General features: G+C 68.8%; 50 protein-coding genes (1 of these 50 running past the window's edge). 33 read left to right on the top strand and 17 right to left on the bottom strand.

The genetic code is table 11. The features are described from left to right. Positions 1–612: 612 nt before the first annotated feature. On the bottom strand, positions 613–1638 hold the full coding sequence (locus AC1U89_RS06225) for a glycosylasparaginase (RefSeq protein WP_479898857.1): 1026 nt from the start codon (positions 1636–1638) through the stop codon (positions 613–615). Between the two features lie 72 nt (positions 1639–1710). Here AC1U89_RS06225 and AC1U89_RS06230 point away from each other — a divergent pair, with 72 nt between their 5' ends. Beyond that, positions 1711–2454 (top strand): copper homeostasis protein CutC, encoded by a 744-nt coding sequence (locus tag AC1U89_RS06230; protein WP_479898858.1) that lies wholly within the window; start codon positions 1711–1713, stop codon positions 2452–2454. 147 nt (positions 2455–2601) lie between these two features. Here the strand turns inward: AC1U89_RS06230 and AC1U89_RS06235 are convergent, their stop codons facing one another. Further along, on the bottom strand, positions 2602–3609 hold the full coding sequence (locus tag AC1U89_RS06235; RefSeq protein ID WP_479898859.1) for a WD40 repeat domain-containing protein: 1008 nt from the start codon (positions 3607–3609) through the stop codon (positions 2602–2604). A 235-nt stretch (positions 3610–3844) separates the two neighbouring features. Between AC1U89_RS06235 and AC1U89_RS06240 the strand changes: the two genes are divergently transcribed. Further along, on the top strand, positions 3845–4291 hold the full coding sequence (locus AC1U89_RS06240; RefSeq protein WP_479898860.1) for a biopolymer transporter ExbD: 447 nt from the start codon (positions 3845–3847) through the stop codon (positions 4289–4291). A gap of 171 nt (positions 4292–4462) precedes the next feature. Then, the gene (locus AC1U89_RS06245; RefSeq protein WP_479898861.1) at positions 4463–4903 is read left to right on the top strand and encodes a biopolymer transporter ExbD; all 441 of its coding nucleotides are present in this window, start codon (positions 4463–4465) and stop codon (positions 4901–4903) included. Positions 4904–5083: 180 nt separating this feature from the next. On the opposite strand, the gene AC1U89_RS06250 is transcribed toward AC1U89_RS06245, so the two are convergent. Both AC1U89_RS06250 and AC1U89_RS06255 read right to left on the bottom strand, forming a co-directional pair. Then, positions 5084–6175, bottom strand: coding sequence for a CobW family GTP-binding protein (locus AC1U89_RS06250; RefSeq protein WP_479898862.1), 1092 nt, complete (start codon positions 6173–6175; stop codon positions 5084–5086). A 54-nt stretch (positions 6176–6229) separates the two neighbouring features. Next, on the bottom strand, positions 6230–6856 hold the full coding sequence (locus tag AC1U89_RS06255) for a hypothetical protein (RefSeq protein ID WP_479898863.1): 627 nt from the start codon (positions 6854–6856) through the stop codon (positions 6230–6232). Positions 6857–6910: 54 nt separating this feature from the next. Here AC1U89_RS06255 and AC1U89_RS06260 point away from each other — a divergent pair, with 54 nt between their 5' ends. From AC1U89_RS06260 to AC1U89_RS06280, 5 genes are all read left to right on the top strand, one after another. Beyond that, on the top strand, positions 6911–7675 hold the full coding sequence (locus AC1U89_RS06260; RefSeq protein WP_479898864.1) for a hypothetical protein: 765 nt from the start codon (positions 6911–6913) through the stop codon (positions 7673–7675). A gap of 149 nt (positions 7676–7824) precedes the next feature. Next, positions 7825–8394, top strand: a complete 570-nt coding sequence (gene rplU, locus AC1U89_RS06265) for a 50S ribosomal protein L21 (protein WP_479898865.1) — start codon at positions 7825–7827, stop codon at positions 8392–8394. A 32-nt stretch (positions 8395–8426) separates the two neighbouring features. Continuing rightward, entirely contained in the window at positions 8427–8696 is a 270-nt protein-coding gene (rpmA, locus tag AC1U89_RS06270) for a 50S ribosomal protein L27 (protein WP_029911003.1), read from the top strand. A gap of 203 nt (positions 8697–8899) precedes the next feature. Continuing rightward, positions 8900–9433: a GNAT family N-acetyltransferase gene (locus AC1U89_RS06275; protein WP_479898866.1), complete on the top strand. Its 534-nt coding sequence runs from the start codon at positions 8900–8902 to the stop codon at positions 9431–9433. A 17-nt stretch (positions 9434–9450) separates the two neighbouring features. Beyond that, a complete protein-coding gene (locus AC1U89_RS06280; protein WP_479898867.1) occupies positions 9451–9882 on the top strand; it encodes a DUF4431 domain-containing protein in 432 nt (143 codons plus the stop codon). On the opposite strand, the gene AC1U89_RS06285 is transcribed toward AC1U89_RS06280, so the two are convergent. Next, entirely contained in the window at positions 9879–10724 is an 846-nt protein-coding gene (locus tag AC1U89_RS06285) for a hypothetical protein (protein ID WP_479898868.1), read from the bottom strand. The genes AC1U89_RS06280 and AC1U89_RS06285 overlap by 4 nt on opposite strands. Positions 10725–11046: 322 nt before the next feature. On the opposite strand from AC1U89_RS06285, the gene obgE reads away from it, so the two are divergent. The 6 genes from obgE (at position 11047) to AC1U89_RS06315 (ending at position 16819) form a co-directional block, all read left to right on the top strand. Beyond that, positions 11047–12111 carry a GTPase ObgE gene (gene obgE, locus AC1U89_RS06290; protein ID WP_479898869.1) on the top strand — a complete coding sequence of 355 codons (1065 nt, stop codon included), beginning with the start codon at positions 11047–11049 and terminating at the stop codon, positions 12109–12111. Beyond that, entirely contained in the window at positions 12111–13244 is a 1134-nt protein-coding gene (gene proB / locus AC1U89_RS06295; RefSeq protein WP_479898870.1) for a glutamate 5-kinase, read from the top strand. The genes obgE and proB overlap by 1 nt, the downstream gene beginning before the upstream one ends. Then, positions 13244–13660: a DUF3574 domain-containing protein gene (locus tag AC1U89_RS06300; protein ID WP_479898871.1), complete on the top strand. Its 417-nt coding sequence runs from the start codon at positions 13244–13246 to the stop codon at positions 13658–13660. Before proB ends, AC1U89_RS06300 begins: the two co-directional genes overlap by 1 nt. Positions 13661–13721: 61 nt before the next feature. Then, complete coding sequence (locus AC1U89_RS06305; RefSeq protein ID WP_479898872.1) at positions 13722–14120, top strand: SRPBCC family protein; 399 nt, start codon at positions 13722–13724, stop codon at positions 14118–14120. Next, positions 14117–14617 carry a GNAT family N-acetyltransferase gene (locus tag AC1U89_RS06310; protein WP_479898873.1) on the top strand — a complete coding sequence of 167 codons (501 nt, stop codon included), beginning with the start codon at positions 14117–14119 and terminating at the stop codon, positions 14615–14617. Before AC1U89_RS06305 ends, AC1U89_RS06310 begins: the two co-directional genes overlap by 4 nt. A gap of 96 nt (positions 14618–14713) precedes the next feature. Next, a complete protein-coding gene (locus AC1U89_RS06315) occupies positions 14714–16819 on the top strand; it encodes a catalase (protein ID WP_479898874.1) in 2106 nt (701 codons plus the stop codon). A gap of 146 nt (positions 16820–16965) precedes the next feature. Here AC1U89_RS06315 and AC1U89_RS06320 read toward each other — a convergent pair whose 3' ends face one another. The 5 genes from AC1U89_RS06320 to leuC all read right to left on the bottom strand — a co-directional run bounded on the left by AC1U89_RS06320 (position 16966) and on the right by leuC (position 22136). After that, positions 16966–18585 (bottom strand): long-chain fatty acid--CoA ligase, encoded by a 1620-nt coding sequence (locus tag AC1U89_RS06320; RefSeq protein WP_479898875.1) that lies wholly within the window; start codon positions 18583–18585, stop codon positions 16966–16968. A gap of 124 nt (positions 18586–18709) precedes the next feature. Continuing rightward, entirely contained in the window at positions 18710–19762 is a 1053-nt protein-coding gene (leuB, locus tag AC1U89_RS06325) for a 3-isopropylmalate dehydrogenase (RefSeq protein ID WP_479898876.1), read from the bottom strand. A gap of 18 nt (positions 19763–19780) precedes the next feature. Beyond that, positions 19781–20086, bottom strand: a complete 306-nt coding sequence (locus AC1U89_RS06330) for a putative quinol monooxygenase (RefSeq protein ID WP_479898877.1) — start codon at positions 20084–20086, stop codon at positions 19781–19783. Next, the gene (gene leuD, locus AC1U89_RS06335; RefSeq protein WP_479898878.1) at positions 20086–20694 is read right to left on the bottom strand and encodes a 3-isopropylmalate dehydratase small subunit; all 609 of its coding nucleotides are present in this window, start codon (positions 20692–20694) and stop codon (positions 20086–20088) included. The genes AC1U89_RS06330 and leuD overlap by 1 nt, the downstream gene beginning before the upstream one ends. Then, positions 20694–22136: a 3-isopropylmalate dehydratase large subunit gene (gene leuC / locus AC1U89_RS06340; RefSeq protein WP_479898879.1), complete on the bottom strand. Its 1443-nt coding sequence runs from the start codon at positions 22134–22136 to the stop codon at positions 20694–20696. The genes leuD and leuC overlap by 1 nt, the downstream gene beginning before the upstream one ends. Positions 22137–22260: 124 nt before the next feature. Between leuC and AC1U89_RS06345 the strand changes: the two genes are divergently transcribed. Next, on the top strand, positions 22261–23823 hold the full coding sequence (locus AC1U89_RS06345) for an MFS transporter (protein WP_479898880.1): 1563 nt from the start codon (positions 22261–22263) through the stop codon (positions 23821–23823). Between the two features lie 345 nt (positions 23824–24168). Here AC1U89_RS06345 and rplS read toward each other — a convergent pair whose 3' ends face one another. The 3 genes from rplS to AC1U89_RS06360 form a co-directional block, all read right to left on the bottom strand. Continuing rightward, complete coding sequence (gene rplS / locus AC1U89_RS06350; RefSeq protein WP_479898881.1) at positions 24169–24564, bottom strand: 50S ribosomal protein L19; 396 nt, start codon at positions 24562–24564, stop codon at positions 24169–24171. A 3-nt stretch (positions 24565–24567) separates the two neighbouring features. Beyond that, the gene (gene trmD, locus AC1U89_RS06355) at positions 24568–25305 is read right to left on the bottom strand and encodes a tRNA (guanosine(37)-N1)-methyltransferase TrmD (RefSeq protein WP_479898882.1); all 738 of its coding nucleotides are present in this window, start codon (positions 25303–25305) and stop codon (positions 24568–24570) included. Between the two features lie 67 nt (positions 25306–25372). After that, the gene (locus AC1U89_RS06360) at positions 25373–25567 is read right to left on the bottom strand and encodes a hypothetical protein (RefSeq protein ID WP_479898883.1); all 195 of its coding nucleotides are present in this window, start codon (positions 25565–25567) and stop codon (positions 25373–25375) included. 283 nt (positions 25568–25850) lie between these two features. Here AC1U89_RS06360 and AC1U89_RS06365 point away from each other — a divergent pair, with 283 nt between their 5' ends. From AC1U89_RS06365 to AC1U89_RS06375, 3 genes are all read left to right on the top strand, one after another. Then, on the top strand, positions 25851–26651 hold the full coding sequence (locus AC1U89_RS06365; protein ID WP_479898884.1) for an isocitrate lyase/PEP mutase family protein: 801 nt from the start codon (positions 25851–25853) through the stop codon (positions 26649–26651). Between the two features lie 33 nt (positions 26652–26684). Next, positions 26685–29591 (top strand): DNA polymerase I, encoded by a 2907-nt coding sequence (gene polA, locus AC1U89_RS06370; protein ID WP_479898885.1) that lies wholly within the window; start codon positions 26685–26687, stop codon positions 29589–29591. Between the two features lie 298 nt (positions 29592–29889). After that, positions 29890–31821, top strand: coding sequence for a methyl-accepting chemotaxis protein (locus AC1U89_RS06375; RefSeq protein ID WP_479898886.1), 1932 nt, complete (start codon positions 29890–29892; stop codon positions 31819–31821). A gap of 93 nt (positions 31822–31914) precedes the next feature. On the opposite strand, the gene AC1U89_RS06380 is transcribed toward AC1U89_RS06375, so the two are convergent. Then, the gene (locus AC1U89_RS06380) at positions 31915–32301 is read right to left on the bottom strand and encodes a hypothetical protein (RefSeq protein ID WP_479898887.1); all 387 of its coding nucleotides are present in this window, start codon (positions 32299–32301) and stop codon (positions 31915–31917) included. Between the two features lie 38 nt (positions 32302–32339). After that, on the bottom strand, positions 32340–33134 hold the full coding sequence (locus AC1U89_RS06385) for a LytTR family DNA-binding domain-containing protein (RefSeq protein WP_479898888.1): 795 nt from the start codon (positions 33132–33134) through the stop codon (positions 32340–32342). A gap of 87 nt (positions 33135–33221) precedes the next feature. Here AC1U89_RS06385 and AC1U89_RS06390 point away from each other — a divergent pair, with 87 nt between their 5' ends. From AC1U89_RS06390 to AC1U89_RS06455, 14 genes are all read left to right on the top strand, one after another. Continuing rightward, positions 33222–33779, top strand: coding sequence for a DUF2306 domain-containing protein (locus AC1U89_RS06390; RefSeq protein ID WP_479898889.1), 558 nt, complete (start codon positions 33222–33224; stop codon positions 33777–33779). Between the two features lie 78 nt (positions 33780–33857). Continuing rightward, positions 33858–34580 carry a TetR family transcriptional regulator gene (locus AC1U89_RS06395; protein WP_479898890.1) on the top strand — a complete coding sequence of 241 codons (723 nt, stop codon included), beginning with the start codon at positions 33858–33860 and terminating at the stop codon, positions 34578–34580. A gap of 201 nt (positions 34581–34781) precedes the next feature. After that, entirely contained in the window at positions 34782–37028 is a 2247-nt protein-coding gene (locus tag AC1U89_RS06400) for a TonB-dependent receptor (protein ID WP_479898891.1), read from the top strand. 90 nt (positions 37029–37118) lie between these two features. Beyond that, a complete protein-coding gene (locus AC1U89_RS06405; protein WP_479898892.1) occupies positions 37119–38441 on the top strand; it encodes a spinster family MFS transporter in 1323 nt (440 codons plus the stop codon). Between the two features lie 143 nt (positions 38442–38584). Next, positions 38585–41896 (top strand): glycosyltransferase, encoded by a 3312-nt coding sequence (locus tag AC1U89_RS06410; RefSeq protein ID WP_479898893.1) that lies wholly within the window; start codon positions 38585–38587, stop codon positions 41894–41896. Between the two features lie 274 nt (positions 41897–42170). Beyond that, positions 42171–43370, top strand: a complete 1200-nt coding sequence (gene sucC / locus AC1U89_RS06415; protein WP_029911082.1) for an ADP-forming succinate--CoA ligase subunit beta — start codon at positions 42171–42173, stop codon at positions 43368–43370. 2 nt (positions 43371–43372) lie between these two features. Then, positions 43373–44257, top strand: a complete 885-nt coding sequence (gene sucD, locus AC1U89_RS06420; RefSeq protein ID WP_479898894.1) for a succinate--CoA ligase subunit alpha — start codon at positions 43373–43375, stop codon at positions 44255–44257. 172 nt (positions 44258–44429) lie between these two features. After that, complete coding sequence (locus AC1U89_RS06425) at positions 44430–47393, top strand: 2-oxoglutarate dehydrogenase E1 component (protein ID WP_479898895.1); 2964 nt, start codon at positions 44430–44432, stop codon at positions 47391–47393. Positions 47394–47453: 60 nt separating this feature from the next. Next, positions 47454–48683, top strand: a complete 1230-nt coding sequence (gene odhB, locus AC1U89_RS06430; RefSeq protein WP_479898896.1) for a 2-oxoglutarate dehydrogenase complex dihydrolipoyllysine-residue succinyltransferase — start codon at positions 47454–47456, stop codon at positions 48681–48683. 123 nt (positions 48684–48806) lie between these two features. Then, a complete protein-coding gene (locus AC1U89_RS06435) occupies positions 48807–49076 on the top strand; it encodes an antitoxin (protein ID WP_479898897.1) in 270 nt (89 codons plus the stop codon). Continuing rightward, positions 49073–49483: a PIN domain-containing protein gene (locus tag AC1U89_RS06440; protein ID WP_479898898.1), complete on the top strand. Its 411-nt coding sequence runs from the start codon at positions 49073–49075 to the stop codon at positions 49481–49483. Before AC1U89_RS06435 ends, AC1U89_RS06440 begins: the two co-directional genes overlap by 4 nt. After that, positions 49480–49836, top strand: a complete 357-nt coding sequence (locus AC1U89_RS06445) for a DUF3088 family protein (protein WP_479898899.1) — start codon at positions 49480–49482, stop codon at positions 49834–49836. Before AC1U89_RS06440 ends, AC1U89_RS06445 begins: the two co-directional genes overlap by 4 nt. Before the next feature lie 178 nt (positions 49837–50014). After that, positions 50015–51415 (top strand): dihydrolipoyl dehydrogenase, encoded by a 1401-nt coding sequence (gene lpdA / locus AC1U89_RS06450; protein ID WP_479898900.1) that lies wholly within the window; start codon positions 50015–50017, stop codon positions 51413–51415. A 90-nt stretch (positions 51416–51505) separates the two neighbouring features. Beyond that, positions 51506–51805 carry a hypothetical protein gene (locus AC1U89_RS06455; protein WP_479898901.1) on the top strand — a complete coding sequence of 100 codons (300 nt, stop codon included), beginning with the start codon at positions 51506–51508 and terminating at the stop codon, positions 51803–51805. Between the two features lie 113 nt (positions 51806–51918). Here AC1U89_RS06455 and AC1U89_RS06460 read toward each other — a convergent pair whose 3' ends face one another. After that, positions 51919–53904: a methyl-accepting chemotaxis protein gene (locus tag AC1U89_RS06460; RefSeq protein WP_479898902.1), complete on the bottom strand. Its 1986-nt coding sequence runs from the start codon at positions 53902–53904 to the stop codon at positions 51919–51921. Positions 53905–54162: 258 nt separating this feature from the next. On the opposite strand from AC1U89_RS06460, the gene AC1U89_RS06465 reads away from it, so the two are divergent. Beyond that, positions 54163–56199 carry a sulfatase-like hydrolase/transferase gene (locus AC1U89_RS06465; protein ID WP_479898903.1) on the top strand — a complete coding sequence of 679 codons (2037 nt, stop codon included), beginning with the start codon at positions 54163–54165 and terminating at the stop codon, positions 56197–56199. A 155-nt stretch (positions 56200–56354) separates the two neighbouring features. Here AC1U89_RS06465 and AC1U89_RS06470 read toward each other — a convergent pair whose 3' ends face one another. Beyond that, a protein-coding gene (locus tag AC1U89_RS06470; protein WP_479898904.1) for a tyrosine recombinase XerC crosses the window boundary here: on the bottom strand, positions 56355–57137 show its 3' portion. It continues 144 nt past the right edge of the window; 783 of the gene's 927 nt are visible here — the last part of the coding sequence; its start codon lies off the right edge, out of view — the gene reads right to left on this strand; it ends in the stop codon at positions 56355–56357.

Here is a 57137-nt window from a genome sequence, read left to right on the forward strand (position 1 = left end):
TCTGAGCCCCGCTTCCCGCAACGATCCGATCGCCAGGCCGGCTCGGCCCCGCTCGGTTCCATCCCCATCGCCTGCTTGGGCCGGTACCAAGAGCCCTCCCCGTGATGGTGACGGGTTCAGTATGTGGGCGGTTCAAACCCTGGCGCGTTTGTGACGCTGTTTTTTCTTTAAGGTGTTGAGACGGCTAGGGTTCTTCTCGCCGCTGGCGGGGATAAAGGCGGCTCGATCCCCGCGCGGGGACATACCCTCGCGGCGTGTCCCCATCGGACGCACCGAGCCCCGTCTTGGGGACACGCCGCAAGGGCATGTCCCCGGCCCGGGTTCGCTCCACCGTCCGTCATCCTCGGACGTGTTCCGAGGACCCCTGCTTCAGCCGCGAAGAAGGACGATCCGTGGAGCGGCGAGATCGCGGCCTACCCCCAACCGACAAACCCGCCGACAGAGGGGTCCTCGGAACAAGTCCGAGGATGACGGTTGAAAGGTGGGGCTCTTCACGTCGAAGACTGGCCGAAAGACCGCGTTTCATTCGGTGAGGGTGTAACCACTCACCCTCCCATGGCTTCGCCATGGGCCCCTCCCTCTCTCAAAGAGAGAGGGAAACATCACGCCGCCTCAGTAGAAGCTCTCGCCCGCCTCCAGCCGATCCTGACGCGTCCCGTCGCACAGGGCGTAGCTGAAGCCCTTCTGGATCGACCAGGCGCCGACCTGGCCCGTCTTGCTCAGCGCCAGGAAGCCCACCTGCAGGTCCTTGGCGTTCGGCTTCTTCTTCAGGATGCGGGCGACGGCCTCCTTGCAGGCCTCCTGGGGCGAGCGGCCCTGGCGCATCAGCTCGACCACCAGGAACGAGCCGACATTGCGGATAACCTCCTCGCCCACGCCCGTGGAGGTGGCCGCGCCGACGTCGTTGTCGACATAGAGCCCGGCTCCGACGATCGGCGAATCGCCGACCCGGCCGCGCAGCTTCCAGGCCATGCCGCTGGTGGTGCAGGCGCCCGACAGGTTGCCGGCCGCATCCAGGGCCAGCATGCCGATGGTGTCGTGATTGCCCTTGCCGCCCGGCGTGCCCAGCTGGCCCGAGGTCTTGCCGTAATCCCCGACCTCGCTGTTGGCCTTGGGCGCGTACTTGGCGTCCTTCTTCCAGGCCTCCCAGGCGGCGCGGGATTCCGGGGTCAGCAGCTCCTCGCGCGGAAAGCCCTGTTCCTCCGCGAACTGCAGGGCGCCGGCCCCGACCAGCAGGACGTGCGGGGTCTTCTCCATCACCGCCCGGGCCACCGAGATCGGGTGGGCGATATGCTCCAGCGCCGCGACCGCGCCGCAGCCGCCGTGCTCGTCCATGATCGAGGCGTCCAGCGAGACGTGGCCGTCGCGGTCGGGATAGCCGGCCCGGCCGACGCTGTGGTTCTTCAGGTCCTGCTCGGGAATCCGGGCCCCGGCCTCGACCGCGTCCAGCGCTCGGCCGCCCTTGCTGAGGATCGCCCAGGCCGCCTGGTTGGCCGGCACGCCGAAGTCCCAGGTGGAGATCACGCAGGGCTTGGTCAGCTGGATTCCGCCCGAGGGGCCGGCCGCCGAGGCGGCGCCGCCGCCCACCAATCCCGACCCGACCAGCGAGGCGCCGATCAGGCCTCTACGATTCAGCATGGGTAAGCTCCCCGAAAGGCGCCAAAAGAACGCCGGTCACGAATCCGTACCACGAGCCTGGGAGCCGCCAAGATGTCCGACCGCGTGATCCTGGAAGTCTGTGTCGATACGCCCGCCGGACTGGCGGCGGCGATCGCCGGTGGCGCGGATCGCATCGAACTGTGCTCCGCCCTGGCCCTGCAGGGCCTGACCCCGGCGCCGGGGCTGATGGCCATCGCGGCCGAGGCGGCGATCCCGATCTATCCGATGATCCGCCCGCGCCACGGCGACTTCGTCTACGACGCCCGCGACGTCGACGCGATCTTCCGCGACATCGACGCCGCGCGGGAGGCGCGGCTGGCCGGGGTGGTGATCGGCGCCAACACCGCGTCGGGCGAGCTGGACGTCGACGTTCTGGCCATGCTGGTCGCCCACGCCGAGGGGCTGGGCGTGACCCTGCACCGGGCCTTCGACCTGACGCCCGACCCGTTCGCGGCCCTGGAGACCGCCATCGACCTGGGCTTCGAGCGCATCCTGACCTCCGGCTGCGCGCTGAACGCGATGGCGGGGTCGTCGATGATCGCCGCCCTGGTCGGCCAGGCGGCCGGCCGCATCGCGATCCTGGCCGGCGGCGGGGTCAATCCGTCGAACGTGGCCGAGCTGGTGGCGCGGACGGCCGTGCGCGAGGTGCACGGCTCGTGCAGCGCGCCGATGGTCGAGGGCCTGGCCAAGGGCCACGAGCACCGCGCCCACGAGCTGGGCTTCGTGCCGGACGGCCTGCGCGACACGGACGAGGCCGTGGTGAAGGCGGTGGTCGCGGCGCTTAGGGGGCTCTGAGCCTCATCCGCCATTTCTAGCGGTTGTCATCCCGGAAGCGCGTAGCGCTGTCCGGGACCCAGGTGAACCGCACCGCTTTCGCCCAGTCCCCTGGGTCCCGGACAGCCTCTGCGAGGCTTCCGGGATGACAACTTTAAGAGCGGAAGATCAGAACCGCGTGTCCATCGCCGGGATCGCGATGACCCCGGCCTCGCCGTCTTCATCCCCCCAGGCCAGGCGCGAGCCGTCCGCCGAGACCGACAGCGAACTGATCGCCGCGCCCTTCTCGGCCTTCAGGGTCTCGATGCGGCCCGAGCGCATGTGGGCGCCCCAGATCTTGCCGTTGTCCTGGCCGGCGAGGGCCACGGGCAGGGCGTCGACGCCGGCGACCTGCACCACCATCGAGTCGCGCGAGAAGCCGATCTCGGCCGCTTCCTTGCCCATCGGGCCGTTGGACCCGGCGAAGGGCCAGACGACCGCGCCGTTGGCGCCGGCCGTGACCATCAGGTTGCCCTTGTCGAAGAAGGCCAGGCTCTTGATCTTGGATGGATAGCCGCCCATCCGCATGTCCTTGCCGTCGGCCAGCCGCCAGCCGTGCAGCTGGTTGTCCTGCATGGCCGTGACCAGGAACTTGCCGTCGGGGCTGAAGACCGCGGCGATGTGGCTGCCGGCCCACTTCAGGGCCTGGGGCTTCTGGCCGTCGATCTTGGCCCACCACAGCCAGGCGCCGCCGTAGCCCACCGTGGCCAGGCGCCGGCCCTTGGGGTCGAAGGCCAGGCCCGAGACGGTCTTGTCGTGCGGGAAGACGCGCAGGAACTTCGGATCGGCCACGTCGCGGACGTGGGCCTCCTTGCCGGCGGTGAAGGCGATCAGCCCCGAGGCGGCGCTGGCGGCGACGTGCTCGATCCAGCGGCCCTTGACCTCGGCCACCAGGGTGGCTGCGACCTCGTCGCCCTCGACCCGGCTCCAGACCACGCGGCCGTCGTCGCCGCCGGTGACGATCCCCCGGCCCGAGGGGTGGACGGCGGCGGCCAGCACCGCGCCGTCGTGGGCTTCCACGGTGACGAAGCCGCCTTCACTTTCGAATCGGACCGTGCCGTCGCCCAGGGCGAAGGCGGCGCGACCGGCGCGGTCGAACAGGGCGGCGGTGACGTAGGCGTCGAAGGAATAGATCATTCGCGCGCCATACCGCGCCCCGACGCGGGCGCCTAGTCGGGCGTCAATACGCGTGTCGCGCGAGCCAGGCCCGGAGAACCCGTCTCTTGAACGCCGTTCCTTCAAAAAGAGTCACAAAAGGGGTTGCCTTTGCGGCACGTCCTCGGGCTTTACTTCCGCGCCCGTCTGCGCCAGACGTGGCCTCTAACATTTTTCGGGACCGCCACAGAGGCGGCCCTTGGGAGACAGTCAGGCAATGGCGGCTAAACTCTCTGGCGGTGGTGGCGGTCGCTACTCCCTCGGCCAGAACTCCGAAATCAACGTCACGCCCTTCGTCGACATCCTGCTCGTGCTGCTGATCATCTTCATGGTCGCCGTGCCGATGGCGACCGTGGCGATCAAGGTGGACCTGCCGCCGGCGACCCCGCCGCCCCCCGGCGTGAAGCCGAAGGAACCGGTGTTCATCTCGATCCAGAAGTCGGGCGCCCTGTACGTGGCCGACAAGCAGACGAGCCTGGACAACCTGCAGTTCGACCTGGACGCCAAGTTCACGGCGACCGGCCAAGCCGGCCCGAAGGACGACCAGCGCATCATGGTCCGCGCCGACGCCGACGTGACCTACGCCGACTTCATGGGCGTGCTGAACGCCCTGCAGACCGCCGGCTGGTACAAGGTCGGCCTGATCAACGAAGACATCCACTAGGGATATCTTCCGCGATCACGCGAAAGATCAGGGGCCGGACGCCATGTCCGGCCCCTTTTTCGTGCCTGCCCCAGGGCCTGGGCGCTTGGCGCTTTACAAGCGTAAGAAACGGTAGAAAACTACACCTGTAACTCAATCGATCCCGAACGGGGCATGGAGAGGAGACAGGTCATGGCGGCGAAACTGGCTGGGGCGGGCGGCGGGACCTACACGATCCGGCAGAACGCGGACATCAACGTCACGCCCTTCGTCGACATCCTGCTGGTGCTGCTGATCATCTTCATGGTCGCCGTGCCCATGGCCACCACCTCGATCAAGCTGGACATGCCGCCGCCCAAGGCAATGACGACTCCGCCCAAGCCGCCGGTGCTGATCAGCATCCAGAACTCGGGCGCCCTCTATCTGGCCGGCCAGCCGACGCGGCTGGACACCCTGGCCCGCGACGTCAGCGCCCGGTTCGCCGCCGACGGCCAGACCGGTCCCCGCAAGGACCAGCGCCTGATGGTCAGCGCCCAGGCCGACGTGCCCTACGAGGCGCTGATGGGCGTGATCGACAAGGTCCACACCGAGGGCTGGACGCAGATCGGCATCGTCAACGAGGACATCCACTGAGGCCCTGATCCTTCTCCCCCTGCGGGAGAAGGTGTCGACGAAGTCGACGGATGAGGGGTCTCTCAAAAGCAAAACGCCGCGACAGCTGAAGGACCGGTCGCGGCGTTTCCGTTCTTCAACCCCTCACCCGACCCCGCTTCGCGGGGCCACCCTCTCCCGCAGGGGGAGAGGGATTTGGCGTTAAGCCGCCGTCGCCTCGAAGCCGGCTTTCAGCTCGGCCTCGTCCAGGTCGCGGCCGATGAACACCATGCGGCTGTAGCGCTTGTCCTTGTCGGTCCACGGGCGCTGGAAGTCGCCTTCCAGGATCATGTGCACGGCCTGGAACACCAGGCGGCGCTCCTCGCCCTTGACGTCGATGATGCCCTTGGCGCGCAGGATGTCGACGCCGCGGCGGGCCAGGAGGTCGTTGAGCCAGGCGGTGATCTTCTGGCCGTCCACCGGCTTGTCCAGCGTCAGGGAAATGCCCTTCACGCCGTCGTCGTGGATGTCGCTCTTGTGGTCGTGGTGGTGATGGTGGTCGTGACCGTGGTGGTGGTCATGATCATGGTCGTGGTGATGATGGTCGTGGCCGCAGTGCTCGTCGTGCACGTGGCCGTCCTCGCCGTGGGCCGGGTTCAGGAACTCCGGCTCCAGCTCGGTGATCCGCTCCAGGTCGAAGCTGTGCTTGCCGATGATGGTCTCGAGCGGGACGTTCGAGCGCTGGGCGCGGTGGATCGGGGCCAGCGGGTTGATGCGCTTGATGCGCGCCTCGACGTGGCGCAGGTCGTCTTCCGAGACCAGGTCGGTCTTGTTCAGCACGATCTGGTCGGCGAAGGCGATCTGCTCGACCGCTTCCTTGCTGTCGGACAGGCGCAGCAGGATGTGCTTGGCGTCGACCACGGCGGTGACCGAGTCCAGATAGGTGCGGGCCTTGACGTCGTCGTCGACGAAGAAGGTCTGGGCCACCGGGCCGGGATCGGCCAGGCCCGTGGTCTCGACCACGATGGCGTCGAAGCCGCCCTTCCGTTTCATCAGGCCCTGGAGGACACGGATCAGGTCGCCGCGCACCGTGCAGCAGACGCAGCCGTTGTTCATCTCGAACACTTCCTCGTCGGCCCCGACCACCAGGTCGTTGTCGATGCCCACCTCGCCGAACTCGTTGACGATCACGGCGTAGCGCTTGCCGTGCTCCTCGGTGAGGATGCGGTTGAGCAGGGTGGTCTTGCCGGCGCCGAGATAGCCGGTCAGCACGGTGACGGGGATCTTGCCGGAATTGGATGCGGTGTCGGTCATGGCCGCTATTTAGGGGGCTTGGGCTCTCTATGAAAGCACCCCCTGGAATCCGCCTCAGGTCTTGAGGAACGCCACCGCCGCGCCGATCACGATCAGGGCGCCGCCCAGGATCAGCTCCTCGTACTGCTCCAGCCGGGCCAGGCCCAGGCGGTTGAAGCCGGCCAGGCTCAGGCCCGTGAAGATCAGCATGCCGGCCGAGGTGGCCGTCAGCAGCACCGCCGAGAGGGTCAGGAAGCCGGCCACGCCGTGCTCCATCCCCGCCAGATAATAAGGAAGGAAGGCCTCGCACGGCGACAGGGTCAGCAGCACCACCAGGGCGGTGATCGCCGCGCGGTCGGAGGTGAACTTGCGGCCGGTCTCCATCGTCGCGTGCTTGTGCCGGCCCTTGACCAGATAGAAGACGCCCAGCGCCGCCATCAGCCCGCCGACCACCCAATGGAAGGAATCGCCCAGGTGCGGCTGGGCCACCAGGCCGGCGGCCACCACGGCCAGGCCCAGGAGGATGGTCAGGCCCACATGGCCCAGGCCCGCCAGCAGAGTGACGCCCAGGGTCCGCCCCGTCGTCCATTTCTGGGCGCGGCCGACCAGCACGAACGGCAGCCAATGCGTGGGCAAGGCCGCATGCAGGAAGGCCACGACGAACCCGGTGGCGGCGACGGAGGCGAAGAAGGTCGTGTTCACGTCTGCGGCTATAGCCTGTTATAAAGTAACACGCCAGAGACTCTCGCGACCTTCGTGCGCGACATCCTGTCGGCCGTGCTATCAAACGCGGCCATGACGCCCGGCCCCGATCTGCAAGCCGCCCTGGACGCGGTCTACGCGGCCTTCGATCGCTATCCGCCTCCGAAGGTTCTGGAAGCGCCGAGTCATCGCAAGCCGAAGCAACTTCTGGCGCGGTTGATCGCCAAGCCCCTGGCGCTCCTCACCGCCGAGGATATCGGACCCTACACGGGCTGGGCCATGACGACGGTAGGCGGGGTGGAAGACTACAAGCACTTCCTGCCGCGCATCCTCGAACTGTCGGTGCTCGGCGCCGACGTCCATCTCTGCGGCGATCCGGAGTTGCTGGCGGGCAAGATCGACTACGGCGCCTTTTCCGATTGGCCAGAGAACGAGCGCGCGGCGATTCTAGGGGCTTACGATGCAGCCTGGCGACAGGCGCTGCGGACTTTTCCCGACGAGGTCGAAGCCGAGGCGTGGCTGCTGGGTCTGATCGAACTGGGCGAACCAATCGACGCCCGCCTCACCACATGGATCGACAACCCCGACCTCGTCGCCGGCCTGCAACTGGCCGACGCTGCGTCCTCGGAAGCTTTTCGACGCGCAGACCCCAGACGCCCCGCCCAGATGGGCGCGCGGGCCGGCTATGAGGCCTGGCTAGCGGGCCCCGCTGTGCGTCAACGCCTCGAGCGGCTAATTCTGGAAGTAGACGATGAGGAAGCCTGGCGTGTCGCCCAGGCGCTGGGTCTGCCCGCCGAAACCCAGGTCGGCCGCGCCTAAGGCTGTGTCGCGGATTTCGTCAAGCGTCAGGGCGCCGTTCGCCGTTGACTCAGGGGCTTTCGCCGGTATAAGTGCGCCCCTCTCGCCCGCAGGGTCTCCCAGCGGGCGTTCCCCATTTTGCGAACGCACGTTTCTTAAGGCGCTAACCTATGTACGCGGTGATCAAAACCGGCGGCAAGCAGTACCGGGTCCAAGCCGGCGATCTGCTGGTTGTCGAAAAGCTCGACGGTGAACCGGGCTCGGAAGTCGCTTTCGGCGAAGTCCTGATGCTTGGCGAAGGCGAGGCCGTGACGGTCGGCGCCCCCACGGTGGACGGCGCTGTCGTCTCCGGCACCCTGATCGAAACCCGCAAGGGCGAGAAGGTGAAGATCTTCAAGAAGATCCGCCGTCAGGGCTATCGCCGCACCCGCGGTCACCGCCAGACCGAGTCGGTCATCCGCGTGACCTCGGTCGCCGGCGCCGGCAAGACCAGCAAGTGGGACGGCACGGTCGACCTGACCCCGAAGGTCATCCTGAACGCCCGCGCCCGCGGCCTGGGCGACGCCGCCGTGTCGGCCGTGGTTCCGGCCAAGGTCGAAGTCGAAACCGTCGTGAAGAAGGCCACCAAGTCTTCGCCGAAGGTTGAAGCCGCCGTGGTCGAACACGCCGAGCCGACCGCCGCCCCGAAAAAGAAGGCCGCGCCTAAGAAGGCCGCCGCCAAGGAAGACGGCGAAGCCTAAGCGGCTGCGCCTCTAAGGATCAGGAGAGCACAATGGCTCACAAGAAATCTGGTGGTTCGTCCAGCAACGGCCGCGACTCGGCTGGCCGTCGTCTTGGCGTGAAGAAGTTCGGTGGCCAGAAGGTCGCCGCCGGCAACATCATCATCCGCCAACGCGGCACCAAGTTCTGGCCGGGCGCCGGCGTGGGCATGGGCAAGGACCATACCCTCTTCGCGCTCGTCGAAGGCGCGGTGGGCTTTGTCACCAAGCGCAACAATCGGACCTACGTGAACGTGGCTCCGGTGGCCCAGGCCGCCGAATAGCGCGAACCTCGTAGAGATCCGGGTCGCGCTTTCCTCGAAGAAAGACGATCCGGACAGACGAAACCTAAGCGGGGAGTCCGGACGCCGGGCTCCCCGCTTTTGTTTTGTCCGCGCTCGAAATTTCCTGGCCGCAAAAGGACCCCAGGCCTGAAATCCGAGCGTCACGGTCCCTACCTAGAAGGACCGAGAACGGGAGGCGCGCGATGTGCGTGATCGAGAAGAGTCCGATCATCGAGACGCGGCGGCTGACGCTGCGGGCTCCCCAGACCGATGACGCGCCGCGGATCGCGGCGCTGTGCGGCGACTATGCGATCGCCAAGATGACCACCCGCATGCCCTGGCCCTACAGCCAGGCCGAGGCCGACGGCTTCGTGGCCCGCTGCCAGGCCCAGGACCGGCGCAAGGACGCGACCTTCGTGATCGACCTGGAGGACGCCGGCGTGGTCGGGGTGCTGGGCTTCTTCACCCCGCCCGTCGGCCACCTGGAGATCGGCTACTGGATCGGCCGGCCCTACTGGGGCCGCGGCCTGGCGACGGAAGCCGCCCAGGGCGCCCTGGCCTGGGCCAGGAACGACTGGCGCAAGAAGCTGGTCGTCGCCGGCCACTTCGCCGACAACCCGGCGTCGGGCCAGGTGCTGGTCAAGGCCGGCTTCCTGTACACGGGCGTGGTCGAGACCAAGCCCTCGGTCGCGCGGGGCGAGCCGGTGGATACCCGGATGATGGTGTGGCTGGCGTGAGACCGCTAGGCGCCGCCTTGGCCGGAGCCGCGGTCGCCCTCGCCTCGCAGGCGCACGGGCAGATCAAGGGTCCGGTCACGTCGGCGGGGTGCCTGGCCCTTGAGACCTCCAGCCGCGTCGAGGCGCGAGGCCGCCTGTCGGTACAGACGTTCCCAGGGCCGCCGAACTTCGAGAGCGTGGCGGCCGGCGATCGGGCCGAGCGGACGTATCTGCTGACCCTGCCAAGGCCGATCTGCGTCGACGACGGCGAGGCCGGCTTCGCCGATCCGGCGGTCCGGTTCGAGGTCGTGCACGTCAGCGTCAGGGACGAGCGTCTCTGGCCGACGCTGCGCGCGGCGCTCGGCAAGTCGGTGGTCGTGACCGGAGAGGGCTTCGCGGCGTTCGACGGCCATCACCACGCGCCGCTCGTCGTGCTGGCCGACAAGGTCGAGGTCGTGAAGGGGCCTTAGGCCGCGCGGTGCGTGGCGATGGTCTTCTGCGGGCCTTCGCGGAAGCGCTTCTCGGCGACGATGATCCGTTCGCACAGGGCGTCCAGGTCGCTGAGCAGCGAATAGGTCGCGTAGATGGGGATCTCCATCATCGCCACCTGCGCCCGGGGCATGAACTCGCAGTACTTCTTCCACGCCACGTGGCCGTCGCGCGCGTTCATGGCCCGCTGGCCCAGCGGGTTCCAGAGGTTCAGGGCCATCAGCTCGTCGCGGCATTCGCGCATCACGGGCAGGGCGATGAACAGGAACAGGAAGGTCGGCGTCGCGGCGCGGGCGAACTGCGGCTGCACCTGCATGTGCCAGATGCGGAAGGCCTCGAAGAAGTTGGCCTTGCGGGTCGGATCCGGCGGCAGCCACTGCAGGTCCGGATTGATCAGTTCCTGGGCCGAGCCCGAGCGCTTGACCAGTTCGTCGGCCGTGCGGCCGTCGGCCATGGTCTTGTTCAGGGCGTTGATCGGGATCGCCAGGCGCTTGGCCACCTCGGTATAGGCGACCTGGCGGCCGGCCATCGGGGTCCACTGGCCGAAGTTGGCGGCGTTGGGCGCGCTGGCGCGCTTCATCGCCGCGGCCTGGTGCAGCAGCTGATGGGTCTCGCGGCTCTTGGCGGCCTGCTGGCGGTCGAACTCTTCCTCGTGGACGGCCTGTTCGTCGGGCGTCATCCAGCGGGCCCGTCCGGGGCCGTAGGTGCGTTCGTGGCGATTGAGCAGGACGAAGTTGTGCTCGTCGGTCGGGCGGCGGCCGATGGCGGTCAGGAAGGCGCGGAAGTCGCGCCATTCGGGCGCCAGGCCCGTACCCCGGCTCATCAACATGTTCCGATGCAGCGACGCCTCGTGGGTGTACTTGCGACACAGGGTCGGCAGCGTCAGATCCTGCAGATCATGCGCAAAATCGGCGTCAGAAATTGTCGTCGTCAACGCCAGCCCTCCTCGCGCAATGGTCCTGTCGGTTTCCTCATGAGGTCGTTTGTCGCATGATCTCTTTTAATATTTCGTCACGATCACGAACACGGTTCGACGCGTCAAAGTGTCGCCAAGTCGACAAAAGGCGAGGCTCTAGACGAGGCGAGGCTTTGCCGTGGACCGGTTTCGGCTCGACGGACACGCCGCCTTACGACAAAAGACGCTCATGAAATTCTTGGACCAGTGCAAAATCTATGTCCGCTCCGGAAACGGCGGCGGCGGCGCGGTCTCGTTCCGACGCGAGAAGTACATCGAATACGGCGGCCCCGACGGCGGGGACGGCGGCCGGGGCGGCGATGTGTGGATCGAGGCGGTCGAAGGCCTCAACACCCTGATCGACTACCGCTACCAGCAGCACTTCAAGGCCGGCACGGGCGTGCACGGCATGGGCCGCCAGCGCCACGGCGCGGCGGGCGAGGACGTGATCCTGAAGGTCCCCGTCGGCACCCAGGTGCTGGAGGAGGACAAGGAGACCCTGATCGCCGACCTCGACACCGCCGGCATGACCCTGCGCCTGGCCAAGGGCGGCAACGGCGGCTGGGGCAACCTGCACTTCAAGGGCCCGGTCAATCAGGCCCCCAAGTACGCCAATCCCGGCCAGGAGGGCGAGGAGCTGTGGGTCTGGCTGCGGCTGAAGCTGATCGCCGACGTCGGCCTGGTCGGCCTGCCCAACGCCGGCAAGTCGACCTTCCTGGCCGCCGCCAGCGCCGCCAAGCCGAAGATCGCCGACTATCCGTTCACCACGCTGACGCCCAACCTCGGCATGGTCGACCTGTCGACCAGCGAGCGCTTCGTCATGGCCGACATCCCCGGTCTGATCGAGGGGGCCAGCGAGGGTGCGGGCCTGGGCACCCGGTTCCTGGGCCACGTCGAGCGCTCGGCGGTGCTGATCCACCTGGTGGACGCCACCCAGGAGGACATCGCCGGCGCCTGGACCACGATCCGCGGCGAGCTGGAGGCCTATGGCGACGAGCTGGCCGACAAGTCCGAGATCCTGGCCCTGAACAAGGTCGACGCCCTGGACGAAGAGACCCGCGCGGCCAAGGCCGCCGAGCTCGAGGCCGTGGCGGGGATCAAGCCGATGCTGGTCTCCGGCGTCTCCGGCGAAGGCGTCACCGAGCTCCTGCGCGCCGCCTACACCCAGGTGCGCATCCGTCGTGGCGACGCGATCGAGGAGATCGAGGACGACGAGGACCACATCGAGGAGACCCCCGGGGGCTGGAAGCCGTAATGAGCGCATCCGGGGGAGCGCTCGCCAAGGCTCGGCGCATCGTCTTCAAGGTCGGCTCGGCCCTGCTGGTCGATGCGGCCTCAGGCGCGGCCGACCGCGCCTGGCTGGACGCCTTCTGCGCCGACGTCGCCCGGCTGCGGGCCCGGGGCCAGCAGGTGGTGGTGGTCTCGTCCGGGGCCGTGGCCCTGGGCCGCCGGCGCCTGGGCCTGACGGGCCGCAAGTCGCTGACCCTGCCCGAGAAGCAGGCCGCCGCCGCCGCCGGCCAGTCGGTGCTGATGCGGGCCTGGGAAGAGGCGCTGGAGCCGTACGGCGTCGGCGCCGCCCAGATCCTGCTGACCCGCGACGACACCGAGGTGCGCCGCCGCTGGCTGAACGCCCGCGCCACCGCCGAGACCCTGATCGCCCTGAACGTCGTCCCCGTGGTCAACGAGAACGACACGGTGGTGACCGAGGAGATCCGCTACGGCGACAACGACCGCCTGGCGGCCCGCGTGGCCCAGATGGTCGGCGCCGACCTGCTGGTCCTGCTGTCCGACATCGACGGCCTCTACACCGCCGATCCGCGTCGCGACCCGTCGGCCACCCATATCGAGCGGGTGAGCGAGATCACGTCCGAGATCGCCGCCATGGCCGAGGGGGCCAACGCCTCGGCCGGGGTCGGCACCGGCGGCATGGCCACCAAGATCGCCGCCGCCCGCATCGCCCGCGCCGCCGGCTGCGCCACCCTGATCACCCTGGGCTCGCGCCCCGCGCCGCTGCAGGCCATCGAGGACGGGGCCCTGGCCACGGTGATCGAGGCCGGCGCCAGCCCCGCCGCCGCCTACAAAGCCTGGATCGCCGGCTCGCTGGCTCCCCAAGGCTGGCTGACGGTCGACGCCGGCGCCGCCGCGGCCCTGGCCAGCGGCAAGAGCCTGCTCTCGGCCGGGGTCCGCGCCGTCGAGGGGCCGTTCGACAAGGGCGACGCCGTCCGCGTGCGCGACGAGACCGGCCGCGAGGTGGCCCGGGGCCTGGTCCGCTACGACAGCGCCGACGCCCACAAGATCGCCGGCCTGCGCAGCGACGCCATCGAGGCCGAGCTGGGCTTCACCGAAGGCCCGATGATCCACGCCGACGACCTGGCGGTCGGCGGCTGATGAGCCGGGTCGCGCTCCTGGGCCTTCTGGCCGGCGCGATCCTGCTCTCCGGCTGCGCCAGCCTGGCGCCCGCCCCAACCTGCCCGGCCGGCCAGAGCCCGGGCCGCCTGGTCCAGCTGGGCTTCGGCCGCAAGATCGGCGACCAGGTCGGCGTCTCCGAGGCCGACTTCGCCCGCTTCGTCGACGAGGAGCTGACCCCGCGCTTCCCCGACGGCCTGACCGTGCTGGACGCCGCCGGCCAATGGCGCTCGAACGCCGGGCCGATCGTCCGCGAGCCGTCGAAGATCGTGCTGCTGGCCCTGCCCGGCCGGGCCGGCGGCGAGGACCGGATCGAGGCCGTGCGCGCGGCCTATGTGCGGCGGTTCTCGCAAGAGGGGGTGATGGTGCTCACCCAGCCGGCCTGCGTGGGGTTCTGAGACCTGGTTGACGGCCTTTCGGCGGCCGGGCGATGATCGCCGCCGGGGGAGGAGACCTGGCATGACCCTGTTCGAGACCCGCCCCATCACCGTGTCGATCGCGCGTCCGGCCGCCGAGGTCTACGCCTTCGCCCATCGCCCCGAGAGCTTCCCGAAATGGGCCGCCGGCCTGGGCGCGGGCCTCACCCGCGACGGCGACCGCTGGGTGGCCCACGGCCCCGACGGCGACGTCCACGTGCGGTTCTCGCCGCAGAACCCGTACGGCGTTCTCGACCACTGGGTGACCCTGCCGGACGGGACCGAGATCAGCATCCCGCTGCGGGTGGTGGCCAACGGCGACGGGGCCGAGGTGACCCTGACCCTGTTCCGCGTCCCCGGCATGGACGACGCCACCTTCGCGCGCGACCAGGGGATGGTCGCCGCCGACCTGGCCAGGCTCAAGGCCCTGCTGGAGCCATGATCGCCCCCAAGATCGCCTTGAGGGCGCCCCGGCCCGGCGACTTCGGCTGGATCGTCCAGCGGCACGGTGTTCTGTATGCGGATGAACATGGCTGGGACGCCCGGTTCGAAGGCGTGGTGGCCGGCGTCGTCTCCGACTACGTCAAGACCTTCGACCCGGCCCGCGAGGCCTGTTGGATCGCCGAGCACGAGGGGCGGCCGGTCGGCTCGATCATGCTGGCCCGCGAGAGCGACACGGTCGGCCGCCTGCGCCTGCTGCTGGTCGAGCCGTCGGCGCGGGGGCTGGGCGTCGGCGAGACCCTGGTCCGCGAATGCCTGGCCTACGCCCGGACGGCGGGCTACGCCGAGATCATCCTCTGGACCCAAAGCAACCTGCTGCCCGCCCGGCGGCTCTACGCCCGCCACGGCTTCGTACTGGAGGACAGCTGGCCCTATGACGGCTTCGGGCAGGGGCTGGTGTCGGAGAGCTGGCGACTAAAATTCCAGGCGGAGGATTAAACTCCGGTCCCGCTTGCGCCCTTTCGACCGCCGAGGCGTTCCCGTTGCCAACGCGGGGCTGGGCGTCATCCCCGTCGCATGCAGGGAAGACGGGCCATGGCCGATCAGCAGGACTTCAAGACCGATGTGGGCGCGGGCGGCGAGACCCATCAGCACGTGCCGGAAAAGGGCCCCCACAGCCCCGAAGGCCACCTGACCACCAACCAGGGCATCCGGGTCTCCGACAACCAGAACCAGCTGAAGAGCGGCGAGCGCGGGCCGGTGCTGCTGGAGGACTTCGTCCTTCGCGAGAAGATCTTCCACTTCGACCACGAACGGATCCCCGAGCGGATCGTCCATGCCCGCGGCTCGGCCGCCCACGGCTTCTTCGAGCTCTACGAGTCGTTGTCCGACCTGACCAAGGCCGACCTCTTCCAGCGGGCCGGCGAGAAGACCCCGGTCTTCACCCGCTTCTCCACCGTGGCCGGCGGCGCGGGCAGCGTCGACACCCCGCGCGACGTGCGCGGCTTCGCGGTGAAGTTCTACACCCAGGAGGGCAACTGGGACCTGGTGGGCAACAACATCCCGGTGTTCTTCATCCAGGACGCCATGAAGTTCCCGGACCTGGTCCATTCGGTGAAGATGGAGGCCGATCGCGGCTATCCGCAGGCCGCCAGCGCCCACGACACCTTCTGGGACTTCATCAGCCTGATGCCCGAGAGCACCCACATGATCATGTGGGCCATGAGCGACCGGACCATCCCGCGCTCGCTGCGCACGATGGAGGGCTTCGGCGTCCACACCTTCCGACTGGTCAACGCGGCCGGCAAGTCGACCTTCGTCAAGTTCCACTGGAAGCCCAAGCAGGGCGTGGCCTCGACGATCTGGGACGAGGCGGTGAAGCTGGCCGGCGCCGATCCGGACTTCCAGCGCCGCGACCTGTTCGAGGCCATCCAGCGCGGCGACTTCCCCGAATGGGAGCTGGGCCTGCAGACCTTCGACCAGGCCTTCGCCGACAGCCTGCCCTTCGACGTGCTGGACCCGACCAAGATCATCCCCGAGGAGGTGCTGCCGGTCCGCATCGTCGGCCGGATGGTGCTGGACCGTTGGCCGGACAACTTCTTCGCCGAGACCGAGCAGGTGGCCTATTGCCCGGGCAACATCGTGCCGGGCGTCGACTTCACCAACGACCCCCTGCTGCAGGGGCGGCTGTTCAGCTACCTCGACACCCAGAAGAGCCGGCTGGGCACGGCCAACTTCCATCAGATCCCGATCAACGCGCCCAAGTGCCCGGTGATGAACTTCCAGCGCGACGGGCAGATGCAGATGCTGCAGCCCAAGGGCCGCGCCAACTACGAGCCCAACAGCCTGGCCGAGACGGCCGGGGAGATCGGCGGGCCGCGCGAATGTCCGGTGACCGGCTTCAAGACCTTCGGGGCGGCCGACGGCGAGAACGAGCAGGGCGACAAGCTGCGAATCCGGCCCGAGAGCTTCGCCGACCATTACAGCCAGGCGCGGCTGTTCTTCCGGTCTCTGGACCCCGCCGAGCAGGCCCACCTGGCCTCGGCCCTGGTGTTCGAGCTGTCCAAGGTGGGCATCGAGGCGGTGCGGACGCGGATGATGGGCAACCTGGTCAATGTCGATCCGGACCTGGCCAAGCGGGTCGGGGCGGGCCTGAACATGCCCGTGCCAAAGGCCTCGAGGTCGGCTGTCGCGGTTCAGGACCTGGACCTGTCGCCGGCCCTGCGCATCGTCAACGGCCCGCGCGCGCCGACCGACATCAAGGGCCACGTGATCGGCGTCCTGATCGCCGACGGCTCGGACGGCGCGGCGGTCGACAAGCTGAAGGCGGCGATCATGAAGGCGGGTGCGGTCGCCAAGGTCATCGCGCCGAAGATCGGCGGGGCCAAGGGCGCGGACGGCGCGCTGATCCCGGCCGACGGCCAGCTGGCGGGCACGCCTTCGGTGACGGTGGACGCCGTCGCCCTGGTGCTGTCCGACACCGGCTGCGCGGCCCTGCTGAAGGAAGCCGCCGCCGTGCAGTTCGTCATGGACGCCTTCGGGCACCTGAAGGCCATCGGCGCGACGGACGCGGCCAAGCCGCTGCTGGACAAGGCGGGCGTGGAGTCGGACGACGGCGTCGTGGGCCTGGGCGCGGACTTCATCGCCGCGGCGGCCAAGCGGTTCTGGGACCGGGAGCCGAAGGTGCGGACGCTGGCTTAGAGGCTGCGGCGCACCACTTGCCCCCACCTGGCGGCTTCGCCGCCTGTCCGCCCCCATAGGGGGCGGAGGACGCGCGCTCGGCTCTTCTTCCCCCTGTGGGGGAAGACGACCGCGAAGCGGTCCGTAGGGGGCAAGTGCTCGCCGCACTATCCCATCAGATGCCCCCGCCAGGCCTCCCGCAGCACCTTCTTGTCGATCTTGCCCGTCGCGGTCAGCGGCACCGGGGCGAAGACCACGTCATCCGGGGTCCACCACTTCACGATCCTCGGCGCCAGATAGTCCAGCACCTCGTCCTTGCCGATCGAAGCCCCGTCGTGCGCCTCGATCACCAGCAGCGGCCGCTCCTCCCACTTCGGATGCGGCACGCCGACCACGGCGGCGATCTTCACGCCCGGGCAGCCGGCGGCGATGTTCTCCAGGTCGATCGAGCTGATCCATTCGCCGCCCGACTTGATGACGTCCTTCTGGCGGTCGGTGATCCGCATGAAGCCGTGCGCGTCCAGGGTGGCGATGTCGCCCGTGTCGAACCAGCCGTCGGCCTGGGCCGCGTCCTGGTCCTTGCGGAAGTAGCGGCGCACCACCCAGGGGCCGCGCACCTTCAGGGCGCCCGAGGTCTCGCCGTCGCGCGGCGCCTCGTCGCCGTCCTCGGTCTCGACCCGCAGCTCGATACCGAACTGCAGCCGGCCCTGGCGGGTCCAGATGGCGTCGTTCATCGCGTCCTCGCCCAGGGCGGCCAGCGACGGGGTCGGGGTGGCGACCACGCCGATCGGGCAGGTCTCGGTCATGCCCCAGATCTGCAGCACGTCGACGCCGTACTTGGTCTTGAAGGTCTCGGCCATGGCGCGCGGCACGGCGCTGCCGCCGATCACGACCCGCTTGAGGGTCTCCGGCCGCTGGCCGGTCTTTTCCAGCCAGTCCAGGTACATCGTCCAGATGGTCGGCACGCCGCCGGTGAAGGTGACGCCTTCGTCCTGGATCAGCGCGTGCAGCGAGGCGCCGTCCATCTTGTCGCCGGGCAGGACCAGCTTGGTGCCGCAGATCGGGGCGCTGAACGGCACGCCCCAGGCGGTGGCGTGGTAGAGGCTGGAGCAGGGCATGACCACGTCGAAGGCGGTGAAGCCGAACGCGCTGTTCAGGCCCCCCGCCATGGCGTGCAGCACCACGGCCCGGTGCGAATAGAGCACCCCCTTGGGATCGCCCGTCGTGCCCGAGGTGTAGCAGAGGAAGGCGCCGGCGTTCTCGTCGAAGCCGGGCCAGTCGATCGTCCCGGGCTCGCCGGCGATCAGGGCCTCGTAGGAGAGGGCGCCGACCTGGCCGGGGATGGTCCGCTCCGGGCTCGACAGCATGACGAAGGCCTTCACCGTGGTCAGCTGCGGGGCGATCCGGTCGACCAGCTCGGCGAAATTGCGGTCATAGAACAGCACCGCGCTTTCGGCGTGGTTGACCGTGTAGACGATCTGCTCGTCGAACAGGCGCGGATTGGCCGTGTGCAGCACCGCCCCGATCCCGGGGACGGCGTAGAACAGCTCCAGGTGCCGATGGGTGTTCCAGGCCAGGGAGGTGACCCGGTCGCCGGGCCCGACGCCCAGGCGGGCCAAGGCGTGGGCCAGCTGGGCCGAGCGCTGGGCCAGGCCCGCATAGTCGTAGCGCCAGTTGGGTTCGTCGATCAGCTTGGAGACGATCTCGCGCCCGCCGTGGGCCTGGGCGGCGTACGTCACGATGCCGCTGATCAGCAGCGGCGCGGTCTGCATCAGGCCCGGGATCATGCCCGCTCCTCCCTCTTCTCGTTGGGAGGAGGGTAGGGCGGAGTGAGGGCGTTGGGGAAGCCTGCTTGCCCCACCTGACCGCTTCGCGGCCTGTCCGCCCCCATTAGGGGGCGGAGGACGCCATCTAGAGCTTGGCCAGCACCGCATCGCCCATCTGGGCCGTCGACAGGTCGCCGCCCAGGTCGCGGGTGCGGGCCCCGCCGTCCAGGGCCGCCTTGACCGCCGCCAGCAGGGCGTCGGCCGCGTCGGCGCGCTTCAGCGACCAGCGCAGGGCCATCTCGAACGACAGGATAGCCGCCAGCGGGTTGGCCACGCCCTTCCCGGCGATGTCGGGGGCCGAGCCGTGGATGGGTTCGTAGAGGCCCGGCTTGTCCGGATCGCCGATCGCCGCCGAGGGCAGCATGCCCAGCGAGCCGGTCAGCATGGCCGCCGCGTCCGACAGGATGTCGCCGAACAGGTTGTCGGTGACGATGACGTCGAACTGCTTGGGCGCGCGGACCAGTTGCATGGCGCAGTTGTCGGCCAGGATGTGCTCCAGCTGGACGTCCGGATACTCGCGGGCGTGCAGCTCGGTGATCACCTGCTTCCACAGCAGGCCCGACTCCATGACGTTCGACTTCTCGGCTGAGTGGACCTTGTTGGTGCGGCCGCGGGCCAGCTCGAAGGCCACCCGGCCGACGCGCTCGATCTCGCTGGTGGTGTAGACGGCGGTGTCGAAGCCGCGCTTCTGGCCGTCCGGCAGGGTCTCGACGCCGCGCGGCTGGCCGAAATAGACGCCGCCGACCAGCTCGCGCACGAACATCACGTCCAGGCCCGAGACCAGCTCGGTCTTCAGGCTGGACGCGCCGGCCAGGGCCTCGAAGCAGTAGGCGGGGCGCAGGTTGGCGTAGACGTCCATGGCCTTGCGCAGGTTCAGCAGGCCGGCTTCCGGGCGCAGGTGGCGCGGCGCGTCGGCCCATTGCGGACCGCCGACCGCGCCCATCAGCACCGCGTCGCTGGCCAGGGCCGCGTCGCGGACCTCGTCGGTCAGCGGCGTGCCGTGGGCGTCATAGCTGGCGCCGCCGTAGATCCGCTCCTCGACGTTCAGGTCGGGCGTGAGGGCGGCGGCCACCCGGCGCACCTGGGCGCAGACCTCGGGGCCGATCCCGTCGCCGGGCAGGAGCAGGAGCGTGGACATGGTGGAAGGCTCTCTAGATCAGATTTCGCGGTAGTCAGAGACGTCGAATGCGGACATGCGGCGCTCGCCCACGCCCAGCTCGGGCCAGCAGGCGCGCCAGGCGGCCATGTGCGGGGCGGCGCGGTGGAAGGCCAAGGCCTCTTCGTCGACGAAGTGTTCGTAGACCCGGATCAGGCCCGGATCGAGCGGGTCCTCGGTCAGGGCGTAGTCCAGGCACCCGGGCTCGGCCCGGCTGCCCTCGACCTGGGCTCGCAGATGCGGGCGCAGCTCGGCCAGGCGCTCGGGCGCGACGCGGATCGTGCCGGCCAGGATGACGGTGGCCATCAGGCTTCCAGCCAGGGCCGGTCCAGCGCCCGCTTGCTCTCGAACACGTCGATGTCGGACGCGTGCTGCAGGGTCTCGCCGATGGCGTCCAGGCCCTTGAGCATCTTGTCCTTGCGGACGGGATCGATGTCGAAGTGGAAGCTCTTGCCCGAAGGCGAGACCACGGTCTGGGCCGTCAGGTCGACGCTGACCATGTGGTTGCCGCCCTTGGCCTCGTCCATCAGCTGGGCGACTTCCTCGGGCTTCAGCACCACCGGCAGCAGGCCGTTGTTGAAGCAGTTGTTGTTGAAGATGTCGGCGAAGCTGGTCGAGATCACGCACAGGATCCCGAAGTCCATCAGCGCCCACGGGGCGTGCTCGCGCGACGACCCGCAGCCGAAGTTGTCGCCGGCGATCAGCACGGACGAGCCCTTGTACTCCGGCCGGTTCAGCACGAAGTCGGCGATCTCGTTCCCGTCGCCGTCGAAGCGGAAGTCGTAGAACAGGCCCTTGGCCAGCCCTTCGCGTTCCACGGTCTTGAGGAACTGCTTGGGGATGATCTGGTCGGTGTCGATATTGGCCAGCGACAGGGGGGCGGCGCGGCCGTCGAGACGGGTGAAGGCCTGCATCAGTTCGTCTCCTCGAACAGGGCCCGCACGTCGGTCAGGTGGCCGGCGATCGCCGCCGCCGCCGCCATGGCCGGCGAGACCAGGTGGGTGCGGCCGGCGCGGCCCTGGCGGCCTTCGAAGTTGCGGTTGCTGGTCGAGGCGCAGCGCTCCTGCGGAGCCAGCTTGTCGGGGTTCATGGCCAGGCACATCGAGCAGCCCGGTTCGCGCCAGTCGAAGCCGGCGGCCTTGAAGATGGCGTCCAGCCCCTCGGCCTCGGCCTGCTCCTTCACCAGGCCCGAGCCCGGCACGACCATGGCCTTGACGTGCTCGGCCACCAGGCGGCCGTGCAGGAAGGCCTCCTGCACCACGGCGGCGGCGGCGCGCATGTCCTCGATGCGGCTGTTGGTGCACGAGCCGATGAAGACGCGGTCGATGCGGGCTTCGCTGATCGGCTGGCCAGCCTTCAGGCCCATGTAGTCGAGGGCCCGGTGGGCGGCGGCGCGCTTGTCCGGGGTGGCGAAGCTTTCCGGGTCGGGCACGTTGCCGGTGACCGGGATGACGTCCTCGGGGCTGGTGCCCCAGGTGACCATCGGGACCAGGGCCGAGCCGTCGATGACCACGGTGCGGTCGAAATGGGCGTCCTCGTCGCTGACGAAGCCCTTCCAGTAGGCCAGGGCCATGTCCCAGGCCGCGCCCTTCGGCGCCGAGGGCTTGCCCTGGATGTAGGCGAAGGTCTTGTCGTCCGGCGCCACCAGGCCGGCCTTGGCGCCGCCCTCGATGGTCAGGTTGCACAGGGTCATGCGGCCTTCCATCGACAGGTCGCGGACCACCGGGCCGGCGAACTCAATGACATAGCCGGTGCCGCCGGCGGTGCCGATCTCGCCGATCACGGCTAGGGCCACGTCCTTGGCCGTGACGCCGGGGCCCAGCTGGCCGTCGACGCGGACCAGCATGTTCTTGGCCTTCTCCTGGCGCAGGGTCTGGGTGGCCAGGACGTGCTCGACCTCGGACGTGCCGATGCCGTGGGCCAGGGCCCCGAAGGCGCCGTGGGTGGAGGTGTGGCTGTCGCCGCAGACGATGGTCATGCCCGGCTGGGTGCGGCCCTGCTCGGGACCCACCACGTGGACGATCCCGTTGCGGATGTCGCCCATCGGGAAGAACTCGATGCCGTTGTCCTCGACGTTGCGGGCCAGGGTCTTGAGCTGCAGGCGCGCCTCGTCGTCGGCCACGGCGTCGACGCCCTTGGCCTGGCCCTCGGTCGGGATGTTGTGGTCGGCGACGGCGAGCGTGCGGTCGGGCCGGCGCACCTTGCGGCCGGCCGCGCGAAGGCCCGCGAAGGCCTGCGGCGTGGTCACCTCGTGGATGAGGTGCAGGTCGATATAGAGGATCGCTTCGCCGTCCTGTTCGTTGACGACGTGAGCGTCCCAGATCTTGTCGTAGAGGGTCTTCGGTGCGCGGGTCATGATACCCGGGCACTTAGGCCCTGACAGCGGGCGCGTAAAGCGAGGAAACGCCGAAAATTCACGCCCGTCGGCCGGAAGCAGGGCAAACCTGCCTCGCCGGGCGCAAGCAAAGGCCTTGCTGCGCATGTTTCTTGCCCCCACGCCCAGCCTGAGCGACGAGGACCGCGAGCGCGGCCTGCGACATCTGGTCCGGGAGGCCGGCTGGTCCAACGCGGTCACGGCCGTGACCAGCGGCGTCATCCTCACCGCCTTCGCCCTTCAGCTGGGCGCCTCCAACACCACCATCGGCCTGCTGGCGGCGATCACCTTCTGGGTGCAGCTGCTGCAGCTGCCCGGGGTGCTGATGGTCGAGGGGCTGCGGACCCGCAAGCGGATCTCGGTGCTGGCCAGCCTGATCAGCCGCTGCGCCCTGGTCGGCATGGCCCTGCTGGCCCTGACCGGCGGCGGCAAGCCGGCCCTGGCGGGACTGGTGGCCCTGCAGGTCTTCTATTGCGGGATCGCCACCTTCGGCGGCTGCGCCTGGAACGCCTGGGTCCGCGACCTGGCGCCCGAGCAGCGGATGGGCCAGATCTTCGCCAAGCGGACCATCAACGCCACGATCGTCGGCCTGATCGCCAGCCTGGCCGCCGCCGTGGCCCTGGACCGGGCGCCGGAAGGCTCGTTCCTGCGGCCCTTCATGTTCGCCGGCCTGTACGGCGCGGCCTTCCTGGCGGGACTGCTCAGCTGCCGCGAGCTGGCCCTGACGCCCGAGCCGCAGATGCCCGCCCCGGCCGAGCGGGTGAAGCTGCTGCCCCTGCTGCGCGCGCCGCTGAAGGACGAGAACTTCCGGCGGCTGATCGCCTTCCTGGCCAGCTGGCAGTTCGCGGTGAACCTGGCCACGCCGTTCTTCACGGTGTTCTTCGTCAAGCAGCTGGGCCTGTCGGTCACCTTCGTGGTGGTGCTCAGCGTGGTCAGCCAGGCCACCAACGTCCTGGCCCTGCGCTCGTGGGGCCTGCTGTCGGACCAGTTCGCCAACAAGTCGGTGCTGGCCGTCGCCGCCCCGCTGTTCATCGCCTGCATCGCGGCGATGGTCGGGGCCTCGCAGATCCACGACCGGTTCTGGGTGATGGCCTATCTGGTGGGCTTGCACGCCCTGATGGGCCTGGCGACGGCCGGGGTGACCCTGTCGTCGGGCAACATCGCCCTGAAGCTGTCGCCGCGCGGCTCGGCCACGGCCTATATCGCCGCCAACGCCCTGATCAGCTCGGCGGCGGCGGGCCTGGCGCCGCTGCTGGGCGGGGTGTTCGCCGACTTCTTCGCCGCCCGCCGGCTGGAGATCCTGGTCCGCTGGACCAGCCCCGGCGACGTGCTGACCCTGATGCCGTTGCGGGTGTCGAACTGGGACTTCTACTTCCTGATCGCCGCAATCCTGGGCCTCTACGCCCTGCACCGCCTGGCCATGGTCAAGGAGGCGGGCGAGATCGACAGCCGGGTGATGGTCGGCGAGGTGCTGGCCCAGGCCCGGCGCGACGTGCGCAACGTCTCGCCGATCGCCGGCCTGAGGATGCTGACCGACGTGCCGGCCGCCGTGCTGCGCGACGAGCGGGTGCGCAAGCGGCTGCAGCGGATGCGCGACCGCCGCGACGCCCGCCAGGCCGCGCCGCCGCCCAAGCGGCGGCGACCTCAACGTCGCGTGACGGTCAGATGACGGGGACACGCCCAGACGCAAAGAGGGCGCGCCATCTGTTTTCGGCGCGCCCTCATATCGCATTTCCTTCGGTGGCCATGACGCCGTTTCCGAAGAGGGCCACTCCCTAGCAAGGGGGCGGTCTATAAGCCCGTCGCAAAGCGGTGGGGGTGCGTTTACCAAACACTAAAGAACGGCGTTTTGTCAATATATTCGTGTGGTTGCACAATAGCTTGACCATGCGGGCCCTTGGGCGGCCTTGGAAAAACGAGGTCTTGAAGGGGGGCGGAAGCAGCCCTGAAACGCCCAAAGAAAAAGGCCCCGGCGTCTCCGCCGGGGCCTCGTTCATCGCGAAGGTCGCGAGCCTTATTCGGCGTCGGCGGCTTCGGTCTTGCGGACGTTCGAACGCTCGGCGATCCGGGCCGACTTACCGCGACGGTCGCGCAGGTAGTACAGCTTGGCGCGACGGACGACGCCGCGACGCTTGACCTCGATGCTTTCGATGCTCGGCGACAGCAGCGGGAACAGACGCTCCACGCCTTCGCCGAACGAAATCTTGCGGACGGTGAAGCTCTCGTGCACGCCGCCGCCTTGACGGGCGATGCAGACGCCCTCGTAGGCCTGGACGCGCTCGCGCTCGCCTTCCTTGATGCGCACGTTGACGCGCAGGGTGTCGCCGGGTTCGAAGTCGGGGATCGCGCGGGCCGTCAGCAGACGGGTGGCTTCTTCCTGCTCGAGTTCGGCGATGATGTTCTTGGCCATGGTCTAGTCTCCTTTGGGCTTACCCGTTTTCGGGTCGCCTTTTGCCTGTTGATTGGCGAGATGCGCTTCCCAGAGGTCTGGACGCCGCTCGCGGGTGGTCTCTTCACGCATACCGCGCCGCCACTGGGCCACCTTCTTGTGGTCGCCCGACAGCAGCACCTCGGGGATGTCCAAGCCTTCGAACGTCCGCGGTCGCGTGTACTGCGGATGCTCGAGGAGGCCGTCCTCGAAGCTTTCTTCCTGCGTGCTCTCGAAATTGCCCAGAACCCCTGGAGCCAATCGAACGCACGCCTCGATCACGACCATCGCCGCCGCCTCGCCACCAGCGAGAACCGCGTCTCCGACCGAGACCTCCTCGAACCCCCGGGCGTCGAGCACCCGCTGGTCCACCCCCTCGAAACGGCCGCACAGGACGATGACGCCCGGCGCTTTCGACCACTCCTTGACGCGCGCCTGGGTCAGGGGCCGACCCCGGGCGCTCATGTACAAAAGCGGCCGCCCGCCGAGGTCCACGCTGTCCAGCGCGGCGGCGATGACGTCCGCTTTGAGTACGGCCCCAACGCCGCCCCCTGCGGGGGTGTCGTCGAGGAAGCCGCGCTTATCCTTGGAAAACCCCCGAATGTCCAGTGTTTCCAATCGCCACAGGTCCTGCTCCTTCCAGGCCGTGCCGATCAGCGAGACGCCGAGCGGGCCGGGAAAGGCCTCGGGGAACATGGTCAGGACGGTGGCGGTGAACGGCATGGGCGCTCCATAGCGCCCAAACGCTCCAAAAACGAGAGGGCCCGGAGAACGGGCTTGGCCCTCTCCCCTAGGTGAGGATGGTCTTGGGAAGGGGTTTGCCGGCCTCGGCGGGCATCAGCGGCGGGGTCAGCTTGACCGGCTCGCTGGTCATGTCGGCGGGGCGCGCGACGTGATGCACGGGGGCCACGGCCAGCACGCCGGCGGTGGTCAGGGTGGCGGCGAAAAGCGCCGTACCGACGCGGATCTTCTTCCATGAAACCATGGGCCAGGGTCTTCCTGTGTTTCGGGTCGTTCAAACCAAAGCCCGGGAGAGGGGGAGGTTCCCGTTTTTTGCGGCCCTGGCGAACCTCTTGCCTCTAGGCCAGCCAATGGGACTTCGCCAAGGCGGCATTACGACGCGTCGGCCATATTTCGGCGTCCGCCGCACCGGCGGGCGCCTGTCGCCACCGGCTGTCAGCAGCGGGTCATCAAGGTCCGATTTTCGCGAGACGACTAGGGCTGGATTGCTGGATAGTCCGCTCGCCAGAGCCATCGGAGCCGCCGCCATGACCACGACCGCCGACCAGTTCCACGCCCTGCACGCCGGCCCGGACGTGCTGCTCCTGCCCAACGCCTGGGACGCGGCCAGCGCCGCCCTGATGGAGGACGCCGGGGCCAAGGCCGTGGCGACCTCCAGCGCGGCCGTGGCCTGGGGCCGGGGCTACGCCGACGGCGACGCCCTGCCGGTCGCGACCCTGATCGACGTGATCGCCGGCGCCGCCCGGGTCATCAAGGTCCCGCTGACCGCCGACATCGAGGGCGGCTACACCGACGACCTCGGCGAGCTGTCCGAGACCGTCAAGGCCGTGGTCGAGGCCGGGGCGGTGGGGATCAACCTCGAGGACGGCCGCCGCGATCCGGACCTGCACGCCCGCAAGGTCGCCGCCGCCCGCGCCGCCGCCCAGGGTGCGGGGGTCGACCTGTTCATCAACGCCCGCACCGACGTCTATCTGGCCAACCTGGCCGAGGGCGAGGCGGCCCTGGCCGAGACCCTGCGCCGCGCGGCCCTCTACAAGGACGCCGGGGCCAGCGGGATCTTCGTGCCGATGCCGATCGAGGAGGACCTGCTGTCCCAACTGGCCGCGGGGATCGCCCTGCCGGTCAACGCCATGGGCCGTCCGGGCATGCCGTCGGCCAAGCGCCTGGCGGAACTGGGCGTGCGCCGCCTCAGCTCGGCCACCGGCCCGTTCCGCGCGGCCTACGGCGCCATGCTGACGGCGACCCGGACCTATCTGGCCGACGGCGACACCACCGGCTACGCGGGGTCGAGCCAGGGACTGCCCGATTTGAACGCCCGGTTCGGCTAGGCGGGTCGCCCTCGACCGCCTATCTTCCCGGCCATGACCGACACGCTCGCGCCCGATTCCGCCGCTGCTCCGGAAGCAGACCGCCCGATGACCCAGGACGGCCCCGCCGTGCGGCTGTTCCTGGTCGACGGCTCGGCCTATCTGTTCCGCGCCTACCACGCCCTGCCGCCGCTGACCCGCAAGAGCGACGGCCTGCCGGTGGGCGCCGTCCAGGGCTTCTGCAACATGCTGTGGAAGCTGATGCGCGACATGCAGGGCGACGCGCCCACGCACCTGGCGGTGATCTGGGACCACTCGGAAAAGACGTTCCGCAACAATCTCTATGACCAGTACAAGGCCCACCGCCCGCCGCCGCCCGAGGACCTGATCCCGCAGTTCCCGCTGGTCCGCGAGGCCACCCGCGCCTTCGGCGTGCCGGCCATCGAGCTGCCCGGCTACGAGGCCGACGACCTGATCGCCGCCTATGCCTGCAAGGCCCGCGACCTGGGCGGCGAGGCGGTGATCGTCTCGTCCGACAAGGACCTGATGCAGCTGGTCGGCGAAGGCGTGTCGATGTTCGACCCGATGAAGGGCGTGCGCATCGACCGCGAGCAGGTGTTCGAGAAGTTCGGCGTCTATCCGGAAAAGGTGGTCGACGTGCAGTCGCTGTGCGGCGACAGCGTCGACAACGTGCCGGGCGCGCCGGGCATCGGCATCAAGACCGCCGCCCAGCTGATCAACGAATACGGCGACCTGGACACGCTGCTGGAGCGGGCCGGCGAGATCAAGCAGCCCAAGCGCCGCGAGACCCTGATCGAATTCGCCGATCAGATCCGGCTGTCGCGCCAGCTGGTCAAGCTGGACTGCGACACCCCGCTGCCCGAGCCGATCGACGACCTGGTGGTGCGCGAGCCCGACAAGCAGGTGCTGGCCGACTTCCTGGAGCTGATGGAGTTCCGGTCGCTGGCCCGCCGGGTCGGCGACGGCAACGCCGCGGCCGCGCCGCGCACGCTCGACCGTCCCGTCAGCACCCCGACCGCGCCGGTGCTGGGCGTCTCCTACATGGGCGCCGCCGCCCGGGCGGCCGCCAATCCGGTGGCCCAGCCGGCCAACATCGACCACGCGGCCTATGTCCGCATCCAGGACCTGGAGACCCTGAACGCCTGGATCGCCAAGGCCACGGCCAAGGGGATCGTGGCGTTCGACACCGAGACCGACGCCCTGTCCTCGGCCACGGCCGGCCTGTGCGGCGTGTCGCTGGCCATCGCGCCCGGCGAGGCCTGCTACATCCCGGTGGGCCACTGCGAGAAGGAAGGCCTGGCCCTGGAGGCCGCCGCCGACCTGGAGCAGATCCCGCTGGACCAGGCGATCGCCGCGCTCAAGCCGCTGCTGGAAGACCCGGCGGTGCTGAAGGTGGCCCAGAACGCCAAGTACGACATCGCCGTCCTGGCCCGCCATGGGATCGCCGTGGGTCCGGTCGAGGACACCATGCTGATCAGCTACGTGCTGGAGGCCGGTCTGCACGGCCACGGCATGGACGAGCTGTCGGAGCTGTGGCTGGGCCACAAGCCCATTCCGTTCAAGCAGGTCGCGGGCAGCGGCAAGGGCCAGATCAGCTTCAAGCACGTGACCCTGGACCAGGCGACGGCCTACGCCGCCGAGGACGCCGACGTCACCCTGCGGCTCTACGAGGTGCTCAAACCCCGCCTGGCCCGCGAGGGCCTGCTGACCGTCTACGAGACCCTGGAGCGTCCGCTGCCGGCGGTGCTGGCGGCCATGGAGAACGAGGGCGTCCGCGTCGATCCCGACACCCTGCGCCGGCTCTCCAACGAGTTCTCAATGCGCATGGCCGAGTTCGAAGCCAAGGCCCAGGAGCTGGTCGGCCGGCCGTTCAACCTGGGCAGCCCCAAGCAGATCGGCGACGTGCTGTTCGGCGAGATGCAGCTGAAGGGCGGCAAGAAGACCGCCACGGGCCAGTGGTCCACCGACAGCGACGTGCTGGAGGCCCTGGCCAACGAGCACGAGCTGCCGCGCGTGCTGCTGGACTGGCGCCAGCTGTCCAAGCTGAAGGGCACCTACACCGAGAACCTGATCGCCGCGATCGCGCCGGGCGGGGCCAACCGCATCCATACCTCCTACGCCCTGGCGGCGACCACGACGGGCCGCCTGTCGTCGTCCGACCCCAACCTGCAGAACATCCCGATCCGCACCGAGGAGGGCCGCAAGATCCGCAAGGCCTTCGTGGCCGCGCCGGGCAAGGTGCTGATCAGCGCCGACTACAGCCAGATCGAGCTGCGCCTGCTGGCCCACATCGGCGACATCCCCCAGCTGAAGAAGGCCTTCCAGGAAGGCCTGGACATCCACGCCATGACCGCGTCCGAGATGTTCAACACGCCCATCGAGGGCATGCCCAGTGAAGTGCGCCGCCGGGCCAAGGCCATCAATTTCGGCATCGTCTACGGCATCAGCGCGTTCGGCCTGGCCAACCAGCTGTCGATCCCGCAGGGCGAGGCCGGGGCCTATATCAAGACCTATTTCGAGCGCTTCCCGGGCATCCAGGCCTATATGGAGGCGACCAAGGCCTTCGTGCGCGAGCACGGCTACGTCACCACCATCTTCGGCCGCAAGATCAACATCCCCGACATCGGCGGCAAGTCGGTGGCCCACCGGCAGTTCGCCGAGCGGGCGGCGATCAACGCCCCGATCCAGGGCGCGGCGGCCGACGTCATGCGCCGGGCCATGATCCGCATGCCGGGCGCGCTGAAGGCCGCGGGCCTGTCCAGCAAGATGCTGCTGCAGGTGCACGACGAACTGGTCTTCGAGGCTCCCGAGGCCGAGGCCGAGGCCACCATCGCGGTGGCGCGCGAGGTGATGCAGGGCGCGGCCGAGCCGGCGGTGGCCATCTCGGTGCCGCTGACGGTCGAGGCCCGGGCCGCCGCCAACTGGGACGAGGCCCACTAGGAAAAGGCGACGTGTCCGGCGGATTTTTCGCCGGATGCGGGCGCGCCACTTGAGGTGGTTTTCCGCAACGCGAGGCGCGCCATCACTCCATGAATACAATCTTGAATAAGAGTAATTTCGGAGAACGCAGTTATTATCGAGGAATAGAATATAGAGGTGCGACGTTGCGCCACAGTACAGTTAATGTCGTGGAAACCTTGACGCCCCAGTGATGGCTCGAGTGACGCGTGCTTCAAGGCTGCTGCTAAATACCCGTGGTCCATGAAGTTTTGCGTCGCGACCTCAATGGAGCGTGGCTATGAACTTCGGCGACCTGAAAATTCCGCACAAGCTGCTGGCTGTGTTCGCCGTAATGCTCACCACGATCGTGGTCATGGGCGTCACGCTCTTCATCAACCAGATGGACTATGAGGGCTCGGTCGCGCGCACCGAACGGGCCTACGAGTCCCTGCGGGCCGCCGACACCGCCGCCTTCCGCCTGACCCGCCAGGAGAACTCGCTGCGCGGCTTCCTGCTGTCGGGCGACGACTATTACGTCAAGCGTCTGGAAGAGGCCCACAAGCCGAAGTTCCTGGCCGCCCTGGGCGACCTGCGCAAGCTGGCCGACGGCGACCAGGCCGACCTGGCGCGCGTGGCCGACGTCGAGGCCGCCTACGCCAACTACCGCGCCCAGGCCATCGAGCCGGGCGAGACCCTGGGCCGTGATCCGGCCACCCGTCCGCAGGCGGTCGAGCTGGTCAAGCACGACGGCGTCGCCGACAAGGCCGTCGAGCCGGTCGAGAACGCCATCGAGGCCATCAGCAAGGATTCCGAAGCGGTGCTGGCCACCGAGGCCGCCGCCCAGAAGAAGGCCTCGCTGGAGACCACCCTGGCCCTGGTCATCGGCATCGGCGTGACGATCGCCATGGCCGTGGCGGGCGGCCTGCTGCTGAGCGGCGGCATCGCCGGCCCGGTGGCGGCCATGACCGCCGCCATGCGCCGCCTGGCCTCGGGCGACAACGGCGTGGCCATCCCGGCCGCCGGCCGCAAGGACGAGATCGGCCAGATGGCCGCCGCCGTCGAGACCTTCAAGCAGGCCGCGCTCGAGAAGATCCGCCTGGAGAGCGCCGCCGCCGATCAGCGCGCCGCCACCGAGGCCGAACGCGCCGCCGTGGCCGACGAGAAGGCCCAGGTCGAGCGCAGCGACGCGGTCAATATCGGCGCCCTGAACGAGGCCCTGGACCGCCTGGCCGGCGGCGACCTGACCCACCGCATCACCATTCCGTTCTCGCCCAAGGCCGAGAGCCTGAAGTCCAACTTCAACGCCGCCGCCCAGCGCATGCAGGAGGCGATGCAGGCCATCTCGGTCGCCACCGGCGGCGTCAGCAGCGGCTCGGACGAGATCGCCTCGGCCTCGGACGACCTGTCGCGCCGCACCGAGCAGCAGGCCGCCTCGCTGGAAGAGACCGCCGCCGCTCTGGACGAAATCACCGCCACGGTCCGCAAGACCGCCGCCGGCGCCAAGGAGGCCTCGTCCGTGGTCGCCACGGCCCGCGGCGACGCCGAGAAGTCCGGCCAGATCGTCAGCCAGGCGGTCAGCGCCATGACCGAGATCGAGGCCTCGTCCAACCAGGTCAGCCAGATCATCGGCGTGATCGACGAGATCGCCTTCCAGACCAACCTGCTGGCCCTGAACGCCGGCGTCGAGGCGGCCCGGGCCGGCGACGCGGGCAAGGGTTTCGCGGTGGTCGCCCAGGAAGTGCGGGCCCTGGCCCAGCGCTCGGCCGAAGCCGCCAAGGAGATCAAGACCCTGATCTCCACCTCGACCCAGCAGGTCGAGGCCGGCGTCAACCTGGTCGGCCAGACCGGCCAGGCCCTGCAGCGCATTGTCGACCAGGTGGCCGCCATCGACAGCCTGGTCACCGAGATCTCGGCCTCGGCCACCGAGCAGGCCACCGGCCTGAACCAGGTCAACAGCGCCGTGAACCAGATGGACCAGGTCGTTCAGCAGAACGCCGCCATGGTCGAGGAAGCCACCGCCGCCACCCACTCGCTGAAGGGCGAGGCGGGCGAGCTGGCCGGCCTGGTGTCGCGCTTCAAGCTGGGCGCCGAGGCCGTGGCCGCCGCGCCCGCCCGCCGCAACGCTCCGGCTCGTCCCGCCACCGCCGTCCGCCCGGGCCGCGCCAGCGCGCCGGTCTCGCATGGAAACACCGCCCTCGCGACCAAGGTCGACGAATGGGAAGAGTTCTGATCGGCGTCCCCTCGACGATCGGATAGGAGAGGCTCCCTGGATTTGTCCCCCGGGGAGCCTTTTTCTTTTGGGGAAGTAGGCGGCGCTGTCGCCTCAGCCGGAAAGGATTTCCACCCGGTTCGTGGGAACCCATCCGGATCCACATCGAGGCGTCAGGCGGATATCGATGCCATCGGGGGTGGCGCCTTCGCAGGAGCGATCCGGTGATCGATAGGCGACGCCCGTCCAATGCCTGCCCCAATCGTTGCAAGTGTAGACCGTTGCGCCGACGGAAAGGGTGGCGACCGTTCGATAGCCGGAACCGGGACCGTTCCGAACGGCGATCGGCTTTCCAGCCGTGATGACCGCGAGGTTGCAAATCTCGCCTTCCACTGACTTCGGCGGAGCCAAGCTTCCGTCCCAGACGGGCACGGTCGCGGCCTGCGGTCGGGCCATGAGCAGCGCCACGGAAGTGACGGCGAACACCACGATCTTGGCCATCGGAACTCCTTGGAATCGCGGACCTTGGTGTAGGTCCCCTAGTACCAGCCCGCCTCGCGCAGCGTCCGGGCGTAGGCGCGGCTGACGGGGGCCTCGACGCCGCTGGTCAGGGTCAGGGTGGCGCGGCCGTCGCCGCGCTTGGCGTCGCGCACCGCCGCCTTGGCCACCCACCACGAGCGGTGGGTCTGGGCGCCCTCGATGCCCTCCAGCTCGGCCACGGCGTCGGACAGCCGCAGCAGGATCAGGTCCTGGCCCTTGGAGGTGTGCAGGCGCAGATAATGGTCCTCGGCCTCGACCGCGTAGATCTCGCCGCCGCGCAGGCGCGGCGGCAGGCGTTCGAGGAAGCGCGGGGGCGGCGCTTCGGGCGGGGCGGCGTGGGTGATCTGGACCGCCGAGCGGGTGGCCAGGGTCATCAGGGCCGTCATGCCGCTGGTCATCACCAGGGTGATGCCGAAATAGGTCGCCGCCACCTGGAGCGTCAGCGGCGCGCGGCCTCCGGCCACCCAGACCAGCACCGTGAACAGCGGCGTCAGCACGGCCACGATGATCAGGGCCCGCCACCAGGTCGCGGCCAGGCCCGGCCAGAGGCCGCCGACCGCCTGGGCCACGGTCGTGCCCAGCACCGCGCCCAGCGACGATAGGCCGATCCAGTAGGCCAGGCGCGGGACCAGGGGCGTGTCGCCCGTTCCCAGGGCGCCGATCAGGGCCAGGAAGACGCCGGCGATCACCGCCACGACCAGCGGCCGCAGATAGCTCTTCAGGAAGGTGGCCGTTGGCGCTTCGCCAATGGCGGCCGCCCGCCGTTCACGAACTGCCGACGCTGTCTCACGCACCTTCGGATGACCCCCGCCGCCATCGATCCTAAGCCGGACCCGACCTGATCGCCCCAGTCCGGCGCGATCGCTTCGGGGAGAAACAAGATGTCCGACGCCAGCCTGTCAATCGGTCCACGCCGCTTTCTGCGCGCCCTGCTTATCGGGGTGGCGGTGACCGTGGCCCTGGTGCTGGCCGTGGGCGCGGCCCAGGGGCGCGGGCCGGCCGCGGTGCTGGCGGGCTTCCTGCACATGAAGGGCCACCTGCACGCCCCGAACCTGGGGCTGCTGGCGACGGCGCCGATCCAGATCAAGGTCCACGTGGCGGCGGTCAGCATCGCCCTGGCGATCGGGATCGCCCTGATGCTGGGCCTGAAGGGCAACACCGTCCACCGCACCCTGGGCTGGATCTGGGTGACGGCCATGGCCACGGCGGCGATCTCGTCGCTGTTCATCCACCGCGCCAACGCCGGGGGCTTCAGCTTCCTGCACCTATTCGCCGGCTGGACCCTGATCGCCCTGCCCATGGGCGTGTTCGCCGCCCGCAAGCATAACGTCCGCCTGCACGGCCGGACGATGACGGGCCTGTTCGTCGGCGGCCTGCTGATCGCCGGCGCCTTCGCCTTCGTGCCCGGCCGGCTGATGTGGCAGGTCGTGTTCGGCTGAGCCCCCGGAACGCGCCGCGCTTGCCAGGGCCGCGCCGAGAGGCCTACGAACGGTCAAGCAACGCGCGGACCACGGAACATGACCTCGCAAGTTCGAGCCCCTCGCGCTCAGCCGGCGCCGCGCCCCAAGTCGGCGGGGCGGGGCCGTCCGTCCAAGGCCACGGGGCGGGACCTGAAGGAGACCATCCTCGACGCCGCCGAGGGCCTGTTCGCGCGCCACGGCTTCCACGGGGTGACCATCCGCCAGGTCGCCGCCGAGGCCGGCGTCGACACCGCCCTGATCCACTACTATTTCGGCGCCAAGCGCGAGCTGTTCGACTCGGTGTTCCTGCGCCGGGCCGAGATCCTCAACAGCGCCCGGGTGCTGTCGATGGACGCCTACGAGAAGAGCCACCCCGGATCGATGACCGTCGAGGGGGTGATCGAGGCCTTCATCGAGCCCCTGCTGCGCATCTCCCAGGACGGCGGCCAGGGGTGGAAGAGCTACTTCGCCCTGGTGGCCCAGGTGAACAACACCCCGGCCTGGGGCGGCGAGACCATGGCGCGGTTCTTCGACCCCGTCGTCCACCGCCTGGTCGACACCCTGAAGGTGGTCCGTCCGGACGCCCAGGACCGCGACCTCTACTGGAGCTACCAGTTCCTGACCGGCTCGATGATGCTGGCCCTGTCCGAGACCGGACGTATCGACTCCCTGTCGGGCGGCGAATGCCATTCCAGCGACCTGGGGGCCGTGCGCGCCAGGCTGTTCGCCTACTGCGCCGCCGGCTTCGAGGCGGTGATCGCCCGCGCCCCGCAGGGCTGATTCCCCAATCTTGTCAGTAGGCTGACCAGTCGTCTGACCTTCATTTCATCACTTGGTGAAAAAAGGCTGGCGCAAAGCTTCCGTCTGGGTGACAGTGTTATCCAATTCGCGGGCCGATGAATTCGCGAAAGCCGGGAAATGCGTCCGTTGAACGGACCTGTCCGGCACGGGACGGAACGCACAAGGGGAGGGGAAACCCAAATGAAGACGATGCTCAAGCTCGCGCTGCTGGCCGGCGCGGCCTGGTCCGCCGCCGCCACGACCGTGGCCGCCCAGGACGCCGCGCCTGCCGGCGCCAACGCGGTGCAGGTCGAGGAACTGATCGTCACCGCCCGCCGCCGCGAGGAGACCCTCAAGGACGTGCCGGTCGCCGTCTCGGCCTTCAGCGCCGAGACCCTGGAGCGCCAGGCCGCCAACGACATCACCACCCTGTCGCAGACCGTGCCGAACATCACGGTGCAGACCGCGCGCGGCTCGAACTCGACCCTGATCTCCTACATCCGCGGCATCGGCCAGCAGGACCCGCTGTGGGGCTACGAGCCCGGCGTCGGCCTCTATGTCGACGACGTCTACATCTACCGCCCGCAGGGCGCGGTGCTGGACGTGTTCGACGTCTCGCGGATCGAGGTGCTGCGCGGCCCGCAGGGCACGCTGTACGGCCGGAACACCATCGGCGGCGCGATCAAGTACGTGACCAACCGCCTGGGCGACGAGGCCGGCGGCAAGGTCCGCGGCACCTACGGCAGCTACAACCAGACCGACCTGCTGGTCGAAGGCCATACCCCGGTCGGCGGCGGCCTGTCGGTGGGCGGCGCCTACGCCCTCTACAAGCGCGACGGCTACGGCACGAACCTGACCACCGGCGCCGAGCACTACGACAAGGACGTCCAGGCCATCCGCCTGAGCGCCGAATACAAGCCCACCGACGACCTGTTCTTCCGCCTGGCCTACGACAAGGTGGAGGACGACTCCAATCCCCGCCACGGCCACCGCGAGCTGCCGGCCCTGGTCGGCGGCTACAAGGTGCTGGACGTCTATGACACCCAGGCGGGCCTGGGCGACAAGAACTCGGTCGAGACCGAGGGCCTGTCGCTGACCGGCGAGTACCACGCCAACGAGTTCCTGACCTTCAAGTCGATCACCGCCGGCCGCAAGGGCCACACCCAGACGCTGATCGACTTCGACGGCACCCCGCTGCCGACCCTGGACGTGCCGGCCACCTACGACGACAAGTCGTTCTCGCAGGAACTGCAGGCGGTCTATTCGGACGACACTATCCAGGGCGTGTTCGGCCTCTACTACATGAACAGCCAGGCCTCGGGCGAGTTCGACACCATCGCCGGCAACCTGGGCGTCTCGATCGCCGACGGCGGCAAGGTCAGCACCCAGAGCTTCGCGGCCTTCTTCGACGTCAGCGCCAACTTCACCGACCGCTTCAAGGTCTCGGTGGGCGCCCGCGCCACGCGCGACCACAAGCGCAGCAACACCTTCCGCTTCTTCTATCTCGGCGCGACGCCCTCGCCCTACCAGGGCGGGACGCCGCGCCCGATCCTGCAGGTGCGCACCAACTACAGCGCCGAGAAGACCTTCGAGGAATTCACCCCGCGCCTGTCGGCCTCGTACGAGCTGACCGACGACCTGAACACCTATGTCTCGTATTCGAAGGGCTACAAGTCGGGCGGCTGGGACATGCGCGGCGACGCCTTCCTGACCCCGCAGACCGTCAACGGCTACAATCCCGAGACCGTCGACGCCTATGAGGCGGGCCTGAAGGGCGACCTGTTCGACCGCCGCGTCTCGTTCGCCTCGGCCGTGTTCCTGTCCAAGTACAAGGACCAGCAGGTCACCACCCAGGTGGTCGTGCCCTCGGGCATCGCCAGCTCGGTCGACAACGCCGGCGCCTCCACCCTGTACGGCGCCGAATTCGAAGCCAAGGCGGTGTTCGACGAGCACTTCTCGGGCACTGTGGCCCTGGGCTACATCCACGCCAAGTACGACACCTTCAGCCGCTTCGTGCCGGCTGGCGCGCCCAACCCGGTCAACCCGTCGCAGACGATCCCGGCCGGCGGCCAGATCGTCAACGTGGCCGACCTCTACGGCTTCCAGAACACGCCGCAATGGACGGGCAATGTCAGCCTGACCTGGCGCGGGAACGTGGCGGGCGGCGAGCTGACGATCACGCCGATGGTCAGCTACCGCGACGACTACCAGCAGTTCGAACAGCCCCTGCCGCTGCTGGACCAGAAGGCCTTCACCCTGGTGGACCTGACCGCCAGCTGGGCGCCCGAGAGCGGCCGCTATCGGATCTCGGTGGCCGGCAAGAACCTGACCGACGAGCGCTATCGCACCGGCGGCTACAACTTCGGCGTCCCGACCTACAACAACTCGGTGATCGGCTTCTACGGCCCGCCGCGCACCTACTCGGCCTCGCTCGAGGTCAAGTTCTAGACTTCCCCGAACCTCGACTATCCGGCGGCGGCTTGCTGAAACGGGCCGCCGCCGTTTCTTTGTCCACCTCACGAATCGCGGCGGAACCCGATGAGCGACGCACAGACCCAGAAGACCCCGCCCGGCTCGCGTTATCGCTACGTCGTGCTGGCCATGCTGATCCTGGTCTACACGCTCAACTTCCTGGACCGGCAGATCCTCGGCATCCTGGCCAAGCCGATCAAGGAGGAGTTCGGCCTGACCGACGGCCAGTTCGGCCTGATGAGCGGCCTGGCCTTCGCCCTGCTCTACACGACCCTGGCCATCCCGATCGCCTGGCTGGCCGACCGCTTCAGCCGCGTGTGGATCATGACCGCCGCCCTGACCCTCTGGAGCGGCTTCACCGCCCTGTGCGGCTTCGCGGGCGGGTTCTCGCAGCTGTTCCTGGCGCGGATGGGCGTGGGGATCGGCGAGGCGGGCGGCGTGGCGCCGGCCTATTCGATGCTGGCTGACTATTTCCCCAAGTCGCAGCGCGCCCGGGCCCTGGCGGCCTACGCGTTCGGCATCCCGCTGGGCACGGCCGCCGGGACCCTGGTGGGCGGCCTGCTGGCCGTGCACTTCGGCTGGCGCACGGCCTTCATCGTGGTCGGGATCATCGGCGTCGCCCTGGCCCCGGTCTTCCGTTTCGTCGTGCGCGACCCGCGCCGGGGCGGGGCCGACATGGCGGCCGGCGACACCACCACCGTCCAGGCGCCCGCCGCGCCGCTGGGCGAGGTGGTGGGGGTGTTGGCGAAGAAGCCCAGCTTCTGGCTCCTCTCGTTCGGCGCGGCCTCGTCCTCGGTCTGCGGCTACGGCGTGGCCCTGTGGCTGCCGTCGTTCTTCATGCGCAGCCTGGGCCTGACCCTGAGCCAGACCGCCTGGTACTATTCCGGCATCGCCTTCTTCGGAGGCCTGCTGGGCATCTGGCTGGGCGGGGCGGTGGCCGACCGGCTGGGGGCCAAGTCGAAGGCCGGCTATCCCCTGACCCCGGCCGTGGCCTTCCTGATCTCTGTGCCCTGCTTCCTGCTGGCCATGAACAGCGGGTCGCTGGTCGGCGGCATGGGCGGAAGCGCGGCCCTGGCCGTGGCCTTCGCGATCTTCCTGATCCCCACGGGGCTGAACTTGGCCTGGCTGGGCCCCATCACCGCCGCGGTCCAGCACCTGGCCCCGGCCCCGATGCGCACCACGGCCTCGGCCCTGTTCCTGCTGATCAACAATCTGCTGGGGATCGCCGTCGGCACCTACTATTTCGGCCTGGTCTCGGACTTGTTGAAGCCGACGTTCGGGGCTGAATCCCTGCGCTGGTCGATCTATACCGGCATGGGCTTCTACCTGGTCGCGGCCCTGCTGTTCTTCCTGGCCTCGCGACGGCTGGCCAAGGACTGGGTCGACTAGACTGAGACGTTTGGGCGCAGCGTCGAAAACGCCACCGTTCCGACACGTTCAGGTTACAAGAGCCCGCTGACGAACGCGGGACTGCGATTATGGGCGACGAGCGGCATATCTTCCACGACCCCACCGGACGGCGGGACCGGAGGATGCGGCTGATCCTGGGGATCGTGCTGTCGGCCCTGGCGGCCATCGTCGCCGCCTTCCTGGCCACCCTGGCCTTCGCCCCGCGCCTGCCGCTGGTGACGCTGAAGGACCCGCATGTCCTGTCGTCGCTACACAAGGAGACGGCCCACCGGCTGAAGCCGAACCTGGACTGGCGCAAGGTGCCCCGGCCAACCGCCACGGCCGCCCAAGGGGGAGAAGGGGGCTCGGCCCAGTCCCGGCCGATCAGCGTCGGCTTCTATGTCAGCTGGGACGAGGACTCCCGCGAGTCCCTGCGTCGCAACATCGACAAGCTGGACGTGGTTTCGCCGCAGTGGGTGGCGCTGCGGGGTCCCGACGGCGACATCAATGTGGACGACGACCCGCAGGGCGTGGCCCGGATCGCCGCCGCCCCGAACCATCCGGCCGTGCTGCCCCTGGTGCACAACTCGGCCAACGCCGCCTTCAACGGACCGCTGGGCGACGCCCTGCTGGCCAATCCCAAGGCGCGGGCCAAGCTGATCGCGGGCCTCTCCGACCTGGCCGTCCGGCGTGGCTACGGCGGCTATGTCTTCGACCTGGAGAACCTGTCGCCCAAGGGGCTGGCGAACTATCCCAAGCTGCTGGACGAGGCGCGGGCGGTGCTGAAGCCGCAGGGCCGCGAGGTCTGGGTCACCGCGCCGTTCGACGAGCAGGGCTGGCCGCTGAAGGCGCTGCAGGACTCGTCCGACACCCTGGTGCTGATGGCCTACGACCAGCACTACGCCGGCGGCGATCCTGGGCCGAACGCCGGCCAGGACTGGTACGAGAGCGAACTGGCCAAGCGGTTCGCCAAGCTGGACCCGGGCCGCACGATCCTGGCCCTGGGCGCCTACGGCTACGACTGGACGCTGAAGAAGGACGGGACGCCCGCCTCGGGCGCGCCGGCCACCTTCCACGAGGCCATCCGCAACGCCCAGGACGCCGACGCGACCATCGACATGGACGATGACGCCCTGAACCCGACCTACACCTACACCGACGACAACGGCGACAACCACGTGGTCTGGTTCCTGGATGCCGCCACCCTGTTCAACCAGGTCAAGGTCACCGACGCCTGGAAGCCGCGCGGCTACGGCCTGTGGCGGATGGGCATGGAGGACCCGGGCGTCTGGAGCGTGCTGGGCAAGCCCTACGGCCAGGCCTCGGCCCAGGCCCTGACCAGCATCCCCGCCGGCCAGAGCGTGGACTTCGACGGCGGCGGCGAGGTTCTGCGGGTGACCAACCTGCCCACGCCCGGCAAGCGGTCGCTGGAGTTCGATCCCGACACCGGCCTGATCGCCGACCAGACCTACGATGTCCTGCCCAGCTCCTACGTGATCCAGCGCTACGGCCAGAAGCCCGGCCTGGTGGCCCTGACCTTCGACGACGGCCCCGACCCGCGCTGGACGCCCAAGATCCTCGACATCCTCAAGGAGAAGAACGCCCCGGCCACCTTCTTCGTGATCGGCGAGAACATGCAGAACCGGCCCGACCTGGTGAAGCGCGAGGTCGCCGAGGGCCATGATGTGGGCAGCCACACCTGGACCCACCCCAATATCGGCGAAATCCCCGTCGCCCAGACCGACGTCGAGCTGAACGCCACCCAGCGCCTGTTCGAGGTGATCACGGGCCGCTCGATGCGCCTGTTCCGCCCGCCGTTCTTCGGCGACGCCGAGCCGTCGACCCCGCACGAGGTCACGCCCCTGCTGTCGGCCCAGACCCTGGGCTATCTGGCGGTCGGCCTGCGGATCGACACCGACGACTGGCAGAAGCCCCCGCCCCAGACGATCATCGACCGCACGCTGGAACGCCTGGACCACCCCGGCGACCGGCCCGGCCAGGTGGTGCTGCTGCACGACGCCGGCGGCAACCGCGCCAACACCGTCAAGGCCCTGCCCGAGCTGATCGACCAGATCCGCGCCCGCGGCTACCGCCTGGTGACGGTCGGCGAGCTGGCGGGCATGACGCCCGAGCAGGCCATGCCCAAGAGCGACCGTGACCCCATCGCCCTGGCGCTGGACCGGCTGGGCTTCGGCCTGTTCCGGGGGCTGAAGGTGCTGCTGACCACCCTGTTCCTGACCGCCATCGCCCTGGGCCTGGCGCGGCTGGTGTTCCTGGCCTGCCTGGCCCTGGTCCACCGCTGGACGCACGAGAGCCCCGAGAACCTGGACCCCGCGACCGGCCCGCTGGTCAGCGTGCTGATCCCCTGCTTCAACGAGGAGAAGGTGATCGCCGCCTCGGTGTCGCGGATCCTGGAGTCCGAGTGGAAGAACATCGAGGTCCTGGTCCTCGACGACGGCTCCAAGGACAACACCGCCGAGGAGGTGCGCCGCGCCCACGGCAACGATCCGCGCGTGACCCTGCTGAGCTTCGAGAACGGCGGCAAGGCGCGGGCGGTCAACCGCGGCCTGGCCGTGGCCAAGGGCGACTATGTGGTGGCCCTGGACGCCGACACGCTGTTCCCGCCGAAGACCATTGGACGCCTCGTCCGCTGGTTCCAGGACCCCCGGATCGGGGCCGTGGCCGGCAACGCCATCGTCGGCAACCGCCTGAACATCGTCACCCGCTGGCAGGCGCTGGAATACGTCACCGCCCAGAACCTGGAGCGCCGCGCCCTGGCGGCCCTGGGGGCGGTGACCGTGGTGCCCGGCGCGGTCGGGGCCTGGCGCAAGAGCGTGCTGGACGACCTGGGCGGCTATCCGGCCGACACCCTGGCCGAGGACCAGGACCTGACCATCGCCTGCCAGCGCGCTGGCTGGAAGGTGGCCTTCGACCCCTCGGCCCAGGCCTTCACCGAGGCCCCCGACACCGTCAGCGGCCTGCTGAAGCAGCGCTTCCGCTGGTCGTTCGGCACCCTGCAGTGCGTCTGGAAGCACCGCGCGGCGCTGTTCAATCCCAAGACGCCCGCCCTGGGCTTCGTGGCCCTGCCGCAGATCTGGCTGTTCCAGATCCTGCTGGCCGTCGCCGCGCCCCTGGTCGACCTGGCGGTGGTCTGGAGCCTGATCTCGGGTCTCTACGGCGCGATCGCCCACCCCGTGGAGTGGTCGCCCGACGACACGATCCGGGGGCTGCTCTACTGGGCGGTGTTCATCCTGGTCGACCTGTCGGCCGGCGCCCTGGGCATGGCCCTGGAGAAGCGCGCGCCCTGGGCCGACCTGCCGTACCTGCCCGTCCAGCGCTTCGGCTACCGCCAGCTGATGTACTACGTGGTGGTCAAGTCGGTGCTGACCGCGGCGCGCGGCGGACGTGTGGGCTGGGGCAAACTCGAGCGTCGGGCGACCGCGACGGTCAAGTGATCGGGCCGGGAATTCGGCAACCCAGGGCTATGACAAGGCTGTCATTCGCTCCTGCGAGTGGTAGCGGTACCTTTTTTCTCGGGAGCGTGTGGGCGACTTGACCCTTGGGAAGCCGATGTTCGGTGAAAAAGTCCAAGCGGTTCCGGGCTTGCGCGAGAGAACCCCACTTTTTCAGATAGGCTGATTAATCGGTCCAAGCGCGGTTGCGCCTGCGAAATCACGCTCCTATAACCCGGCCACAATTTTCAGAAGCCGTCGTCGAGACCGGTCCCTCATGAACATCCACGAACACCAAGCCAAAGCCGTCCTCGCAGAGTTCGGCGCTCCCGTTCCGCGCGGCTATCCCGCCTTCACCGTCGAGGAGGCCGCGGCCGCCGCTGAAAAGCTGGGCGGTCCGGTGTTCGTCGTGAAGTCCCAGATCCACGCCGGTGGCCGTGGCAAGGGCAAGTTCGAGGGTCTGGGCCCAGACGCCAAGGGCGGCGTCCGCGTCGTCAAGTCGGTCGCCGACGTCAAGTCGAACGCCGAGGAAATGCTCGGCCGCGTGCTGGTGACCCACCAGACCGGCCCCAAGGGCAAGCAGGTCAACCGCCTCTACATCGAAGAAGGCGCGGCGATCGCCAAGGAATTCTACCTGTCGCTGCTGGTCGACCGCGAGACCTCGATGGTTTCGGTGGTCGCCTCGACCGAAGGCGGCATGGACATCGAGGACGTGGCCCACGCCACCCCCGAAAAGATCCATAGCTTCTCGATCGACCCGGCGACCGGCGTGTGGCCGACCCACCAGCGCGCTCTGGCCAAGGCCCTGGGCCTGACCGGCGGCCTGGCGAAGGAAGCCGCCACCCTGCTGACCCAGCTCTATACGGCGTTCCTGGCCAAGGACATGGCCATGCTGGAGATCAACCCGCTGATCGTCACCGCCGACGATCATCTGCGGGTCCTGGACGCCAAGCTGTCGTTCGACGGCAACTCGCTGTTCCGCCACCCGGACATCCGCGCCCTGCGCGACGAGAGCGAAGAAGACCCCAAGGAAATCGAAGCCTCGAAGTACGACCTGGCCTACATCGCCCTGGACGGCGAGATCGGCTGCATGGTCAACGGCGCCGGCCTGGCCATGGCCACCATGGACATCATCAAGCTGTACGGCGCCGAGCCGGCCAACTTCCTGGACGTCGGCGGCGGCGCCAGCAAGGAGAAGGTCACCGCGGCCTTCAAGATCATCACCGCCGACCCGGCCGTGAAGGGCATCCTGGTCAACATCTTCGGCGGCATCATGCGCTGCGACATCATCGCGGAAGGCGTCATCGCCGCCGTGAAGGAAGTCGGCCTGAAGGTTCCGCTGGTGGTCCGCCTGGAAGGCACCAACGTCGAACTCGGCAAGAAAATCATCTCGGAAAGCGGCCTGAACGTCATCGCCGCCAACGATCTGTCTGACGGCGCCGAGAAGATCGTCGCGGCCGTGAAGGGTGCTCGCTAATCATGTCGATCCTCATCGGTTCTGAAACCAAGGTCATCTGCCAGGGCATCACCGGCGCCCAGGGCACGTTCCACTCCGAACAGGCCATCGCCTACGGCACCAAGATGGTCGGCGGCGTCACCCCCGGCAAAGGCGGCCAGACCCACATCGGCCTGCCGGTGTTCGACACGGTCGGCGAAGCCAAGGAAGCCACCGGCGCCGACGCCTCGGTGATCTACGTCCCGCCGCCCTTCGCGGCCGACTCGATCCTGGAAGCCATCGACGCGGAAATCCCGCTGATCGTCTGCATCACCGAAGGCATCCCGGTGCTGGACATGGTGCGCGTGAAGAAGGCCCTGCAGGGCAGCAAGTCGCGCCTGATCGGCCCGAACTGCCCCGGCGTCCTGACCCCGAACCAGTGCAAGATCGGCATCATGCCGGGTTCGATCTTCTCGAACGGCTCGGTCGGCGTCGTCTCGCGCTCGGGCACCCTGACCTATGAAGCCGTGTTCCAGACCACGAACGCCGGTCTCGGCCAGACCACGGCCGTCGGCATCGGCGGCGACCCGGTCAAGGGCACCGAGTTCATCGACGTGCTGGAGCTGTTCCTGGCCGACGAAGCCACCAAGTCGATCGTCATGATCGGCGAGATCGGTGGCTCGGCCGAGGAAGAAGCGGCCCAGTTCCTGAAGGACGAGGCCAAGCGCGGCCGCAAGAAGCCCATGGTCGGCTTCATCGCCGGTCGTACGGCCCCTCCCGGCCGTCACATGGGCCACGCCGGCGCGATCATCAGCGGCGGCAAGGGCGGCGCCGAGGACAAGATCGCGGCGATGGAAGAGGCGGGCATCCGCGTCTCGCCGTCGCCGGCCAAGCTGGGCGAGACCCTGCTCGAGGTGCTCAAGGGCTAATTAGACACCGAAACCCCGCCCCGCGCGGGGCCCAGGTTTTTTGCGACCGCCAGTCGACGATCCGAAAAAATCACCTGGGCCCCCGCAAGATCGGCGGGCGCCCGGTGAATGAGAGACTATATTTACGCAACGGCATTAAGCGGTGGCGTAAAAGGATCGTAAGGCAAAGACGATGGCGGACGACGCAGGCATCATCAATCAGGTCTTGACCGAGACCTCGTTCCTCTACGGAGCCAATGCGGCTTTCGTGGAAGATCTCTACGCCCGGTGGGCGGAGAACCCCGGATCGGTCGAACCCTCTTGGGCCGCCTTCTTCGCCACGCTCTCGGACCAGGCCGACCAGGTCAAGGCCGCCGCCAAGGACCCGGCCTGGACCCCGCGTCCAACCCCGGCCCTGCGTCCCGACTGGCTGTCGGCGATCGACGGCCAGTGGCCGACCGTCGCCCCGGCCGTCGAGGCCAAGGTCTCCAAGGCCATCGAGGCCAAGGCCCCGGGCTCGTCCGCCGAAGCCGTCCGCGCCGCCACGCTGGACAGCCTGCGCGCCATCATGATGATCCGGGCCTACCGGATGCGCGGCCACCTGGCCGCCAACCTCGACCCGCTGGGCCTGGAGCCCAAGCCCGCCGCCCCCGAGCTGGACCCGGCGACCTACGGCTTCGCCGAGGCCGACTATGACCGCCCGATCTTCCTGGACTTCGTGCTGGGTCTGGAAACCTCGTCGATCCGCGAGATCCTGACGATCCTGCGCCGCACCTACTGCGACGCCGTCGGCGTGCAGTACATGCACATCTCGGACCCGACCGAGAAGGCCTGGCTGCAGGAGCGCATCGAGGGCCGCGACAAGGAGATCGTGTTCTCCAAGGAGGGCAAGGTCGCCATCCTGAAGAAGCTGATCGAGGCCGAGGGCTTCGAGCGCTTCCTGCACAAGCGTTTCCCCGGCACCAAGCGCTTCGGCCTGGACGGCGGCGAAGCCATGGTCCCGGCCATGGAGCAGATCATCAAGCGCGGCGGCGCGCTGGGCGTGAAGGACATCGTCCTGGGCATGCCGCACCGCGGCCGCCTGAACGTGCTGGCCGCCGTGATGGGCAAGCCCTACCACGTGATCTTCCACGAATTCCAAGGCGGTTCGTCGGTGCCCTCGGACATCGAGGGCTCGGGCGACGTGAAGTACCACATGGGCGCCTCGTCGGACCGTGAGTTCGACGACAACAAGGTCCACCTGTCGCTGACCGCCAACCCGTCGCACCTGGAGATCGTCAACCCGGTGGTGATCGGCAAAGCCCGCGCCAAGCAGGCCTTCACCCTGCGCGAGCAGCCGGACGCCGGCCGCGGCCACGTGCTGCCGCTGCTGCTGCACGGCGACGCGGCCTTCGCGGGCCAGGGCGTGGTGGCCGAGTGCTTCACCCTGTCGGGCCTGAAGGGCTACCGCACGGGCGGCACCATCCACTTCATCGTCAACAACCAGATCGGCTTCACCACCAGCCCGCGCTATTCGCGCTCGTCCCCGTATCCGTCGGACGTGGCCCTGATGGTCGAGGCCCCGATCTTCCACGTGAACGGCGACGACCCCGAAGCCGTCGTCTTCGCCGCCAAGGTCTCGACCGAGTACCGGCAGAAGTTCGGCAAGGACGTGGTCATCGACATGTTCTGCTACCGTCGCTTCGGCCACAACGAAGGCGACGACCCGACGATGACGTCGCCCCTGATGTACGCCAAGATCAAGGGCCACCCCCCGACCCGCGAACTCTACGCGACCCGCCTGGTCGGCGAGGGCGTCATCACCCAGGCCGAGTCCGACGCCTGGGTCAGCGAATTCGAGAGCTTCCTCGACAAGGAATTCGAGGCCGGCAAGGGCTACAAGGCCAACAAGGCCGACTGGCTGGACGGCAAGTGGAAGGGCCTGGCCCTGCCGGGCGACGAGGACCGTCGCGGCAAGACCGCCTTCCCCAAGACCCGCCTGCTGGAGATCGGTCGCCAGATCACCACCGTCCCGGACCGCATCGACGCCCACAAGACCGTCAAGCGCGCCATCGAGAACCGCCGCGAGGCGATCGAGAAGGGCGAGGGCATCGACTGGGGCACCGCCGAGCACCTGGCCTTCGCCACCCTGCTGGACGAAGGCTTCCCGGTCCGCCTGTCGGGCCAGGACTCGGTCCGCGGCACCTTCACCCAGCGCCACTCCGACGTCATCGACCAGAAGACCGAAGAGCACTACACGCCGCTGAACAACATCCGTCCCGGCCAGGCCCACTACGAGGTCATCGACTCGGCCCTGTCGGAAGAGGCGGTGCTGGGCTTCGAATACGGCTTCTCGCTGGCCGACCCGAACACCCTGACCCTGTGGGAAGGCCAGTTCGGCGACTTCGTGAACGGCGCCCAGGTGGTGATCGACCAGTTCATCAGCTCGGGCGAGCGCAAGTGGCTGCGGATGAGCGGCCTGACCATGCTGCTGCCGCACGGCTATGAAGGCCAGGGCCCCGAGCACAGCTCGGCCCGCCTGGAGCGCTTCCTGCAGTCGTGCGCGGAAGACAACATGCAGGTGGTCAACTGCACCACCCCGGCCAACTACTTCCACGCCCTGCGTCGCCAGATGCACCGCGAATTCCGCAAGCCCTTGATCGTCATGACGCCCAAGAGCCTGCTGCGCCACAAGCGCGCCGTCTCGAACCTGTCGGACTTCACCGAGGATTCGGGCTTCCACCGCGTGATGGTGGACGGCGCCGAGGCCGGCTGCGACGTCGGCGGCGTCACCCTGAAGGGCGATGATCAGATCAAGCGCGTCATCGCCTGCTCGGGCAAGGTCTACTTCGACCTGATCGACCAGCGCGCCAAGCTGGGCCGCGACGACGTCTACATCGTGCGCCTGGAGCAGTTCTATCCGTGGCCGATGAAGTCGCTGATGCAGGTGCTGGGCCGCTTCAAGAACGCCGACCTGGTCTGGTGCCAGGAAGAGCCCAAGAACATGGGCGGCTGGACCTTCGTGGATCCGTGGATCGAGCTGACGCTCGACAAGCTGAACGTGAAGGCCAAGCGCGCCCGTTATGTCGGCCGTCCGGCCTCGGCCTCCACGGCCGCGGGCCTGATGAGCCGCCACATGAAAGAACTTGAGACCTTCCTGAACGAAGCCTTCGCCTGATCGCTTCGTCCCGCCTGATCTGAACCCGCCCGACCTGAACACGAGACATCGGAACCCCACATGGCCGACATCATGACCCCCGCCCTCGGCGAATCCGTCACCGAAGCGACGGTGGCGCGCTGGACCAAGAAGGCCGGGGAGGCGGTGAAGAAGGACGAGCTGCTCGTCGAACTGGAAACCGACAAGGTCAGCCTGGAAGTCGTGGCCCCGGCCGACGGCGTCCTGGCCTCGATCAACGCCGAGGAAGGCGCGACCGTGGTGCCGGGCACGGTGCTGGGCGTGGTGACCGAAGGCGGCGCCGCGACCGCCGCTCCGGCCGCCGCTAAGGCCGCCGCTCCGGCTCCTGCTCCGGCCGCCGCTCCGGCCCCGGCCCCCGCGCCCGCTCCCGCCGCTGCTCCGGCTCCGGCCGCCGCCGCCCCGGTCAGCCCGGCTCCGGCCCGCATCGCCGCCGAGAACAACCTCGACCTGTCGAAGGTCGCGGGCACCGGCAAGGACGGCCGCGTGACCAAGGGCGACGCCCTGGCCGCCCTGGAAGCCCGCGCCAACGCCCCGGCCCCCGCCGCCGCTCCGGCCGCGCCGCGCCCGATCCACGAGCGCGAAGAGCGCGTGAAGATGACGCGCCTGCGCCAGACGATCGCCCGTCGCCTGAAGGAGGCCCAGAACACGGCCGCCATGCTGACGACCTTCAACGAGGTCGACATGACGGCGGTCATGGCCCTGCGCAATTCCTACAAGGACGTGTTCGAGAAGAAGCACGGCGTGAAGCTGGGCTTCATGTCGTTCTTCACCAAGGCGGTCGTCGCCGCCCTGAAGGCCGTGCCGGACGTCAACGCCGAGATCGACGGCCAGGACATCGTCTACAAGAACCACTACGACATCGGCGTGGCCGTCGGCACCGACAAGGGCCTGGTCGTTCCGGTCGTCCGTGACGCCGACGCCCTGAGCCTGGCCGAGATCGAGAAGGCCATCGGCGCCCTGGGCAAGAAGGCCCGCGACGGCGCCCTGGCCATCGAGGACATGCAAGGCGGCACCTTCACCATCACCAACGGCGGCATCTACGGCTCGCTGATGTCGACCCCGATCCTCAACGCCCCGCAGTCGGGCATCCTGGGCATGCACGCGATCAAGGAGCGGGCCATGGTGGTCGGCGGCAAGATCGAGGTCCGCCCGATGATGTACCTGGCGCTCAGCTACGACCACCGCGTGGTCGACGGCGCCGGCGCGGTGACCTTCCTGGTGAAGGTCAAGGAAGCCCTGGAAGACCCGCAGCGCCTGCTGCTGGAGCTCTAGTCGCTCCGAGAGATCGAACGAGAAGGGGCTGCGAAAGCGGCCCCTTTTTCGTTTCTGGCCGCTCGCCTTGAAACAGACCTGACCTGGATGTATCTATACGATGTAGATACAAAGGCCGATGTCATGGGCAAACTCGATATTCGAGCGCCTCGCGCCAAGCTGTTCACCCATGGCGGCAGCCAAGCCGTTCGCCTGCCCAAGGCTTTTCGGTTCGAAGGTACCGAGGTAACCGTCCGTCGCGAGGGCGACGCGGTCATACTGGAGCCGGTCGCCGCCAAGCCCCCTCGCACCCAAGCCGACCTCGACGCGATGTGGGCCCGCATCGACGCGCGAGGTGGAGGCGACTTTCCGGCTCGGGAACAACCGCCGGAACAGGAGAGGGAATTCTGGTGACGTTGGCGTTGGACACCAACGTCTTCGTTGATCTCATTCGCGGGCGAAAGGCGATCATTCGCAAGCGCTGGGACACGGCGATCCTAGCGAGCGAAGCGCTGGTGACTTCGCTGATCGTCTATCACGAACTGCGGTTCGGCGTGGCGCTCAGCCTCGATCCGCCCGGTGGGGCCTTGAACGTCGCCGAAGTCCTCGATGGGGTCGTCGTCGAACCGCTGAACGAAGACGACGTGACGGCCGCCGCTCTTATCAGGGCCAAGCTTAGGCCACATGGAAACCCCATCGGCCCTTATGACGCGCTGATCGCCGGCCAAGCCTTGGCGCGGGGATGGACTCTGGTGACATCGAACGTCCGTGAATTCCAGCGCATCGATGACCTGGAAATCCAGGACTGGAGTCAGCCATGACCGCCGCCCGCGACCGCCTCTTCCTCCTGCGCCCCGACTGGATCGACCAGGACCGGCCCTGGTTCTGCATGGCCTGCGCGGCCGTTGAAGGCTTCCTCGGCTACTATCCGGCGGTGCGCGAGGCGCTGGATGTCGCCTACCTGCCGTATCCCCGGCCGCGCCGTCCGGTGGCCGACCTGCTGGGCGAGGCGAACCAGAACCTGCCGATGCTGATCCTGGCCGAGCCGTTCGACCATCCCGACCTGCGTGAGGGCGACCTGAACGCGGCCGGCGGCCTGTGGTTCGCCACCAACGAGGGGCCCATCACCCGCGTCCTGGCGGCGCGGTACGGCGTCTCGCCGCCGCATCCCTGAGGCCGGGGCGGCGCAAACGCGCAAGACGCCCACGAACTGCGCCTTTAACGCACCTGTTGGGTTGATCCTTAAGGCAGAGGCGCTAGGAGTACCCGCGCCCAGTCACCCTTGGGAAACCGGGGGACAGGCCCCATTTTCTGTCCGGCGCCGAACGCGGCGCGTCTCAAGGCGAAGATCCATGGCTCAATACGACGTCGTCATCATCGGGGGCGGCCCCGGCGGCTACAACGCGGCGACCCGCGCCGGTCAGCTGGGTCTGAAGACCGCCATCGTCGAAGGACGCGGCAAGCTGGGCGGCACCTGCTTGAACGTCGGCTGCATGCCGTCCAAGGCCCTGCTGCACGCCTCGGAGATGTACGAGGCCGCGGCGGGCTCCGAGTTCGCCAAGCTGGGCATCGAGGTGAAGCCGAAGCTGAACCTGCCGCAGATGATGGCCCAGAAGGCCGAGAGCGTCGAAGCCCTGACCAAGGGCGTCGAGTTCATCATGAAGAAGAACAAGGTCGAGTACATCAAGGGCTGGGGCCGCATCGACGGACCCGGCAAGGTGGTGGTGAAGGCCGAGGACGGTTCGGAAACCGTGCTCGAGACCAAGAACATCGTCATCGCCACGGGCTCGGAGCCCACCCCGCTGCCGGGCGTGACCATCGACAACAAGCGCATCGTCGACTCGACCGGCGCCCTGTCGCTGCCGGAAGTCCCCAAGAGCCTCATCGTGATCGGCGCCGGCGTCATCGGCCTGGAGCTGGGCTCGGTCTGGAAGCGCCTGGGCGCGGAAGTGACCGTGGTCGAGTTCCTGGACCGCATCCTGCCGGGCACCGACACCGAGGTGGCCAACGCCTTCCAGAAGATCCTCACCAAGCAGGGCTTCAAGTTCAAGCTGGCTTCGAAGGTCACCGGCGCGACCGCGACCGACAAGCAGGTCAAGCTGACCGTCGAGCCCGTGGCCGGCGGCGACGCCGAGACCCTGCAGGCCGACTACGTGCTGGTGGCCATCGGCCGCCGTCCCTACACCCAGGGCCTGGGCCTGGAGACGGTCGGCATCGTTCCCGACAAGCGCGGCGTGATCGCCAACGACCACTACAAGACCGGCGTCGACGGCGTCTGGGTCATTGGCGACGTCACCTCGGGGCCAATGCTGGCCCACAAGGCCGAGGACGAGGCCGTGGCCTGCATCGAGCTGATCGCGGGCAAGGCCGGCCACGTGAACTACGACATCATCCCGGGCGTCATCTACACCTCGCCGGAAGTCGCCACGGTCGGCAAGACCGAGGAGGACCTCAAGGCCGCGGGCGTCGCCTACAAGGTCGGCAAGTTCCCGTTCCTGGCCAACAGCCGCGCCAAGATCAACCACGAGACCGACGGCTTCGTGAAGGTGCTGGCCGACGCCAAGACCGACCGCATCCTGGGCTGCCACGCCGTGGGTCCGAACGTGGGCGACATGATCGCCGAGATCTGCGTGGCCATGGAGTTCGGTGGCTCGTCGGAAGACGTGGCCCGCACCTGCCACCCGCACCCCACCCGCTCGGAGGCCCTCCGCCAGGCGGCCATGGGCGTCGAAGGCTGGACGATGCAGGCCTAGGCGCGAGCCTGGGCCTCGTGTCCAAGAGTTAACGGGCGTCTCGGCGCCATCTGACGTAGAGTGGCGGGGTTTCGGAAACGGAGCCCCGCCATGCTTTTGTCCGCCATCCTGCTGATCGCGGCGACGCAAACCGCGCCTGGGGCCGCGCCTGGGGCCGCGCCCCAGCCGTCGCCTTCGCAATCGGCCCCCACCGCGCCCTGGCTGCGCGACATGATGGACGCCCGTGTGCGCTGCGGCGCGGTCGCGGCGATCCCCGCCGCCGACAATGTCCGCGCCCAGGTGCGGCCGCTGGGCGAGCTGCCGCCGGGGCGGCTGTCCTACGCCGTGCTGCGCCGCGTCGACGGCTGCGTGGTCCCCACGCCGATCCGCCAGGTCCGTCCGGCCCGCTAGCGCCGCCCACGAAAAAACCCCGCCGGGGGCAAATCCGGCGGGGCTGGTACGCTAAGCTTACGAGGGGAGGAGACGCCCTCCTACGCACGCGAGGGCGGTACGCTTACTGAACCTTAGAATTCTTCCCAGTCGTCGCTGCTCGGCTGCGCCGAACCCGCGAAGGCGGCCAGCTTGGCCTGGGCCGCGCGGACCGGGTTGGCGCCGGGGCGGCTGGCGGCGGTGGCCGGGGCGACCGCCGGGCGGGCGGCCGGACGCGACACCTGGGTCGGAGCCGGAGCGGCGCGACGGGTGGTGGAGCCCACGGCGGCGCTGGCGCCGCTGACCTGGAACCTGCCGATCATCTGCATCAGGCCGTTGGCCTCGCCCTTCAGGGCGTGGCTGGCGGCGGTCGACTGCTCGACCATGGCGGCGTTCTGCTGGACGGTCTGGTCCATCTGGTTGACGGCGGCGTTGACCTGGTTGAGGCCGGTGGCCTGCTCCTGGCCCGAGGCGGCGATCTCGCTGACCAGGCCGTCGATCTCGCTGACCTTGCCGACGATGGCCTGCAGGGCGTCGCCCGTCTGGCCGACCATCGACACGCCCTGGCTGACCTGCTGCGAGGAGGTCGAGATCAGGGTCTTGATCTCCTTGGCGGCGTCGGCCGAGCGCTGGGCCAGGGCCCGCACTTCCTGGGCGACGACGGCGAAGCCGCGGCCGGCGTCACCCGCCCGGGCGGCCTCGACACCCGCGTTCAGGGCCAGCAGGTTGGTCTGGAAGGCGATCTCGTCGATCACGCCGATGATCTGGCTGATCTCCTGCGACGACTTCTCGATCTGGTTCATGGCGTCGACGGCGTTGCGCACCACCACGGCCGAGCGTTCGGCGTCCGAACGGGTCGAGGTGACGACGCGCGAGGCTTCGACGGCGCCGGCCGACGAGCGCTTCACCGTGGCGGTGATCTCGTCCAGGGCGGCGGCGGTCTCTTCCAGGCTGGCGGCCTGCTGCTCGCTGCGGCGCGACAGGTCGTCGGCGGCCGAGGCGATCTCGTCCGAGCCGGCGCCGATGCCGTTGGCGGCGTGGACGATGGTGCGCATCGCCTCTTCCATCTGGGCGATGGCGCCGTTGAAGTCGCTTTGCAGGCGCTGATAGGCCGGCGGGAACTGGGCGTCGACGCGATAGGTCAGGTCGCCGTCGGCCAGGCGGGTCAGGCCCGTGGCGATGTTCTCCATGACGAAGGCCTGCTCGCGGGCGGCGGCCTCGGCGGCCTCCTGGTTGCGGCGGCGCTCGGCCTCGGTCTCGGCGCTGGCGCGCTGCTGGGCGGCCTCGGCGGTGCGCAGGGCCAGGGCGTTGTCCTTGAACACCTGGACCGAGCGGGCCATGCCGCCGACCTCGTCCTTGCGCTGGGCGCCGACGACGTCGACGTCCACCGAGCCTTGGGCCAGGACTTCCATGGTCTTGGACAGGGCCGACAGCGGGGCCGAGATCTTGGCGCGGCCGATCCACAGGGCGAAGACCAGCGCGGCGGCCGAGGCGATCAGGCCGAAGGCGATCGACATCAGGGTGCCGGTCTGGGCCGCCTTGTCGGCCTTCGCCACCATGGCCCGGGTCTCGTCGCTATGGGTGTTGGTGTAGGCCGACACGTCCTTGCTGAGGCTGGCGATGTCCGGATCGATCACGCCCATGACCATCTTGGCCGCGTCGTTGGCGTTCTGCAGGCCCAGATCCGCGCCCTGGCGGGCGCTGGAATAGATGCGGTCCAGACGGGTCTGGTAGTCGGCGACCCGCTTGCCTTCGTCGGTGTCGGCGGCCTTGATCTTGCCCAGGGCGATCTTGGCTTCCTTGTACGCGACGTCGATCTCGTCGCTGGCCTGCTTGGCTTCCGGCGAGGCGGCGTCGTTGGCGATGGTGCGATAGGCGGCGTAGCCGATGGTGACCACGCGGCGGTTGAAGCGCGATCCTTCCAGCTCGGCCGGGGCGCGCTGGTCGACGAGAACCTTGGTGGCGGCTTCCGATTTCTTGGCCTGCCAGGCGCCGATGCCGGTGATCGACAGGGCGACCACGGTCAGGATGACGGCCGGCAGGGCCACCTTGGTGGAAATCTTCAGATCGTCGAACTTCATCGCAAACCTCATGTCCGGATGTCCCCGTCGAAAGGGGTCGGGGGGCCGGTCTTGAGCCCAAGAGCCGCGAACGCCGTAAAAACGCGGTTAACTGCCTGGCTTGGAACGGCTTTGAGCGACGGAATGTCACAGGCCGGAGCAAATCGGCCGACATCGCCATGCGTCCATAGATCGTCATGACATCGATTTTTCAACCTAATCGTGCATAACTGAGCCGCGCCGAAAAACGAGCGCGCCGCCGATCCAGGGGAGATGAAGATGAGCGACTCGAGCCGGCCCAACATCCTGCTGATCACCTGCGACCAGTACCGCTTCCCGCGGTTCTCCTACGGGCCCGAGGCGGGCTTCGCCGAGCCGCTGAAGCGGATTCTCGGCTTCCAGCGCGAGGACGACCGCCACAATCCCTACGCCAGGTTCTTCCCCGGCCTGCTGGCCCTGCGCCAGAACGCGGCCCTGCTGCGCAACCACACCATCGCCGCCAGCGCCTGCACGCCCAGCCGGGCGACGATCTATACCGGCCAGTACGGGACCAAGACCGGCGTCACCCAGACCGACGGCCTGTTCAAGAGCGGCGACTCCTGGAACTTCCCCTGGCTGGCGGCCGACGGGATCCCCACCCTGGGGACCTGGATGCGCGCGGCGGGCTACTCGACCCACTATTTCGGCAAGTGGCACGTCAGCAATCCGCCCGAGCACTCGCTGGACCGCTACGGCTTCGACGACTGGGAAGCGTCGTATCCCGAGCCCCACGGGGCGGCGATCAACAATCTGGGGGTCTATCGCGACACGGGCTTCACCGACCAGGCCTGCGCCTTCATCCGCCGCAAGGCCCTGGCCCTGAACTACAACCGCGTCCAGGCCGTCGAGCAGGCCCAGGACCCCTACGCCAACGGCCCGGATCCGGCGAACATCCCGCCCTGGTTCGCGGTGGCCTCGTTCACCAACCCGCACGACATCGCCACCTATCCGGCGGTGATCGCCCAGGCCCTTCCGACTCCGGACAATTCAGGGACCCAGTCGATCTTCGGCCCGCTGACGATCCCGCTGGAGGGCCAGAAGACCCCGCCGCCGACCGCCGGCACGCTGCAGATCGCCCTGAACCCGCTGGACTTCCCGCAGGACTGCGCCAAGGCCTCGCCCACCCAGGACGAGAGCCTGGCCGACAAGCCCGGCTGCCAGCACGACTACGCCTACAAGGTCGGCCTGGCCCTGAACGCCAAGACCGGCTTCAACATCGTCAACGGCGCGCAGTCGCAGCTGCACGACACGTTCCCCAACGCACCGAGCTTGCCGGGCCAGGACGAGCGGTCGTTCGAGAACGCGGTCAAGGCGTCGCTGAAGGGCACGATCCCCTTCCAGCTCAGCGCCGATCCCGACGGCTACGCCGTGCAGTTCCTGCAGCTCTACGCGTGGCTCCACACGGTGGTCGACACCCACATCGCCGCCGTCCTGAAGACGCTGGAGGAGACGGGTCAGGCCCAGAACACCATCGTCATCTTCCTAGCCGACCATGGCGAGTACGGCGCGGCGCACGGCATGATGATCGAGAAGTGGCACACGGCTTATCAGGAGGCCCTGCACGTGCCGGTGATCGTCCGCTTCCCGCCCTCGAGCGGCGTGGTCGAGGACGAGCCGGGGACCGGGGAGGGGCCGCTGGGCTGCACGCCGCGCCAGATCGACGCCCTGACCAGCCACATCGACATCCTGCCCACCGTGCTGGGCCTGGCGGGGGTCACGGCGCAGCAGCGCGAGACGATCGCCAAGGCCCTGGGCCGCCACCGTCCCGTGCCGCCCCTGCCGGGCGTGGACCTGTCGGGCCTGCTGAAGGGCGACACCGACACGGTGGTCGAGCCGGACGGCCGCGAGCGCCGCGGTGTGCTGTTCATCACCGACGACGAGATCACCGCGCCCCTGGCCTCGAACGACGATCCGGCCAATCTCAAGTGCGACAAGGAGTTCGAGGTCTACAAGGCGGTGGTTGCTGCCGTGAACGCCCAGAACCCATTGCTGGACTTGGCGCCGGGGTCGGTGCGCCAGCCCAACCATGTGCGTTCTGTGCGGACCAAGGCCCACAAGCTGAACCGCTATTTCGACCCGTCGGGCCAGGTCCCCCAGGAGTGGGAGATGTACGACCTGGAGCGCGATCCGAACGAGGCGGTGAACCTGGTGGAGGTGCGGCGCTCGCCGCCCACCGCCCGGGCCGACCTGCCGGCGCCGTTCGTGCGCGACGCGGTGCAGGCGGAGGCGGACCGGCTGGCGGTGCTGCTGGCGGAGCTGGAGGAAAGGGATCTCTGATCCCCTCTCCCCTTGCGGGAGAGGGTGGCCTCGCGGAGCGAGGTCGGGTGAGGGGTTGAAGAACGGATCAGCCGCGAGCGGCGGTCAGGCTGGTGCGACCCCTCATCCGTCGGCTTCGCCGACACCTTCTCCCGCAAGGGGAGAAGGAGCCTTGTTCACGCCCGTGGATGCGCCTTGCCATACGCCGCCAGCAGCCCCGCCGCGTCCACCTGGGTGTACCGCTGCGTCGTCGACAGCGAGGCGTGGCCCAGCAGGTCCTGGATCGAGCGCAGGTCGGCGCCGGCGCCCAGCAGGTGGGTGGCGAACGAATGGCGCAGGGCGTGGGGCGTGGCGCGGTCCGACAGGCCCAGGCGGCTGCGCAGGGTCTGCATCGTCGCCTGGACGTGACGGGGCGACAGCGGCCCGCCGCGCTTGGCGCGGAACAGCGCGTCGTCGGGCGCCAGGGCGAAGGGCAGGGCGGCCAGATAGGCGTCGATCCGCTGGCGGACGATGTCCAGCACCGGCACGATCCGCGTCTTGCCGCCCTTGCCGGTGATCCGCAGGGACTCAGGCAACGGCGCGTCGCGGCGGGTCAGGGACAGGCCCTCGGAGATCCGCAGGCCGCAGCCCCACAGCAGGGTCAGCACCGCCTCGTCGCGGGCGACCTCCCAGTCCTCGCGGTCGGGGTCCAGGGACAGCTCGGCGATCAGGCCGTGGGCCTGGTCCTCGGAAACGGGACGCGGGGCGCCGACCTTGATGCGCGGGCCGCGCACCAGGCCGATGGCGGCGTTGGGCGTGTCGAGGCGATGGTCGAGGAAGCGGTGGAAGGCGCGGATCGACGACAGGCTCTGCGACAGCGAGCGGGGGGAAAGGCCGTCCTCGCCCTCCTTTCCCTCGCGACGGAAGGCCAGATAGGCGCGCAGCTCGGCGGCCGAGACCCCGCCCATGTCGGCCACGGA

Source organism: Caulobacter sp. 05T431, assembly GCF_056665975.1.

Bases quoted from the DNA above. Each gene is read 5' to 3' on its own strand.
- AC1U89_RS06455 (WP_479898901.1), top strand. From the start codon at position 51,506: ATGCTTTTGTCCGCCATCCTGCTGATCGCGGCGACGCAAACCGCGCCT.
- AC1U89_RS06245 (WP_479898861.1), top strand. From the start codon at position 4,463: ATGGCGGCGAAACTGGCTGGGGCGGGCGGCGGGACCTACACGATCCGG.
- AC1U89_RS06225 (WP_479898857.1), bottom strand. From the start codon at position 1,638: ATGCTGAATCGTAGAGGCCTGATCGGCGCCTCGCTGGTCGGGTCGGGA.
- AC1U89_RS06285 (WP_479898868.1), bottom strand. From the start codon at position 10,724: ATGAGCCGGGGTACGGGCCTGGCGCCCGAATGGCGCGACTTCCGCGCC.
- AC1U89_RS06390 (WP_479898889.1), top strand. From the start codon at position 33,222: ATGTCCGACGCCAGCCTGTCAATCGGTCCACGCCGCTTTCTGCGCGCC.
- odhB (WP_479898896.1), top strand. From the start codon at position 47,454: ATGGCCGACATCATGACCCCCGCCCTCGGCGAATCCGTCACCGAAGCG.
- obgE (WP_479898869.1), top strand. From the start codon at position 11,047: ATGAAATTCTTGGACCAGTGCAAAATCTATGTCCGCTCCGGAAACGGC.
- AC1U89_RS06375 (WP_479898886.1), top strand. From the start codon at position 29,890: ATGAACTTCGGCGACCTGAAAATTCCGCACAAGCTGCTGGCTGTGTTC.
- rpmA (WP_029911003.1), top strand. From the start codon at position 8,427: ATGGCTCACAAGAAATCTGGTGGTTCGTCCAGCAACGGCCGCGACTCG.
- proB (WP_479898870.1), top strand. From the start codon at position 12,111: ATGAGCGCATCCGGGGGAGCGCTCGCCAAGGCTCGGCGCATCGTCTTC.
- AC1U89_RS06315 (WP_479898874.1), top strand. From the start codon at position 14,714: ATGGCCGATCAGCAGGACTTCAAGACCGATGTGGGCGCGGGCGGCGAG.
- AC1U89_RS06275 (WP_479898866.1), top strand. From the start codon at position 8,900: ATGTGCGTGATCGAGAAGAGTCCGATCATCGAGACGCGGCGGCTGACG.
- AC1U89_RS06405 (WP_479898892.1), top strand. From the start codon at position 37,119: ATGAGCGACGCACAGACCCAGAAGACCCCGCCCGGCTCGCGTTATCGC.
- lpdA (WP_479898900.1), top strand. From the start codon at position 50,015: ATGGCTCAATACGACGTCGTCATCATCGGGGGCGGCCCCGGCGGCTAC.
- polA (WP_479898885.1), top strand. From the start codon at position 26,685: ATGACCGACACGCTCGCGCCCGATTCCGCCGCTGCTCCGGAAGCAGAC.
- AC1U89_RS06320 (WP_479898875.1), bottom strand. From the start codon at position 18,585: ATGATCCCGGGCCTGATGCAGACCGCGCCGCTGCTGATCAGCGGCATC.
- AC1U89_RS06425 (WP_479898895.1), top strand. From the start codon at position 44,430: ATGGCGGACGACGCAGGCATCATCAATCAGGTCTTGACCGAGACCTCG.
- AC1U89_RS06305 (WP_479898872.1), top strand. From the start codon at position 13,722: ATGACCCTGTTCGAGACCCGCCCCATCACCGTGTCGATCGCGCGTCCG.
- AC1U89_RS06230 (WP_479898858.1), top strand. From the start codon at position 1,711: ATGTCCGACCGCGTGATCCTGGAAGTCTGTGTCGATACGCCCGCCGGA.
- AC1U89_RS06235 (WP_479898859.1), bottom strand. From the start codon at position 3,609: ATGATCTATTCCTTCGACGCCTACGTCACCGCCGCCCTGTTCGACCGC.
- AC1U89_RS06330 (WP_479898877.1), bottom strand. From the start codon at position 20,086: ATGGCCACCGTCATCCTGGCCGGCACGATCCGCGTCGCGCCCGAGCGC.
- leuC (WP_479898879.1), bottom strand. From the start codon at position 22,136: ATGACCCGCGCACCGAAGACCCTCTACGACAAGATCTGGGACGCTCAC.
- rplS (WP_479898881.1), bottom strand. From the start codon at position 24,564: ATGGCCAAGAACATCATCGCCGAACTCGAGCAGGAAGAAGCCACCCGT.
- AC1U89_RS06445 (WP_479898899.1), top strand. From the start codon at position 49,480: ATGACCGCCGCCCGCGACCGCCTCTTCCTCCTGCGCCCCGACTGGATC.
- sucD (WP_479898894.1), top strand. From the start codon at position 43,373: ATGTCGATCCTCATCGGTTCTGAAACCAAGGTCATCTGCCAGGGCATC.
- AC1U89_RS06310 (WP_479898873.1), top strand. From the start codon at position 14,117: ATGATCGCCCCCAAGATCGCCTTGAGGGCGCCCCGGCCCGGCGACTTC.
- AC1U89_RS06300 (WP_479898871.1), top strand. From the start codon at position 13,244: ATGAGCCGGGTCGCGCTCCTGGGCCTTCTGGCCGGCGCGATCCTGCTC.
- AC1U89_RS06250 (WP_479898862.1), bottom strand. From the start codon at position 6,175: ATGACCGACACCGCATCCAATTCCGGCAAGATCCCCGTCACCGTGCTG.
- leuD (WP_479898878.1), bottom strand. From the start codon at position 20,694: ATGCAGGCCTTCACCCGTCTCGACGGCCGCGCCGCCCCCCTGTCGCTG.
- AC1U89_RS06360 (WP_479898883.1), bottom strand. From the start codon at position 25,567: ATGGTTTCATGGAAGAAGATCCGCGTCGGTACGGCGCTTTTCGCCGCC.
- AC1U89_RS06345 (WP_479898880.1), top strand. From the start codon at position 22,261: ATGTTTCTTGCCCCCACGCCCAGCCTGAGCGACGAGGACCGCGAGCGC.
- AC1U89_RS06365 (WP_479898884.1), top strand. From the start codon at position 25,851: ATGACCACGACCGCCGACCAGTTCCACGCCCTGCACGCCGGCCCGGAC.
- trmD (WP_479898882.1), bottom strand. From the start codon at position 25,305: ATGCCGTTCACCGCCACCGTCCTGACCATGTTCCCCGAGGCCTTTCCC.
- AC1U89_RS06435 (WP_479898897.1), top strand. From the start codon at position 48,807: ATGGGCAAACTCGATATTCGAGCGCCTCGCGCCAAGCTGTTCACCCAT.
- leuB (WP_479898876.1), bottom strand. From the start codon at position 19,762: ATGTCCACGCTCCTGCTCCTGCCCGGCGACGGGATCGGCCCCGAGGTC.
- AC1U89_RS06465 (WP_479898903.1), top strand. From the start codon at position 54,163: ATGAGCGACTCGAGCCGGCCCAACATCCTGCTGATCACCTGCGACCAG.
- rplU (WP_479898865.1), top strand. From the start codon at position 7,825: ATGTACGCGGTGATCAAAACCGGCGGCAAGCAGTACCGGGTCCAAGCC.
- AC1U89_RS06395 (WP_479898890.1), top strand. From the start codon at position 33,858: ATGACCTCGCAAGTTCGAGCCCCTCGCGCTCAGCCGGCGCCGCGCCCC.
- AC1U89_RS06460 (WP_479898902.1), bottom strand. From the start codon at position 53,904: ATGAAGTTCGACGATCTGAAGATTTCCACCAAGGTGGCCCTGCCGGCC.
- sucC (WP_029911082.1), top strand. From the start codon at position 42,171: ATGAACATCCACGAACACCAAGCCAAAGCCGTCCTCGCAGAGTTCGGC.
- AC1U89_RS06410 (WP_479898893.1), top strand. From the start codon at position 38,585: ATGCGGCTGATCCTGGGGATCGTGCTGTCGGCCCTGGCGGCCATCGTC.
- AC1U89_RS06400 (WP_479898891.1), top strand. From the start codon at position 34,782: ATGAAGACGATGCTCAAGCTCGCGCTGCTGGCCGGCGCGGCCTGGTCC.
- AC1U89_RS06240 (WP_479898860.1), top strand. From the start codon at position 3,845: ATGGCGGCTAAACTCTCTGGCGGTGGTGGCGGTCGCTACTCCCTCGGC.
- AC1U89_RS06380 (WP_479898887.1), bottom strand. From the start codon at position 32,301: ATGGCCAAGATCGTGGTGTTCGCCGTCACTTCCGTGGCGCTGCTCATG.